The organism is Lactobacillus gasseri ATCC 33323 = JCM 1131 (genome assembly GCF_000014425.1).
Lineage (GTDB): Bacteria > Bacillota > Bacilli > Lactobacillales > Lactobacillaceae > Lactobacillus > Lactobacillus gasseri.
On sequence record NC_008530.1, the window covers coordinates 1 to 57,671 of the forward strand.

41 protein-coding genes, 2 tRNA genes and 1 pseudogene are annotated in these 57,671 nt (G+C 36.1%); 32 read left to right on the forward strand and 12 right to left on the reverse strand.

Features of this window, described 5'->3' with window-relative positions; genetic code table 11:
* The first annotated feature begins 131 nt into the window (after window positions 1–131).
* The 14 genes and pseudogenes from dnaA (at window position 132) to LGAS_RS00070 (ending at window position 16,085) form a co-directional block, all read left to right on the forward strand.
* Window positions 132–1,496 carry a chromosomal replication initiator protein DnaA gene (dnaA, locus tag LGAS_RS00005; RefSeq protein WP_020807245.1) on the forward strand — a complete coding sequence of 455 codons (1,365 nt, stop codon included), beginning with the start codon at window positions 132–134 and terminating at the stop codon, window positions 1,494–1,496.
* Between the two features lie 184 nt (window positions 1,497–1,680).
* The gene (gene dnaN, locus LGAS_RS00010; RefSeq protein ID WP_003648140.1) at window positions 1,681–2,811 is read left to right on the forward strand and encodes a DNA polymerase III subunit beta; all 1,131 of its coding nucleotides are present in this window, start codon (window positions 1,681–1,683) and stop codon (window positions 2,809–2,811) included.
* A 211-nt stretch (window positions 2,812–3,022) separates the two neighbouring features.
* Window positions 3,023–3,238 carry a S4 domain-containing protein YaaA gene (gene yaaA / locus LGAS_RS00015; protein ID WP_035424372.1) on the forward strand — a complete coding sequence of 72 codons (216 nt, stop codon included), beginning with the start codon at window positions 3,023–3,025 and terminating at the stop codon, window positions 3,236–3,238.
* A gap of 3 nt (window positions 3,239–3,241) precedes the next feature.
* Window positions 3,242–4,366 (forward strand): DNA replication/repair protein RecF, encoded by a 1,125-nt coding sequence (gene recF, locus LGAS_RS00020; RefSeq protein ID WP_003648138.1) that lies wholly within the window; start codon window positions 3,242–3,244, stop codon window positions 4,364–4,366.
* Complete coding sequence (gene gyrB, locus LGAS_RS00025) at window positions 4,367–6,334, forward strand: DNA topoisomerase (ATP-hydrolyzing) subunit B (RefSeq protein ID WP_003648137.1); 1,968 nt, start codon at window positions 4,367–4,369, stop codon at window positions 6,332–6,334. It begins immediately after the preceding gene.
* Between the two features lie 10 nt (window positions 6,335–6,344).
* Entirely contained in the window at window positions 6,345–8,834 is a 2,490-nt protein-coding gene (gene gyrA / locus LGAS_RS00030) for a DNA gyrase subunit A (protein ID WP_003651627.1), read from the forward strand.
* A 186-nt stretch (window positions 8,835–9,020) separates the two neighbouring features.
* A complete protein-coding gene (rpsF, locus tag LGAS_RS00035; RefSeq protein WP_003648136.1) occupies window positions 9,021–9,317 on the forward strand; it encodes a 30S ribosomal protein S6 in 297 nt (98 codons plus the stop codon).
* Window positions 9,318–9,350: 33 nt separating this feature from the next.
* On the forward strand, window positions 9,351–9,869 hold the full coding sequence (gene ssb / locus LGAS_RS00040) for a single-stranded DNA-binding protein (protein WP_003648134.1): 519 nt from the start codon (window positions 9,351–9,353) through the stop codon (window positions 9,867–9,869).
* Window positions 9,870–9,893: 24 nt separating this feature from the next.
* Window positions 9,894–10,127, forward strand: coding sequence for a 30S ribosomal protein S18 (gene rpsR / locus LGAS_RS00045; protein ID WP_003648133.1), 234 nt, complete (start codon window positions 9,894–9,896; stop codon window positions 10,125–10,127).
* 94 nt (window positions 10,128–10,221) lie between these two features.
* Window positions 10,222–11,139, forward strand: a pseudogene (locus LGAS_RS00050) (magnesium transporter CorA family protein).
* Between the two features lie 105 nt (window positions 11,140–11,244).
* Window positions 11,245–13,263, forward strand: a complete 2,019-nt coding sequence (locus LGAS_RS00055) for a DHH family phosphoesterase (protein ID WP_011678712.1) — start codon at window positions 11,245–11,247, stop codon at window positions 13,261–13,263.
* An 11-nt stretch (window positions 13,264–13,274) separates the two neighbouring features.
* Window positions 13,275–13,730, forward strand: a complete 456-nt coding sequence (gene rplI / locus LGAS_RS00060) for a 50S ribosomal protein L9 (protein ID WP_003651632.1) — start codon at window positions 13,275–13,277, stop codon at window positions 13,728–13,730.
* Between the two features lie 2 nt (window positions 13,731–13,732).
* Window positions 13,733–15,106 carry a replicative DNA helicase gene (dnaB, locus tag LGAS_RS00065; protein ID WP_003648131.1) on the forward strand — a complete coding sequence of 458 codons (1,374 nt, stop codon included), beginning with the start codon at window positions 13,733–13,735 and terminating at the stop codon, window positions 15,104–15,106.
* A gap of 94 nt (window positions 15,107–15,200) precedes the next feature.
* The gene (locus tag LGAS_RS00070; RefSeq protein ID WP_003648130.1) at window positions 15,201–16,085 is read left to right on the forward strand and encodes an ROK family protein; all 885 of its coding nucleotides are present in this window, start codon (window positions 15,201–15,203) and stop codon (window positions 16,083–16,085) included.
* A 73-nt stretch (window positions 16,086–16,158) separates the two neighbouring features.
* Here the strand turns inward: LGAS_RS00070 and LGAS_RS00075 are convergent, their stop codons facing one another.
* The 3 genes from LGAS_RS00075 to LGAS_RS00085 all read right to left on the reverse strand — a co-directional run bounded on the left by LGAS_RS00075 (window position 16,159) and on the right by LGAS_RS00085 (window position 20,257).
* Window positions 16,159–17,301 carry an Mbeg1-like protein gene (locus tag LGAS_RS00075; protein ID WP_011678714.1) on the reverse strand — a complete coding sequence of 381 codons (1,143 nt, stop codon included), beginning with the start codon at window positions 17,299–17,301 and terminating at the stop codon, window positions 16,159–16,161.
* A gap of 128 nt (window positions 17,302–17,429) precedes the next feature.
* Window positions 17,430–19,448 (reverse strand): hypothetical protein, encoded by a 2,019-nt coding sequence (locus LGAS_RS00080; RefSeq protein ID WP_011678715.1) that lies wholly within the window; start codon window positions 19,446–19,448, stop codon window positions 17,430–17,432.
* Window positions 19,449–19,555: 107 nt separating this feature from the next.
* Entirely contained in the window at window positions 19,556–20,257 is a 702-nt protein-coding gene (locus tag LGAS_RS00085) for an MgtC/SapB family protein (RefSeq protein WP_011678716.1), read from the reverse strand.
* Window positions 20,258–20,395: 138 nt separating this feature from the next.
* Here LGAS_RS00085 and LGAS_RS00090 point away from each other — a divergent pair.
* A tRNA-Thr gene (locus LGAS_RS00090) sits at window positions 20,396–20,468 on the forward strand.
* Window positions 20,469–20,748: 280 nt separating this feature from the next.
* On the opposite strand, the gene LGAS_RS00095 is transcribed toward LGAS_RS00090, so the two are convergent.
* Window positions 20,749–21,375, reverse strand: a complete 627-nt coding sequence (locus LGAS_RS00095) for an HAD family hydrolase (RefSeq protein ID WP_003648126.1) — start codon at window positions 21,373–21,375, stop codon at window positions 20,749–20,751.
* A gap of 381 nt (window positions 21,376–21,756) precedes the next feature.
* On the opposite strand from LGAS_RS00095, the gene LGAS_RS00100 reads away from it, so the two are divergent.
* The 6 genes from LGAS_RS00100 (at window position 21,757) to LGAS_RS00125 (ending at window position 25,753) form a co-directional block, all read left to right on the forward strand.
* Entirely contained in the window at window positions 21,757–21,951 is a 195-nt protein-coding gene (locus LGAS_RS00100; RefSeq protein WP_003648125.1) for a helix-turn-helix transcriptional regulator, read from the forward strand.
* Window positions 21,952–21,953: 2 nt separating this feature from the next.
* On the forward strand, window positions 21,954–22,472 hold the full coding sequence (locus LGAS_RS00105; protein ID WP_003651640.1) for a DUF3278 domain-containing protein: 519 nt from the start codon (window positions 21,954–21,956) through the stop codon (window positions 22,470–22,472).
* A gap of 132 nt (window positions 22,473–22,604) precedes the next feature.
* Window positions 22,605–23,558 (forward strand): aldo/keto reductase, encoded by a 954-nt coding sequence (locus tag LGAS_RS00110; RefSeq protein WP_035425087.1) that lies wholly within the window; start codon window positions 22,605–22,607, stop codon window positions 23,556–23,558.
* A gap of 55 nt (window positions 23,559–23,613) precedes the next feature.
* Window positions 23,614–23,686 (forward strand) — tRNA-Thr (locus tag LGAS_RS00115).
* A 108-nt stretch (window positions 23,687–23,794) separates the two neighbouring features.
* Window positions 23,795–24,955 (forward strand): GNAT family N-acetyltransferase, encoded by a 1,161-nt coding sequence (locus LGAS_RS00120; protein ID WP_003648121.1) that lies wholly within the window; start codon window positions 23,795–23,797, stop codon window positions 24,953–24,955.
* A 150-nt stretch (window positions 24,956–25,105) separates the two neighbouring features.
* Entirely contained in the window at window positions 25,106–25,753 is a 648-nt protein-coding gene (locus tag LGAS_RS00125) for an NAD(P)-dependent oxidoreductase (protein WP_003652615.1), read from the forward strand.
* Between the two features lie 52 nt (window positions 25,754–25,805).
* Here LGAS_RS00125 and LGAS_RS00130 read toward each other — a convergent pair whose 3' ends face one another.
* The gene (locus LGAS_RS00130) at window positions 25,806–26,495 is read right to left on the reverse strand and encodes a DUF975 family protein (RefSeq protein ID WP_003651051.1); all 690 of its coding nucleotides are present in this window, start codon (window positions 26,493–26,495) and stop codon (window positions 25,806–25,808) included.
* Between the two features lie 140 nt (window positions 26,496–26,635).
* Between LGAS_RS00130 and LGAS_RS00135 the strand changes: the two genes are divergently transcribed.
* Window positions 26,636–27,343, forward strand: a complete 708-nt coding sequence (locus LGAS_RS00135; RefSeq protein ID WP_003648120.1) for a YjjG family noncanonical pyrimidine nucleotidase — start codon at window positions 26,636–26,638, stop codon at window positions 27,341–27,343.
* Window positions 27,344–27,378: 35 nt separating this feature from the next.
* Here LGAS_RS00135 and LGAS_RS00140 read toward each other — a convergent pair whose 3' ends face one another.
* Together LGAS_RS00140 and LGAS_RS00145 are read right to left on the reverse strand one after the other, a co-directional pair.
* Complete coding sequence (locus tag LGAS_RS00140; protein ID WP_003655466.1) at window positions 27,379–28,218, reverse strand: DegV family protein; 840 nt, start codon at window positions 28,216–28,218, stop codon at window positions 27,379–27,381.
* Between the two features lie 111 nt (window positions 28,219–28,329).
* Window positions 28,330–28,515 (reverse strand): hypothetical protein, encoded by a 186-nt coding sequence (locus LGAS_RS00145; protein WP_003648119.1) that lies wholly within the window; start codon window positions 28,513–28,515, stop codon window positions 28,330–28,332.
* Window positions 28,516–28,889: 374 nt separating this feature from the next.
* Between LGAS_RS00145 and LGAS_RS00150 the strand changes: the two genes are divergently transcribed.
* Window positions 28,890–30,812 (forward strand): GTP-binding protein, encoded by a 1,923-nt coding sequence (locus tag LGAS_RS00150; RefSeq protein WP_003648118.1) that lies wholly within the window; start codon window positions 28,890–28,892, stop codon window positions 30,810–30,812.
* Window positions 30,813–30,846: 34 nt separating this feature from the next.
* On the opposite strand, the gene LGAS_RS00155 is transcribed toward LGAS_RS00150, so the two are convergent.
* A complete protein-coding gene (locus LGAS_RS00155) occupies window positions 30,847–31,773 on the reverse strand; it encodes a magnesium transporter CorA family protein (RefSeq protein ID WP_011678718.1) in 927 nt (308 codons plus the stop codon).
* Window positions 31,774–32,065: 292 nt separating this feature from the next.
* Between LGAS_RS00155 and LGAS_RS09355 the strand changes: the two genes are divergently transcribed.
* The 5 genes from LGAS_RS09355 to LGAS_RS00175 all read left to right on the forward strand — a co-directional run bounded on the left by LGAS_RS09355 (window position 32,066) and on the right by LGAS_RS00175 (window position 37,379).
* Window positions 32,066–32,227, forward strand: a complete 162-nt coding sequence (locus LGAS_RS09355; RefSeq protein ID WP_171021318.1) for a CsbD family protein — start codon at window positions 32,066–32,068, stop codon at window positions 32,225–32,227.
* A gap of 34 nt (window positions 32,228–32,261) precedes the next feature.
* Window positions 32,262–32,528 (forward strand): GlsB/YeaQ/YmgE family stress response membrane protein, encoded by a 267-nt coding sequence (locus LGAS_RS00160; protein ID WP_003648116.1) that lies wholly within the window; start codon window positions 32,262–32,264, stop codon window positions 32,526–32,528.
* 135 nt (window positions 32,529–32,663) lie between these two features.
* Window positions 32,664–33,491: an exodeoxyribonuclease III gene (locus LGAS_RS00165; protein ID WP_003648115.1), complete on the forward strand. Its 828-nt coding sequence runs from the start codon at window positions 32,664–32,666 to the stop codon at window positions 33,489–33,491.
* 56 nt (window positions 33,492–33,547) lie between these two features.
* A complete protein-coding gene (locus LGAS_RS00170) occupies window positions 33,548–36,397 on the forward strand; it encodes a DEAD/DEAH box helicase (RefSeq protein ID WP_003651062.1) in 2,850 nt (949 codons plus the stop codon).
* Window positions 36,398–36,491: 94 nt separating this feature from the next.
* Window positions 36,492–37,379 carry an alpha/beta hydrolase gene (locus LGAS_RS00175; RefSeq protein WP_003651064.1) on the forward strand — a complete coding sequence of 296 codons (888 nt, stop codon included), beginning with the start codon at window positions 36,492–36,494 and terminating at the stop codon, window positions 37,377–37,379.
* Window positions 37,380–37,423: 44 nt separating this feature from the next.
* Here LGAS_RS00175 and LGAS_RS00180 read toward each other — a convergent pair whose 3' ends face one another.
* Complete coding sequence (locus LGAS_RS00180) at window positions 37,424–37,657, reverse strand: DUF3923 family protein (protein ID WP_003651067.1); 234 nt, start codon at window positions 37,655–37,657, stop codon at window positions 37,424–37,426.
* A 128-nt stretch (window positions 37,658–37,785) separates the two neighbouring features.
* Between LGAS_RS00180 and LGAS_RS00185 the strand changes: the two genes are divergently transcribed.
* Both LGAS_RS00185 and LGAS_RS00190 read left to right on the forward strand, forming a co-directional pair.
* Window positions 37,786–38,835, forward strand: coding sequence for an AI-2E family transporter (locus LGAS_RS00185; RefSeq protein ID WP_011678720.1), 1,050 nt, complete (start codon window positions 37,786–37,788; stop codon window positions 38,833–38,835).
* A 242-nt stretch (window positions 38,836–39,077) separates the two neighbouring features.
* Entirely contained in the window at window positions 39,078–40,409 is a 1,332-nt protein-coding gene (locus tag LGAS_RS00190) for a dihydrolipoyl dehydrogenase family protein (RefSeq protein WP_003651071.1), read from the forward strand.
* Between the two features lie 44 nt (window positions 40,410–40,453).
* Here LGAS_RS00190 and guaB read toward each other — a convergent pair whose 3' ends face one another.
* The 3 genes from guaB to LGAS_RS00205 all read right to left on the reverse strand — a co-directional run bounded on the left by guaB (window position 40,454) and on the right by LGAS_RS00205 (window position 43,345).
* Window positions 40,454–41,608 (reverse strand): IMP dehydrogenase, encoded by a 1,155-nt coding sequence (guaB, locus tag LGAS_RS00195; RefSeq protein ID WP_003651072.1) that lies wholly within the window; start codon window positions 41,606–41,608, stop codon window positions 40,454–40,456.
* Between the two features lie 73 nt (window positions 41,609–41,681).
* Window positions 41,682–42,257, reverse strand: a complete 576-nt coding sequence (locus LGAS_RS00200) for an SGNH/GDSL hydrolase family protein (protein ID WP_003651073.1) — start codon at window positions 42,255–42,257, stop codon at window positions 41,682–41,684.
* A 74-nt stretch (window positions 42,258–42,331) separates the two neighbouring features.
* Entirely contained in the window at window positions 42,332–43,345 is a 1,014-nt protein-coding gene (locus LGAS_RS00205; protein ID WP_003648111.1) for a D-2-hydroxyacid dehydrogenase, read from the reverse strand.
* A 257-nt stretch (window positions 43,346–43,602) separates the two neighbouring features.
* Here LGAS_RS00205 and LGAS_RS00210 point away from each other — a divergent pair, with 257 nt between their 5' ends.
* Window positions 43,603–46,224 carry a mucin-binding protein gene (locus LGAS_RS00210; protein ID WP_011678721.1) on the forward strand — a complete coding sequence of 874 codons (2,622 nt, stop codon included), beginning with the start codon at window positions 43,603–43,605 and terminating at the stop codon, window positions 46,222–46,224.
* Between the two features lie 401 nt (window positions 46,225–46,625).
* Window positions 46,626–57,668 (forward strand): mucin-binding protein, encoded by an 11,043-nt coding sequence (locus tag LGAS_RS00215; protein WP_021314949.1) that lies wholly within the window; start codon window positions 46,626–46,628, stop codon window positions 57,666–57,668.
* The last annotated feature ends 3 nt before the right edge of the window (window positions 57,669–57,671 follow it).

The following is a 57,671-nucleotide window of genomic DNA, read 5'->3' on the forward strand; positions in this document are numbered from 1 at the left end:
TTTCTATTATCTTTTTTCCACAAACTTGTGAATTTGTTAGTTATTTTTGTTCCTTGTGGAAAACTTTAAAAATTCATGCTAAACTTATTTTGACTTAATCTGTGGATAATACAGTACTTGGAGGAATTTTTTTGTTTGATTTAGATAAATTTTGGCAATTTTTCAATGCTGAGATGAAAAAAAGCTACAGCACCGTTGCCTATAACGCTTGGTTTAAAAATACTAAACCTATTTCCTTTAATAAAAAGACAAAAGAAATGATAATTGCTGTTGAATCTCCAGTTGCAAAAGGGTATTGGGAAAAGAACTTGGCTTCTCAACTGATTCAAGAGGCGTATGCTTATGCAGACATGGAAATTCAACCAAAATTCGAAGTGGCAGGTAAAGAAGGACCTGAACGTCTAGTTACGCCAAAACCAAGAATTAAAACTAATCAAGAAATATTAGAGGATCGCCGTGACGAATTTGCTCAAGATCTTCAATTAAACAGTAAGTACACTTTTGATACCTTTGTTCAGGGTGAAGGAAATAAGCTAGCAGCCGGAGCCGCTTTAGCAGTTGCCGATAACCCAGGAAGTTTTTATAATCCTTTATTTATCTTTGGTGGTGTGGGTTTAGGTAAGACGCACTTAATGCAAGCTATCGGCCATCAAATGCTAGCCGAAAAACCCCATGCAAAAGTGGTCTACATTCAAAGTGAGACTTTTGTAAATGACTTTATTAATTCGATAAAAAACAAAACTCAAGCTGAATTTCGTAATAAATATCGAAATTGTGATCTGCTATTAGTAGATGATATTCAATTCTTCTCTAAAAAAGAGGGGATTCAAGAGGAGTTTTTCCATACTTTTGAAACTCTTTATAATGATCAAAAACAGATTGTTATGACTAGTGATCGTCTGCCAACTGAAATTCCTGAATTATCAGAACGATTGGTTTCTCGATTCGCCTGGGGCTTACAAGTTGAAATTACGCCACCTGATTTAGAAACTAGAATTGCAATTTTACGTAAAAAAGCTGAAACAGATGGTTTGGCAATTGATGACAGTACCCTTGACTATATTGCTTCGCAAGTTGATACCAATATTCGAGAACTCGAAGGCGCTTTAGTTAAAGTTCAAGCCCATGCAACAATTGAACGTGAAGATATTAACGTTGATTTAGCAAAAGAAGCTTTAGCAGACCTAAAACTTGTTCAAAAAAATAGAGGACTTCAAATCTCAAAAATCCAAGAAGTTGTCGCAAATTACTTTCAAACTTCAACTACAGAACTAAAGGGAAAGAAACGGGTAAAACAAATTGTTGTCCCGCGGCAAATTGCGATGTATTTGTCACGTGAGTTAACAGATTCCAGCTTACCTAAAATTGGACAAGAGTTTGGTGGCAAAGATCATACCACGGTTATGCATGCCTGCGATAAAATTTCTCGTGCCTTAAAAACCGATGCCGAAATTAAAGCAGCTGTGTATGATTTAAAAGCAATGCTTGAACACTAAAAGTTAATAACATGTGGATAAGTTCTTCTTTTGTCCACATCCATTAAACAGACAAAAGTCCGTTTTATTCAGGTGTTTGACTACTTTCCCACAGATTCCACTGGCCCTACTACTACTTCTAAGTATTTAAATATATAATTAAATAAATAAGACAAAGTACATATAACTTCACAGGAGGTAAACGATGCAGTTTACAATTAATCGTAATTTATTCCTCGAAAACCTAAATAATGTAATGCGTGCAATTTCTTCACGTGCAACTATTCCAATTTTAAGTGGTATAAAACTTAACCTTACTGATGAGATGCTAACTTTAACCGGTAGTGACACTGACATTTCGATCGAAATTCAGATTCCTGTAAACGATGATCTAGTTGTTCAATCTACAGGTTCGATTGTTTTACCTGCACGCTTTTTTAGTGAGATCGTTAAAAAATTACCTGGTAAAGACTTTTCATTTGAAGTAAGAGAAAGCTTCCAGACTAAAATTGTTTCTGAAAATACTGAATTTATGATCAATGGCTTGGATGCAAATAACTATCCTCATCTACCAGAAATTTCTACTGATGCCTCATTTAAGATTTCAGGTAAAACTTTTAGAGAAATTATTAATGAAACTGTTTTTGCTGTTGCTACTCAAGAAAGTCGTCCTACTTTAACAGGTGTTAATTTCATTTTTAATAACTCATCAATTAAGGCAGTTGCTACCGACAGTCACCGTTTATCACAGCGTCAAATTTCTTTAGAAAACGGCCCACAAACTAGTACTGACTTAATAATTCCAGGAAAGAGTTTAGTAGAATTAGCTAGAATTATTGGTGAAAACGATCCTGAAATTACAGTAAATCCAGGTGAGAACCAAGTTTTATTTGAAGTCGGAAATATTGCATTCTATTCCCGTTTGCTTGATGGTCAATATCCAGATACTGATCGTTTAATTCCAACTGAATCTACTACTTCTGTTGAATTTGAACTGCCAGTTTTAGCTAGGTCTCTAGAACGTGCAAGTCTTCTTACGCATGAAAGTCGAAATAACGTAGTAAAAATGACTCTTGATGTTCAAAATCAATTAGTTAAGCTTCAAGGTGATTCTCCAGAGATAGGTAATGTGGAAGAAGAAATTAGTTTTAAGAAGCTTGAAGGCGAAGGTTTGACAATTTCATTTAACCCTGACTATTTAAGAGAGGCTTTGCGCGCATCAATTACTGATTCCATTATTATGAACTTTACGCAGCCATTGAGACCATTTACAGTTGTACCTGCAAAGCAGGATGTCAACTTTACGCAACTGATTACTCCAGTGAGAACATTTTAAATGCCTGAAAAAGAGCTACTTTGGTAGCTCTTTTTTTCTTGTTGTACTTAAAAGCTAAATTTAGCCTGATTAAACGAATTTTTCTCTAGTTAAGTATAGTCATATTAAATTAGGAGAAAATGGCTTAAAAAAGGCTATAATGCCTCATAAAATTGAATTTCACATAAAAAAACGGTATAATAACCAGGTATGACAAGGTAAATGGGGTGATATTATCAAAAAATTCACAATTAAGGGAGAATATATTACGCTTACTCAATTTTTAAAAGAAGAAAGCGTGATTTCTTCTGGTGGTCAAGCTAAATGGTATCTAAAAGAAAATCCTGTTAAGTTAAATGGCGAACTTGAAGATCGTCGCGGAAAGAAAATACATGCAGGCGATGTATTGAACTTAGCTGGAGAAGAGTATGAATTTGTTTCAGAGTAGCCAATGTATCTCGCAAACTTTGAATTGAAAGACTTTAGGAATTTTAAAGAATTAAAAACAGATTTTGATCCTCATGTAAATATTTTTATTGGTCCGAATGCCCAAGGAAAAACTAATTTACTTGAGGCAATTTATTTTTTAGCCCTAACACGATCCCATCGAACTAATAGCGATAAAGAATTAATTCGCTTTGGCAGTAAATTTGCCGGTTTACAAGGTCGAGTTCATAAAAGCCAACTGCAAGTAGAGCTTAAATTACGTTTAACAGCTAATGGAAAAAAGGCTTGGGTAAATCGCTTGGAGCAAAAGAAGCTTTCTGCTTATGTTGGGCAAATGAATGCAATTTTGTTTTCTCCAGAAGATTTAGCCCTAGTTAAGGGAGCACCATCTGTTAGACGGAGATTTATGGATTTAGAGTTTGGGCAGATTAATTCAGAATATCTATATTTTTCAAGTCAGTATCGTCAGGTACTGCAACAGAGAAACAATTATTTAAAGCAACTAAGCATCAAAAAAGCAAATGATCAAGTTTTTTTAGATGTCTTATCTGATCAGCTGGCAGGAATTGCAGCAGAGATAATATCGCGAAGAATAAAATACATCAAAAAACTCAATTCCTACGCTAAAGCTGCTCATAGCGAGATTAGTGGTCAAGCTGAAAAATTGCAGATTTTTTACCGTCCATCAGTTAAGGAAATTATCCCAGAGGATAATGTAGAGACCATTTATCGAAAAGTTATTACTAGTTATAAGAAAAATCGTCCTAATGAAATTCGAAAGGGCACTACTCTAAGTGGCCCGCATCGAGATGACTTGGAGTTTTTAATTAATGAAAAAAATGCCCATGATTTTGCATCTCAAGGACAGCAACGGACGATTTCTCTAAGCGTCAAGTTAGCCGAGATTCAATTAGTACATGAATTGACGCAAGAATATCCAATTCTGTTATTAGATGATGTGATGAGTGAGTTAGATCATCGAAGACAGAGCCGTTTATTGAACTATATTCATGGCAAAACGCAAACATTTATAACAACGACAGATTTAGAAGGTATTTCTTGGGAAATCGTGAAGGAACCTAAGGTTTATCACATTTCTGCTGGAACGATCAGTGCAAAGGAGAGTTAAATGGCAGAAGATAAGAGCAAGGCAGCATTAAATAAAGCTAAAGACTTTGAAAAACGTGCTGATACTTACAACGCAAGTCAAATTCAAGTTTTAGGTGGACTTGAAGCAGTTAGAAAACGCCCAGGTATGTATATTGGCTCAACTAGTAGCCAAGGTTTACACCACCTTGTTTGGGAAATTATTGATAATAGTATTGATGAACGATTAGCTGGTTTTGCAACCAAAATTGAAATTACTGTTAATGAAGATGGCAGTGTAACCGTTCAAGACGATGGACGTGGTATCCCTGTCGATATTCAAGCAAAAACCGGTCGTCCAGCCTTAGAAACTGTATTTACTGTTTTGCATGCCGGTGGTAAATTCGGCGGTGGCGGATACAAGGTATCTGGTGGTCTTCACGGTGTTGGTGCTTCTGTAGTAAATGCTCTTTCAACTAAGCTTGATGTTACAGTTATGAGAGATGGAAAGAAGTATGCAATTTCCTTTGATCATGGCCGTGTCGTAGGAGAAATGAAACAAATTGGAACAGTTCCTCTTGAAGAACATGGAACAATTGTTCATTTTTACCCTGATCCAGATATTTTTACTGAAACTACAACTTTTGACGACAAAATCTTAAAGAACAGAATTCGTGAACTTGCTTTCTTAAACAAAGGCTTAAAGTTGACCTTTACTGATAAACGTAAAGAAAGTGCTGAAACTGATGTCTACCACTTTGAGGGCGGTATCAAGGAATACGTTGCCTTTTTAAATAAGGGCCAAGAAGTCCTATTTGATGAACCAATTTATGTTGAAGGTAATTACGAAGGAATTGATGTTGAAGTTGCCTTGCAATATACCAATGGTTATAAGACAACTTTAATGACTTTTGCTAACAACATTCACACCTACGAAGGCGGAATGCACGAAGCTGGATTTAAGACAGCTTTAACTCGTGTAGTTAATGATTATGCTCATAAGGCTAAGATCCTAAAGGACAAGGACGATAACTTATCTGGTGAGGATATTCGTGAAGGAATTACAGCTGTTGTTTCTGTTAAGCACCCTAACCCTCAATTCGAAGGTCAGACGAAGACAAAATTAGGAAACTCTGATGCAAGAACTGCAGTGGATCGGGCATTTTCAGAAACATTTAGCCGCTTCTTAATGGAAAATCCTTCTGTTGGTCGTAAGATTGTTGAAAAGGGTCAACTTGCTGAAAGAGCGAGAACTGCTGCTAAACGAGCTCGTGAAGTTACACGTAAGAAGTCAGGTCTTGAAATTGCTAACTTGCCAGGAAAATTAGCCGACAACACTAGTAATGATCCAAGTATTTCTGAATTATTCATTGTCGAGGGTAACTCAGCCGGTGGATCAGCAAAACAAGGACGTTCACGTTTAACTCAGGCTATTTTGCCAATTAGAGGTAAAATTTTGAACGTTGAAAAGGCTTCAATGGATCGAATTCTTGCAAATCAAGAAATTAGATCGCTCTTTACAGCTTTAGGTACTGGATTTGGTGCTGATTTTGACGTGTCAAAAGCAAGATATCACAAGTTAATTATTATGACAGATGCCGATGTTGACGGTGCTCACATTAGAACTTTGCTTTTGACTCTCTTCTACAATTACATGCGTCCAATGATTGAAAAAGGCTATGTTTATATCGCTCGTCCACCTCTATACCAAGTTCGTCAAGGTAAGATAGAGAAGTATTTAGATACAGATGAAGAGTTACATGATTATCTAGGTACGCTTCAGCCAAGCCCTAAGCCGGTTGTTCAACGTTATAAGGGACTAGGAGAAATGGATCCAGAACAGCTATGGGAAACGACTATGAACCCAGAAAATCGTCGTTTAGATAGAGTAAGTCCTGAATACGCTGAAGACGCTGATAAGGTCTTTGATCTTTTGATGGGGAATGAAGTAGGTCCAAGACGAGAATTTATTGAAAAGAACGCTAAATACGTTGAGAATTTAGATGCTTAGGAGGCTTTAGATGGCTAACGAAAATCAACCTCAAGATCACAGAATACGTAATGTTGATTTGACCCATACGATGCGTAGCTCTTTCTTAGATTATGCTATGTCAGTTATTGTGGCTCGTGCCTTACCTGACGTTCGGGATGGTCTAAAGCCTGTACAACGTCGTATTCTTTACGGAATGCATGAACTAGGAGTTACACCAGATAAACAGTACAAAAAGAGTGCCAGAATTGTTGGAGAAGTTATGGGTAAGTTTCACCCACATGGTGACTCCTCAATTTACTTAGCTATGGCTCACATGGCTCAAGACTTTTCATATCGTTATATGCTAGTTGATGGACACGGAAACTTTGGTTCTGTCGATGGGGATGAACCAGCCGCAATGCGTTATACCGAGGCAAAAATGAGCAAAATTGCGGTTGAAATGCTTCGCGATATCAATAAAGAAACGATTGACTGGCAACGTAACTATGATGATACGGAAAATGAGCCGGTAGTTTTACCTGCCAGAATTCCTAACTTACTTGTAAATGGTGCTAGCGGTATTGCTGTTGGTATGACGACTAATATTCCACCACATAATTTGGCGGAAGTAATTAGTGGGATCCATATGTTGATGGATAATCCAGATGTTACTACCAAAGACTTAATGAAGGTCATTCCTGGTCCTGATTTTCCAACTGGCGGTATTGTAATGGGACGTGGCGGCATTTACCGCGCATATGAAACAGGTAAAGGTAATATCGTTGTTCGTGCAAAGACTAATATCGAAACAGAAAAGAATGGCCGTGAACGAATCGTAGTTAGTGAATTACCATACTTAGTAAATAAGGCTGAATTAGTTAAGAAAATTGCAGATTTAGCTCGTGAAAAAATAATTGATGGTATTACTGGAGTTCGTGATGAATCAGACCAGACTGGTATGAGAATTACGATTGATATTCGCCGGGATGCAAGTGCTAGCGTGGTTTTGAATAACTTATTTAAAGAAACCCAAATGCAGGCAAACTTCGGTATGAATATGGTTGCGATTGTTAACGGCGCTCCACACTTCTTAACTTTGAAGCAAATGCTTGAATACTATCTTCACCATCAAGAAGATGTTATTACTCGCAGAACTAAGTTTGAATTAAAGAAGGCTGAAGCTAGAGCACATATTTTAGCTGGATTGAGAATTGCGCTAGATCATATTGATGAAATCATTAAGATTATTCGTGGATCCCAAAATAGCGATATTGCTAAAGCACAATTGATTCAAAACTTTGGCTTAGATGATCGTCAATCTCAAGCTATTTTGGATATGCGTCTGGTTCGTTTAACAGGTTTAGAGCGAGACAAGATTGAAGCTGAATATCAAGATTTACAAGCAAAAATTGCAGATTACAAAGATATTCTCGCTAAGCCAGAACGAATCGATGAAATTATCTACAATGAATTGCTTGATATTCAAAAGCGTTTTGGTGATGATAGACGAACTAAGATTGCGGAAGGCGAAGCAGTTTCAATTGAAGATGAAGATTTAATTGAACAAAAAGATGTATTGCTAACTCTCACTCACAATGGCTACATTAAGCGGATGCCAGCTGATGAATTTAAAGTACAAAACCGTGGTGGACGCGGAATAAAGGGAATGGGAGTACAAGATGATGACTTTATCAATCACTTGATCTTCTCAAGTACCCATGACTTTTTGTTATTCTTTACTAACTTAGGTAAGGTTTACTCAAAGAAGGCTTATGAAATTCCAGAATTTGGTAGAAACGCTAAAGGATTGCCAATCGTTAACTTGCTAGAGCTCGATAAGGGTGAAAAGATTCAAGCGGTAATTAATGTTCCGGAAGGCGCAGATGATAACTATCTCTTCTTTGTTACTAAGATGGGAACAGTCAAGAGAACAAAAGTTAGTGAATTTCAAAATATCCGTCGTAGTGGTTTGATTGCCTTGACTCTTCGCGATGGGGATGAGTTAAATAACGTTTTAACTACTGATGGTAAGCAAAATATCCTTATTGGAACTCATTTAGGCTATGCGGTTACCTTTAATGAAAATGATGTTCGCTCAATGGGTAGAACTGCAGCAGGTGTACGCGGAATTAATCTAAGAGACAACGATTACGTAGTCGGATCTGATATTTTAGAACCTGATTCAGAAGTATTAGTAATTTCTGAAAAAGGATACGGAAAGCGGACCGCAGCTTCTGAATATCCAGTTAAGGGACGTGGTGGTAAAGGAATTAAAACTGCCAACATTACTGAAAAGAATGGTCCTTTAGCAGGTGTAACAGTAGTTAATGGTGATGAAGATATCATGTTAATCACTAGTGCTGGCGTTATGATTCGTTTTGACGTTGATGACGTTTCTCAAACTGGTCGAGCTACTTTAGGTGTACGTTTAATCAAGGTTGATGATGGTGCTCAAGTTGCAAGTATTACTGCAGTACCGAAGGCTAATGATGAAGACGAAGAAGCAACTGATGAAAAAGAACCAGTAGAAGAAAATTAATAAATAAAAAAATTACCAAATTTTTGCGTAATAATAATTGAGTAATGTAACTCAGGATCGCGTGAAAAATATTTGGTAATTTTTTTGTTTCTGTGATAAAATCAAACATTGTGAGTAATATTATTCATTACTCCTTGTTCTTGATTTTAACAAGAACCATTTAGTCCAAGAGGAGGTGCAATTATTATGGCAAAAACTAAGTACGAAGTTACTTACATCATCAAGCCTGATATTGACGAAGATTCAAAGAAAGCATTGATCGATCGCTTCGATAAAGTTGTTACTGACAACGGTGCTGAAGAACTTGAATCTAAAGATTGGGGTAAGAGACGTTTTGCATACGAAATTGAAAAATACCGTGAAGGTACTTATCACATTATGACTTTCGTTGCAGAAAACTCTGAACCAGTTGATGAATTTGGTCGTCTTTCTCGTATTGATAACCAAGTTTTACGTTCAATGACTGTAAAATTAGATAAATAATTTGTTTTCGTGAATTAGGAAGGGGACAAAAGTATGATTAATAATGTTGTACTTGTTGGCCGTTTAACACGTGATCCTGATTTACGTACAACCGGGAGTGGAATCTCAGTTGCTACGTTTACTCTAGCTGTTGACCGTCAATACACCAATAGTCAAGGTGAACGTGGTGCTGATTTCGTCAGCTGTGTAATTTGGCGTAAAGCTGCAGAGAATTTTGCTAACTTTACTTCCAAGGGTTCACTAGTTGGTATTCAAGGTCGGATTCAAACTAGAACGTATGATGATAAAGATGGTAAGAGAGTCTACGTGACTGAAGTCATCGTTGATAATTTCTCTTTACTAGAATCACGTCGCGACCGTGAAAATCGTCAGACTAATGGTGGTAATTTTGCTCCGCAAGGAGGAAATGCTCCAAGTACCAATAACTTTGGTGGATCAAGTGCACCAAGCACTAATAATGCTCCTGCTGGTGGAGAAAGCAATAAACCGCAAGATCCATTTGCAGATTCAGGTAGCACTATTGATATCTCGGATGATGATCTCCCATTTTAAATTTAATTAGAAAGGATCTTTGATATGGCTCAACAAAGAAGAGGTGGCCGTCGTCGTAAGGTTGACTTCATTGCAGCTAACCACATTGACTACATCGACTACAAGGATGTTGATTTGTTGAAACGTTTTATCTCTGAAAGAGGTAAGATCTTACCACGTCGTGTCACTGGCACTAGCGCAAAGAATCAACGTAAGTTGACTGTTGCTATTAAGAGAGCTCGTGTTATGGGCTTATTGCCATTTGTCGCAGAAGACTAATAAAACAGATCAAAAATAATAAAAGAGTAGCATATGCTACTCTTTTTATTTTATTTTTTGCGGTATTATAAAAGAAGTAAACGGAGGGATTGTCATGATTATTAAGCAAAAATTAGCCGGAAATATTGATTTTGACTATAAATGGTACGATATTTATAACTGTGATGATCATGATATAAGATTATTGAAGGATGACTTTGATTTAACTTCAGAAATTATTTCTTATATCACCGACCTTCACGAGCGTCCCCACTTTGATCATGACTACATTACCAATAGTGATTTGTTAGTTTATGATGTGCCAGTTTGGCCAACAGCAGATGCAGACCATTTCACTACTTTACCAATTAAGTTTTTGATGGTTGGACATACTCTTTTTACAGTTCATTCTCCTGACACAACTTATATGATTGAAGAATTTAGGCAGAAGCCAGATGAACATATTCATAGTGAAAAAGAACTGATTTTTGCAATTTTATTTGCAGTTACTAAATATTTTCAAAGAGCCTTGAGTCAGCTGAATAGTCAGAGACTGGTTTTAGATAATCACTTAAGTGAGAGGATTCACAATAAAGACTTGCAAGAGTTATCACAAGTTGAAAAAAGTTTAGTTTATTTGTCTAGCTCAATTAGGACTAATCTAATGATGCTTGAGAGCTTAAAAAATAAAAAATCAGGTCTTCATATGAATGCGTCTGAAGAAGAAATGTGTGATGACATTATTATTGAAGTTCAGCAGTCCTCGCAAATGATCAAAATTTATAGCGAAGTGACTGAATAAATATCTAAAACATCCAATAATATTTTGAATAATAACTTGAACAATACGATGCAGTTTTTGACTGTCTGGTCACTTCTTTTAACAATTCCAACGATTGTAACAGGATTTTTTGGAATGAATGTGGACTTACCTATTTTTCATAATCCATTTGATTGGGTAATAATTACTGTTGGTTCGATTATCGTAATGGCAATTTTACTTTGGTATTTACGTCGACACAATATGCTATAATGCTTGCTTAGCTTAGATGATGAGCAAGCATTTTTTGATGTATAATATAAAATGATGTAGTATATGTTTTTTATGATATTAATGCTATAACAGGAAGGAATTTCAATGAAAGGCTTTTTACGCAAATTAGAATTGCCTGAATTTGTTAAAGATACGCGTTTAACAGCATCATTGATTATTGTCCTAGTCTTATCCTTATTGGGAGCTATTATTGGGATGCTAATTAGTCCGTTATTTGGACTAGCAATGGTGCTACTGTTTATCTTGACGGTTATTTTTGCAGTATATGGCATTTATGTTCTAGCTGGTAATACAAACAACTATGCTGCTAATCTTTCATATCGTATCAAGCGCGGTGAACAAGAGGCAATGATCAAAATGCCACTTGGAATTATGCTTTACGATAAGGACCGACAGATTCAATGGATTAATCCATATCTACAGATGTATCTGCATGATAAAGATATTATTGGCTCTTCGATCTCTTCAGTTGATAAAGAATTAGCCAAATACATTGATGATGCTATTAAGTCTAATAGTAAGCAAAATAAAATTATCAAATGGGGCGACCGAAAGTTTGAGATGGTCGTCCAGGATGATTTAGGTGTGGTTTATTTACTTGATATTACGCGTTACGCAAATATTGAAGAAAAGTATAAACAAGAAAGATTGGCAATTGGCTTAATATTTATTGATAACTATGATGAATTAAGCCAAGCAATGGGCGATCAAAACTTAACAAATATGAGTTCATACGTTCAAACTACCCTGAGCAAGTATGCAGGTCAATTTAATTCATATCTTAAGCGTATAGATGAAGATCACTTTATTTTGTTAACGCATATGCACGATTTAGCCAAGATGGAAGATAATAAGTTTTCTATTTTGGATAAGGTTAGAACTGAATCAAGTAGAAAGAATATGCCGTTGACCCTATCAATTGGGATTGCTTTTGGATCTGAAAGCTTAAATGAGATTGCTGACCAAGCACAATCTAATCTAGATTTAGCCTTAGGACGTGGGGGCGACCAAGTTGTTGTAAAACAATCAGGTCATGAAGCCCGCTTTTATGGTGGAAAATCTAATCCAATGGAAAAACGTACGCGAGTAAGAGCTCGAATGGTTTCTCAAGCTTTGGTAGAATTATTTAAAGGCGTTGATCACGTCTTTGTTCAAGGACATCGAAATCCAGACTTAGATGCTATCGGTTCAGCGATTGGAATTGTTAAAATTGCTAGAATTCATGGTGTAAAAGCTAGCGTCGTAGTAGATGTTGACCATGTCAATTATGATGTAGGACGCTTAATCGCTAAAATGCAAGCTGCTGGAATTGATAAGGATGTATTTATTTCACCTAAAGATGCTCTTGAAGCAGCAACGGATGAGTCACTTTTAGTTTTAACAGATCATTCTAAGTACAGTATTACTTATGATCCTGAACTTTATAAGCGCTTAAAGAATCGTTTAATCATTATTGACCATCACCGTCGGGGGGAAGAATTCCCGGAAAACCCAATGCTCGTATATATTGAACCATATGCGTCCTCAACGTGTGAGCTAGTAACAGAAATGATTGAATACCAACCGCAAGGTGGCGAGGGAGTCTTAACTGACTTAGAAGCTTCAGCAATGCTAGCTGGTATTACGGTTGATTCAAAAGAATTCTCCTTGAGAACAGGGACTAGAACTTTTGATGCTGCAAGTTACTTGCGATCAATTGGAGCAGATACTCAGGTCGTATCTGAGCTTTTGAAGGAAAATATTGATAATTACTTGCAAAGAAGTCATTTAGTTTCTACTATTGACATGATTGAACCAAATATGGCGCTCTTAATGGGAGAAGATAATAAGATCTATGATCCAATTATTACTGCTCAGGCTGCAGATACTGCTTTATCTCTTGAGCATGTAGATGCCAGTTTTGCATTAACTAGACGCAGTAAAGATGTAATTGGAATTTCGGCCCGTTCAATGGGAAATGTTAACGTTCAAGTAATTATGGAGAAGCTAGGTGGCGGTGGTCACTTGTCTAATGCAGCAACTCAAATTAAGGGCGTAACAGTTGAAGAAGCTAAAGATAAGTTGCTTGCTGCAATTAATGAATATCTTAAAGAAAATGAATAGGAGTGAAATTCATGAAGGTTATTTTTATTAAAGACATGAAGGGTAAAGGTAAGCGTGGAGAAGTTAAGAACGTACCCGATGGCTACGCTCAGAATTTTTTGATTAAAAATGGTTATGCAAAAGAAGCTACTAGCTCCAACTTAAATACCTTAAAACGTGTTCAAAAGGCAGAAAAAGATGCTTACGAAGCAGAAAAAGCAGCAGCTGAGGATATTAAGAAAAAACTTGAAGATGACAAGACTATCGTAAACTTTAAGTCTAAAGCTGGCACTGACTCTCGTTTATTCGGCTCTATTTCAAGTAAGAAGATTGTTGAAGGACTTGAAAAGCAATATGGTATTAAAGTCGACAAGCGTAAATTGGAGCTTCCAGAGCCAATTAAATCTTTAGGATACACAAATGTACCTGTTAAGCTATTTAAAGGCGTAGAAGCAGTAATTCGCGTTCACATTACGGAGCAAGACTAATAATGGATAATGTTGTTTCTCAACAAATTCCCCATGATAGTGAAGCAGAGAAGGCGGTCCTAGGGGCCGTCTTTTTAGATCCAGAAGCCATTATTGATGCTTCAGATATATTACAACCTGATGATTTCTATGAGCACGCAAATAGAATTGTTTTTCAGGCGATGCTTAATATTTCTGATCGTGAGGAAGTAATTGACCCAGTAACTCTGCAGGATGAGTTAAAGAAAAATAATCAGGTAGATGATATTGGTGGGATTGCATATGTAACGGAATTGTCAATGGCAACGCCAACAGCAGCCCACCTTACTTATTACGCTAAGATTGTAAAACGTAAGGCAATTCTCAGAAATCTAATTTCTACTAGTCAAAGAATTATTCAAAATGCCATTGAGGGTTCTGATGATGTAACTGATATCTTAGATGACGCTGAAAGCCAAATAATGGGCGTCTCACAGGATAATGCTAGTGGTGGGTTTAAGTCTATTCATGATGTCTTAAACACAACTATGGAGGAGATTAACTCTATTCCTGATGATGGAAATACAGTTACGGGTTTGCCGTCAGGATTTTCTGAATTAGATAAGATGACTACTGGTTTTCACGATGATGAGTTGATTATCTTAGCTGCTCGTCCTGGTGTTGGTAAAACTGCCTTTGCTTTAAACGTAGCGCAATTTGTAGGCCTAAAAACTGATAAAACTGTTGCTATGTTTTCACTAGAAATGGGAGCTGAACAGCTAGTTCAAAGAATGCTGGCTTCAGAAGGCTTGATTGATTCACAACACCTTAGAACTGGTCAATTAACTGATGAAGAATGGCGCAAATTAGTTGTTGCGGCAGGTTCTTTAGACAATACAAGTATCTATATAGATGACACGCCTGGAATTAAGATGAGTGAAATTCGGGCTAAAGCACGTAGATTAGCTAAAGAAAAGGGAAACTTAGGGTTAATTGTAATCGACTACTTGCAGTTAATTGAAGGACCACGTAGTGAATCGCGTCAGCAAGAAGTTTCTGCAATTTCGCGGCAATTAAAGAAGTTAGCCAAAGAACTACATATTCCAGTTATCGCTTTATCACAGCTTTCTCGTTCGGTTGAACAACGTCAAGATAAGCGACCGGTCTTATCTGATATTCGTGAATCCGGTTCTATTGAACAGGATGCTGATATTGTTGCCTTTCTTTATCGTGATGACTATTACCGCGATGAACGGGATGAAGATGATGAGGGTGAAGTTGAGGCGGAAGAAGATAATGGCGAAGTAGAAGTAATTATCGAAAAGAACCGTTCTGGTACACGCGGAACAGTTAAATTGATGTTCTCCAAGCCATACAATCGTTTTTCAAATCTTGACTATACTCATAATGAGGCTTAAAAAATAATTTGTAAGCGTTTCATTAATTAGCTATACTGGAAGAGTTAAAAGTCTATCTTTTTAAGAAATAATTAAATGAGAAAGTGTAAGTTAAATGGTAGAAGGTAAATATGTAGGTAGTATTGAAGCCGGTGGTACTAAATTTATCTTGGCAGTTCAAGATACAGAAAGCGGCGAAGTTGTAGCAAAGAAGAGAATCCCAACAACTGATGCAAAAGAAACTTTAGCAAAAAGTGTTGAGTTTTTTAAAGAACATCCAGTATCTGCTTTAGGAATCGGAACTTTTGGTCCAATTGATATCAATTCAAATTCAAGAACATTTGGTTACATCTTAGATACGCCTAAGCGTGGCTGGTCTGGAACAAATGTTAAAGGCACTTTTGAAAAAGAATTGGGTATTCCAGTTGTAATGACTACCGATGTTAATGCATCTTGCTACGGTGAATATATTGCGCGTGGCAGAGATAATTCTAAGACTTACTTTTATGTAACAATCGGAACAGGAATTGGTGCTGGTGCAGTTCAAGCCGGGAAGTTTATTGGTCTAAATAATCATCCAGAAATGGGACATATGTTAGTAACTCCTTATCCAGGCGATAACTATACTGGAAAATGTCCATTCCATGGTAATAAATGTGTTGAAGGGATGGCAGCGGGTCCTTCACTCGAGGGAAGGACCGGCATTCCGGGTGAGAAATTACCTAGAGACCATAAAGTATTTACTTATGTGTCTTACTATGTAGCACAATTATTGTTTAATGCTTATATGACTATGCGTCCTGATGTAATGGTTGTTGGTGGATCAGTTTTAAATGATCAGGATCTGGTACAAGTTCGCGGATTCTTTAAAGAGTTCAACAATAACTATGTAGCAACTCCAGATGTTGATGAATTAATTGTTCGTCCAGCCGTTGCAGATAATGGCTCTGCAACTTTAGGTGATTTTGAATTAGCTAAAGAAGCTTTAAAGAATAAGTAATTCATATTAATGTTTATATTTAAAAAAGCAACTTCAATTTGAAGTTGCTTTTTGTTTCACATGAAACATATAATTAACTGCCATCGTAGGAATCATCAACAATTGGACCTTTGCTTGAGTCATTGCCTAGTGGCTTTAAGTGTTCATTATGGCTAAGAAAAGGAAGGTTAATGTACTGACGAGCAGTTGCTGTAATGTCAGAGATAATCTCGTTAGCAATTAAGCGTGCGTCAGGATCAAGGGCAAGATAGGCATGGCTAAATTGAATTGCACCACGAATTTTATTAGTTGTTAGTTGACTAGCCTCAGTAATTTTTTGAGATTCTAATGCAGTAAAGAAGGCTAACCAAAAAGCTTCGCGCTTTTCACGTGGAATCTTGGTATTCCAAGAAATAAAGGTACTTCTAATAATTCTGCTTGCGTTGCTTAAACCTGGTGCCATTACGAAGCTATTTCGCGCTACTTCCCAATGTAAAGGATTATGCTGCTTCATTAAGTGCTTCATTCTACTTTTAACTACGATAACACGTTCTGGGTGGTCAAGCATCATTCCAAAAATTGATCCTTCAGGAACATAAGTCATCATTTTTGGAATTACGCGTCGAAATTCAATCTGGTTATACATTTCTTTCATAAAACCAGGTCCATCGAAACTATAAGCCTTAATGACTCTGTCTTGAAGGCGAGGGGAAGCTGCATAAAGTGCATAAGCGGCGAAATTTCCACCTTTTGAGTGGCCTACTGTGTAGATTTTCTTATCAGGGTAAGCTTTAGCCATTTTATCTAGATAATCTGCTGCTACACTTTGACCAAAGATTTCTGGCTGATAACTCATATCGACGTCTTCGTTCAGTCCTACCATCGATCCGTCAGTTCCACGGTAAGCCACCAGAATAGTTTTTGAATCTAATTCAATTGTCATTGCAGTGAATTGGACGGGGGGCTTTTTTTGAGAAAGGTGCGACCAGTCGAGAAAGTGCATATTTTTATAGCGGTCGCTTAAATTTACTAGTTCTGCCTCTAATTTATCTGAGTGAATTAAGGTTTTCCTTTGTATTAAGCGTTTTGTAGCTGCCTCAAGCGTATGACCTTTAACACTGGAATCAAAAGGAAGGTAAGCAAAAGCAGCGAAAAGACCTGCATCTAAACTGTTGAATGGTTCCCGATCTAATGTTAGATCACCCCGCCAGCGAACATAATCAAGTACTTTACCCAAGATAAAAGTCCTTTCGTTAACGGATATAGTACTTTCATTTTAATGCTTTTTTGCTTAAAGATAAAAGAGGACGCTTGATGCTCATTAGAAGCAACAAAAAAGAAGAGCTAAGTTGCTCTTCTTAGTGATTAGAATATTAATTGGATAGTTTCAAGAGGAGATAAAGGAGCCTTAATTGTAGCAACATTATCTGTTACTTTAATTTTCACTACTTCTTTTTCAACGCTATTATCACGTCTTCGAATTAAAGTGGCTGTATTAGAAGGTAGGGGTTTACTTAAATGCCAGTTGATCTTTTGGTAACCATCTAAGTTGAAATTGGCTAGCCAGACAATTTTAACGTTTTCTTGAATGTTTAATTTGACGTGAGGCATATTGATTAAATAGTCAATTGGTTCAACGCTAGCTAGAATTTGTTGCATTAAACCTTGCTTATAAGATGAAAATTGTGATTCCCAACCGTGTTTTGGATCTTGATCCATTGGTAATACAATTATGTGATCATCAATAACGGCCATGAAGTTTCCAAGTTTTTGGTCGATCGAATTATAGGCTGAACTCCAAATCTTAACATTACTATCTGCTTGATAGTCTAGCTGTAGATAGTTGCCAGTATGTTGCAGCATCGTAATACGAGGGTTCTTAACACCTTGAACAGTTGTGCCATCGGCTTGTTCAAATGATTGGTAGCCACTCTTGCATGGATGCCATTTAGCACTTTGAATATGAAGTAAATTGCCTATCTTTCTGTCTAGTAAAACCTGGATACTTTCACCGTCAAGCAGAACTGTGTTTTTAGTGATTAGATTAGTGATTTGTTCATTTGAAAGGTTGCGTAATAATTGACCAGCAATTGCAATGGTTTGATTTTCAATTGCAAGGTCATCTTGAACAGGAAGAATAGTTGTCGCAAAACCGAAACTTGCTAATAAACTAGCCCAATTTTTTTCATGTGGAAGTAGCTCTTCTGGTTCTTTTCCTAAAGTTGTGTGAGCAGTATAAGCAGAGTCTTGATCTACTAAAACTTTAATACCACGTAATTTTTGCATGTTAAGGCGATGGTCAGCTAGGGCAGAAGCAAAAGGCTTAATATCAGCTAACATTTTGTCATAGCCCCAATCTTCGTTTACACCATTGCCCATCATGTCAAAGATATTAAGCATGATTCCTTTAGCTCCGAGAAGTGCTGTGGTAATAATTTGAAAGTCAATAAAGGTATTAGATTTTACTTGCGGTGTCCACATTGAATTTTCTAATTCTGGATAAAGCTCAGCCCGAGGTCCTAAAAAGGCAGCCGTAGGTCGACTATATTCTTCGAATTTACGACCATAAATTAAAGGAGCAACTTCGTTATAGGACGGTAAGTGTGGACGTGCTACGCGAGGATGTCCAGGACCTGCTTGGGCGTCAAATAAACTAGCCCAGTCTCTGCCTTCAATAGCATGCCAATCAGGAAATGAAGTCATTTGTCCTAAATCAGTATTAGGACTAACTTTGTGAACTGCTTGTTCAATTAAGTGCTCGTTTTCGATCATTTCCTTACGTGCTTGATCAAGATAAATTTTTCGCTCAATAGTAGGTTCGCCAGGTTTAAGCATATTTTTAACAAATTCTGCACGGCTTTCTGCTTTACCCAATTTTTCTTGATATAGTTTCATATGATAGTCGCAAAAACACATTAACTTCAATGGAGTATGGTTATAATGCCGAAAATCGTCTTCCATCCATAAACGACGTGGATGAATCGAAGCATATTGAGCATACCTATCAGCTAAATACTTACGCCAAGTTGGATCTGCTGGACAAGCCATGTCTTTAGCTTGATTGCCATTAATATCGACAAAAGTATTAAAGCCAATTTCAGGATTAACGCTAAATCCGCGATCAGAGTGCATAATAGTTGTCCATGGATTTAGACTCGTAGTAACATCAAGCTTAGCTAATTGCTTTTGTAGGGGGATAATCGCATCAAGCCAGACTTGTGTTTCTTCCTTGGTTAGATGACTGTGGTTTAATTCTTCGCCATTAATAATAAAAGCCACGTCATCAATTTTGGCTTTTTGTACAAAATCTAAGAGTTTTCTATCTTTCTCAGGCGTATTAGTACGTGGATCGAAAACATAACGTAAAGTATAAATGTAGCTCATAATAAATCCTCAATATTCTATTCAATTAATATTCAAAAAAAGTGTGTAACTTAGTATATTAAGTTACACACATATCTTAGCATATTTTGAAAACGGTTTCTATAATTTTATTTTGCTCCGTGAGTAGAATTAATTCGGCGAATATTTTGGTCTTTTTCAAGAGCTAGGATGATGTCATTTTCATCTTTTCTATTCTTGATGACGCCATCTACATTAACAACAATGTGTTCGGAAGTTACATCAATAATTTTAATAGAAATTTGTTCAACTTCGTTTAAAGCTAGTTCTTTTTTCAATTCATTGAGAACGTCGGGACGGTTATTGGCTTCAATTTGAACGTTAAAGCGAACATGAAGAATAATAAAATTAATAAATGTATCATCATGAAAAATAATTTGGATAATGAATAAAAAGACTGTGCTGACAATTCCGATGACATACATTCCAGCACCCACTGCCATACCGATAGCAGCAGTTGCCCAAACACCAGCTGCAGTAGTTAAACCAGAAATCTGTTCTCGTCTAACTAGGATTGTACCGGCACCAATAAAGGAAATTCCAGTTACAATTTGAGCTGCAATTCTTGATGGATCAAGTGAAATATCATGTAGTGATAATAAGTCAAAGAAGCCATATTTAGAAACTAGCATAAATAGAGCAGAGGCGACGGCAACAACCATGTGAGTTCTAATGCCTGCGCTTTTTCTTTGAGTGGCACGTTCATAGCCGATTGCTGTTCCGCAAAGAGCGGCAACTAAAATTCGTAGTAACCAATCTAATTCAGTTGAAAGTGATGTTAAACCTACCATAATTAATCCCTTCTATATAACAGATACGCTTTTATTGTAGCCCAGATTTAGTCGAATATTCATTTAAGTAAAAAGTTTAAAAAATCTCTTGTACAGAAACATATAATATGGTTAAATACATAATTGTCATATAAACAGGCTGACTTAGCTCAGTTGGCAGAGCACGTCACTAGTAATGATGAGGTCGAAGGTTCGAATCCTTTAGTCAGCATTTTTTGTGCTCATATTTAATTAAAAGCTATCAAATTATTTCTTAAAATACTGATTTGATAGTTTTTTCTTTGCTTTGAACTAGAATAAAAAGGTTTGGGAGCAAGCGTTAAGCCTTTTTTGTGTTTAGGTATTTGAAAAGGATTATCTTCAGTATTAGAGATAATCCTTCTTGGTTCGAGCTATTATATTTTTTGACACGTTCAAGATGAGATAAAGTAATTAATTTATTAGCCAATAAAGATATTAACAATTTTAAAGCCAATTGTAGTACTAAATAATTATCTTTTAACTATTTCTTCTAAATTAATTGGGTTATTTAATTGATAATCTGCTTCAGGAAGTTCTTCATGTGCTCCCCAATTGGCTAAAGCAAATTTCACTTTAGCGGCGTTAGCAGTTAACATATCATATTTGGTATCACCTACATAAAGCGTTTCAGTACGATCTACACCAAGTTTACTTATTGCGAAATTTAATGGCTCAGGATTAGGTTTATGATTCTTAGTATCACTTGCAGTAACAATTACATCGAAATAATCATCTAGTCCAAAGTGACCGACTTCATTAATATATTCTTGTTTAGTTTTTGAAGTAACAATTCCTAAAGTAATTCCCTTTTGAGATAGAGATTTGATAGTTTCGGGGATATTATTAAATAATGTATCTTCATCAACTCGGTTACTAGCTTTTTCAGACCAACTTTTAGCCATTTTATTGATCAATACTTTATTCTTAGTAAAATGCTTAATGGCATCTCTTCCAGGAATTCCCAATGCAAAGGCTAAATCGTTAATATTAACATTTGTATTTAAATATTCTTTAATAACCTCTTTGAATGTGGAAAGAACAACCTTTTGTATATCAACAATAGTGCCATCTACATCGAATAAAATTGTCTTAATCATAATTTACTCCTTATTTATAAAGCGGTTACAGCAATTATATCAAAAGCATAATTATCTGAATATGAAAAAACTACTAATTTCCTTAATAGCAATAGCGTTTATAATTGGCATCATTTTTAATTAATACACTAGAGAACTGAAATAAGTTTACGTAATACCGTAATACGCCTTGTTTTAGTTTTTTATTGCTGTGGTTCAATACGTAATTGGATGGTCAATGATTTAACTAATGGAGTATCAGAATAAAGCTTAGTATTTATAGATCTACCTGTTTGTTAACAAAATATGTCATATATAATTGACAATTCTGAAATAAATATTATACTTAAAGTATAAAAAGTCACATATATATGACTTATAAGAATGATAGAAAGAATTGCCATGAACAGAGTTAAAGAATATCGAAAGCAAAAAGGCTTATCACAGATGGCATTAGCTAAAAGGATAGATGTTGCTAGGCAAACAATAAATTTAATTGAAAATGATAAATATAATCCTTCATTAGATTTATGTTTGAAGTTAGCGCATGAGTTAGATACAGATTTAAATACATTATTCTGGGATGGAGATGTTTAAGAATGAAAGCAAAAGAAACTAGATTCGAAAAATATATGAAATTTTGGTACGGAATTTCTGGTCCACTTGATGAGCAGAAGCGTCAAGTTATGAATCGAATTGGGAATAGGGCATTTTTTATTTTCTTTTTAGGGATGGATGCAGCATTCTTAATTTCTCTGGTTTTAATTTCTTTCTATGGAGCAAACGTTGCATACATTTTTCTTAGCGGTAGTTTTTTTGTAATGCTAATGATTGTTAGTTTTTATGTAATGTTTCAATCCAAGAAATTTAAATTAACGGATAATGAGATAGAAAAAAATGAAGTCTCTAATGCTAAAAAGTCTGCTTGGATAAGAGGAATGATGTCAGGTTTATTTTTTGGAATTATGATGTTGATCCTAAATTTTCTGACTAGCTACGGTGATGGTTCTTGGACCTGGATTGAGATTCCTTCTAGTATAATTGGGGGTCTATTCTTTGGTATTGTTATGTCATTAGTTTGGGTTCACAGAATTAAAGTAGTAAAAGACGAAGATTAAAGAATTAGCCATTTTTAATGCTAAATTGTTGCATTAAAAATGGCTTTTTTGTTGAAAGAACTTCACGTAGCCCATAAATATTTGTATCATTTAAATGTAATCGTTTGCATGAAGATAGAAAAGATAAAGAAAATGAAAACAACAAAATTAGGAAAAACAAGTTTAGATATTCCAGCTCTCGCTTTAGGCGTTATGCGGATGGGGACTAGAACTCCAGAAGAAGGAGCTGCTGCAATTAACGTGGCATATGAAGCTGGAGTAAATTTTATTGATTCGGCAGATATTTATGGACGTGGAAATTCAGAAAAAGTTTTTGGTAAGGCACTAAAATTATCTGACGTTAAACGTGAAGATTTATTTATTCAATCAAAGACTGGAATTGTCGTAGGGCCAAATGGAAGCCATGGATCGTTGGTTTATGGCTCACGCTATGAATTTACTAAAGAGCATATTTTGAATGCTGTTGATGGTATTTTGAAGAGAATGGATATTGATTACTTAGACTGCCTAGTCTTACATAGACCAGATGTCTTGATGGATCTAGAAGTAATTAAACAAGCCTTTGATGTCTTGCAAGCTACCGGTAAAGTTAGATTCTTTGGTGTATCAAACTTTAATCCTGCTCAGTTTAAGATGCTTCAAAATGCAGTAAGTCAGCCTTTAATGTTTGATCAGGTGCAGTTTGGATTAATGCACACAGGGATGATTGATTTTGGCTTGCATACTAATATGACTGATGATGCTTCTATTAATCACGATGGTAGTTTGCTTGAATTTCTACGGATGAATCACATTACTTTGCAGGCTTGGTCACCATTTCAATATGGAACATTCGAAGGTACATTTATCAATAATCCGGCCTTTCCTGAATTAAATAAGAAATTGCAGGAAATCGGAGATAAATATGGCGTTGGTAAAAATGCAGTTGCGGCAGCTTGGATTCTTAGATGGCCTGGACAGGTTCAAGTCATTATGGGAACTATGACACCAGCTCATATTGTCGATTCTGCCAAGGGTGCAGATATTGAGCTGACTAATCAAGAATGGTATGATTTATATTTTGCTGCAGGACACGATTTACCATAAAAAAGTTTTGCTTTTTATAAAATCATCTGATATACTAGTAGACGTTGTGAGAAATGCTGACTTAGCTCAGTTGGCAGAGCACGTCATTAGTAATGATGAGGTCGAAGGTTCGAATCCTTTAGTCAGCACAAGTTAAAAGTCCTAATCTGATGGTTAGGGCTTTTTTTGTTACTCTTTTAACTTGATATAATAAGATGTAGAAATAAATTGCGAAATATTAGAAAAGGTAAAAGCAGATGAAGCTAAATCAAGATAAAGAAACTTTAGATCAAATAGCGCCATTAGTTGAGTATGCTTTTTTAAAAAATAATGATATACGTGAGGATCCCAACTTTTTAAGTCGTTATAACCATAGTATGAGCTTTGGCGAATATAAAGACGGCCATCTTGCTAGCTATATTATGGTAAATAAATTTAAGAGTATGATTTTTGCTAAAAAGGTTAAAATGGGCGGAGTTGGCTATGTTGCTTCTTATCCTGAAAATCGTGGTCAAGGCGATATTAACCGTTTGATGAAGGAAATTATGTTAGAACTACATGACCAGAATTATGCAATTTCTAACTTAGCTCCATTTTCAGAGACTTTTTATCGTCGCTATGGCTATGAAAATGCTATTTATGAAAAAATGTATCAAATTCAGCCAGCCTACCTGCGCTTCTTTAAGGCTGTCCAAGAGGGAAAAGTAGTTCGCGGAAGATGGAGTGATTCATCCCTAAAAAACGCAGTAATTAAGCTATATCAGGCTAAACTCAATCAAGATGATCAAAGAAATACAGTAGTTCGCGCAGAATGGTGGTGGGATCGATTAGATACTTATTATCCTGGCAGATCAATTTGTGTTTATTTTGATAAAAAGCAGCAACCACAGGGGTATATGTTTTACCGAATTGTTGAGCGCAATTTTCGAGTAGAAGAAATGTATTATCAAACTCCGCAAGCAGCTAAAGCTTTACTAAGCATTATTGCAAGTCACAGTTCAAGTGATTTGAAGTACTATGTGAAAATGCCTGAAGAAAGCTTGTTAGAAGAATTCTTCCCAGAACAAGAAGGAATCACCGTTAAAATCTTACCTTACATGATGACTAGAATCATTAATATTAAGCAAGTGTTGGAAGCATCGCCTTTAGTTAATAATAAGAAACTAACTATTGAAGTCACTAACGATGATATTATTGCTGAAAATAACGGTGTCTGGTTAATTGACAATGCTAACGAACCAAGGGTAAGAGAAGTCGAAACCGATCCAGATTATACAGCTTCTCTGACCAACTGGACGAAAGTTTTATTAGGCCACTTAACTTTAAAGCAGGCAGTTCAATTAGGCTTTGTTAAAGAAAATCATCCAGTTAATACTGATTTTGTTAAGGGCGACGTTTCATTTTATGATTACTTTTAATTAAAAATAGTTTTTCTGTTGTTTTACGGCAGTAAGTCTCATAATCTTGCTATACTATTGATTTTAAATTTAAAAACCAAATATTATCCTACTTATCTTTTTTCATGCTAAGCTAAGGTAACAGATAAAACACAGAGAGGAGAAATTATAATGAAAGTAGGTATTATTGGTGCTTCAGGCATGGCAGGAAGTGCAATTTATAAGTTAGCTAGTCAAAATAAGGACTTAGAGGTAACTGGAATTGTTAGAGATGAAGATAAGGCTAAAAGAGTCTTAGGTAAGGATGCTAAACTCTTAATTGGTGACGTTTTAACAATGGATGACAGTTTACTCCAACAATTTAATGTGATTGTTGACGCCTTTGGGACTAAGCCTGAAAAAGCAAGAGATCAGGTAAAGCTTGCTACTAAGTTATGCGGTCTAGCTAAGAATAAAGATATTAGAGTAATTTTTATTTTAGGTGCTGGCAGTCTTAGAACTGGAATTGATAATCACTTAGTCGTTGAAGATATTAAGAAATTAACAGGCTCTGAAAACTGGATTAATACACCAAAAGAACAGTTGAATGAGTTGAATTATTTAAAGCAAGTCGAAGATGTAGATTGGCTCGGAATTTCACCAGCCTTAACCTTTGAAGCAGGTCCAGAAGCTGCGGGGTATATGTTAGGTAATGATACTTTGCTCTACAACAATAACAATGAATCTAAAGTAACTTCGGGCACAATGGCACGCTTAGTTGTAAATGAGATTGTTCACCCAGAACACCATAAAGAAAGAATTACTTTAGTCGATGAATAAAAAATAACCGCTACAACGCTCAGGCGCTATAGCGGTTATTTTTATGTAATATTTAATTATTAGCAACTAAAGAACGATAAAAGTTGGCTTTAGTTTGACGGTAGTAAGGAGTAATCCAAATAAATCCAATACCGCAAGTGATTAAACCAAGTAAGCCCCAACCAATGAAACTTAAGTCTAGAACAAATAAGTCCATCTTATGTCCATCCATTAACTTACGACTTTCGGTAATAGCTTCAGTTGCTCCAATATCAGTTTGACCAGCTGAAAACTTATCTTTTAAGATATAAGGTGTCATGGCATAGGAATAACCTTTAATAAAACCAGGAATAATAAATAAAATGGTCCATAAACTAACGAATAAATTAGTCATAAATAGGGTAAATAAACTATTCTTAAAGCGTCCGTTGCTATAAGCACTAAAAATACCAGAATACCAAGGCTCCATCTTGCCTGTTTCAACGAAATCTAAGATTGTGTAGGCAACTCCCCATAAAATTAAACCGGTAATTAAACCAACAATAATTTCTGATAGGTTATAGGCGGGCTTGTATCCTTGAATTAAGTTATCTTTATTAAAGCGTAGAACAGTATAAGTGAAGTCTTTTCCAGTCCAGATCCAGCGGTTGAGATCCATAATAACTGCGTTAACTAACCAGGCAAAGATAGTTAGGCAAATAGCCCAGCCCCAATTGCCGCGTAGTTGATCTTTTGCAGCTTGTTTCATTTGTGCACGTGTCATAGTATTACTTCTCTCTAACAATATATTAACTTCTAACCATTCTAATCTTACCACTAATCTTTAAGTAATTTGAAAAACTAAAATCTGCCATGTTCTGCTATAATCAAAATTACTAACTTAAATAGAAGAAGGGTTGCTACTTGAAATATAAACAATTAATTTTTGACGTTGATGATACTTTGATCGACTTTGCGGCTACGGAAGATTCATCTTTGCATGCATTATTTAAATCGCACAAGTTGCCTCTTTCTTCTGATTTGCAGAAACAATATCATACTTATAATCAAGGGCTTTGGCGCAGGCTTGAATTAGGTGAGATTACGTATGATGAGCTAAGTGAGATGACTTTTCATGATTTTATTAAAGAGCATTTTAATCTAGAGGTAGATGGTAATGAATGGATGAACGAATACCGTTCTTATTTTGGCGAAGCGCACCAGTTGTTGCCTGGTGTAGAAGACACGCTTAGGTTTGCGAAGAAGCAGGGATATAAGTTAACTGTATTAAGTAACGGCGAAAAGTTTATGCAGCGTCACCGCTTAGAGTTAGCTGGAATTAAGGACTACTTTGACTTAATTGTAACGTCTGAAGAGGCACATTATTCTAAGCCTGATCCACATGCCTTTGATTATTTCTTTAGTAGAACTGAAATTGGTCCGAATGAAACCTTGTTCTTTGGGGATGGGTTGCAGTCAGATATTTTAGGTGCTGAAAAATACGGCTTTGATAGTATTTGGTATAATCATCGTCACAGAAAAGATACTATTGGTCTTCATCCCTTATTTGAGGTCGAAACTTATCCTGAATTTGTAAAAATAATGCAAAATGATTTTCAAAAAGCATATTAAAAGGAGTGCGTGAGGCACTCCTTTTGTGTTACATACTATTCTTTTTCAAAACCAACCATTAAACCGCCATTTTCGGCGTAGAAACTGCAAAGGGCACCGCATTCTTCGAGAGTAACTTTAGCATCTGGGAAGTTATCTAGGATAATCTCTTTCATGCTTAGTGCAGAACCTTCATTTTGAACGTGATCGATTTGAACACGGCCGCCTTTGTAGCCTGCTTTGACCATTTCATCTAAGAGCTTTCTTCTAGCTTTCTTAGCACCGCGTGCCTTGCCTAAAAGTTCAAATTCACCTTTATTGTTGGCAGTTCCGATAACGAAAAGCTTCAACAAACCAGCGATTTTTGCGACTGCTGGTGGGATACGGCCATTATTTCCTAAGTTAGTTAAGTCTTGCAAGGCAAACATTAAATCAAGTTTGTGTTGATATTCTTCTGTAGCTTTAACAATTTCTTCAAAAGACTTACCAGCACTTGCTAGACTGGCAATTTTTTCAGCTAGTAATCTTAATTGAGGACCAGCTGAGCGAGAATCAAAAACTAAGATCTTAGCTTTAGGATTCTTTTCATGATAGATTTTTGCGGCTTGGGTAGCTGAATTATAACTACCAGAAAGTGCGCTAGTTAAAGTAATTACAAAAATTTCATCGCTGCCCTCAAAGGCTTTTAGCCAGTCATTTACGTTAGGGCAAGCAGAAGTAGATTTACTCTTAGTGTGTTTTAGCGTATGAAGAAACTTATCTAAATCAATATCAGGCGTATCCATCCAAAGCTTGCCATCAACGTGAAGCGATAAAGGAACTGTAACGTGATCAATTCCGTCAATTTGATCAGCTGTGATATTCGCAGTTGAATCTGTAATAATTTTTATTGGCATATAGATTACCTCGAATTAAATATATTAACCTATTTCCTTTCAGTCTAGAGAAGATAGATAGTAAAGTCAAAGAAAATGCTAGTAAAAAAGACAGCACTGAGGCTGTCTTGATTAACGTGAAAAAACTAGTCCCAGAAGACCGCCAATTGCGATTAATGCTAATAGCGGCAATACTAGGTAAGAAACGAAGGCAAATAGCAAGCCAACGATGATTAAGAAACCAACAATTTTTAGCATGCCAATTCCTAGTTTCCAGAAAAGCCAAATAATCAATAAGGCTAATAAAATTGAAAACATATTCTAAACCTTCTTATAAAAAATTAAACTATATTTTGATATTAATCATATTACGAAATTGAGAGAAAGTGTAGATAAGTTTTTATTAAGAATATGGGGAAAGTAAAATATACTAAGAAAATAAATAAACCGCTTTCATATTTTGCAAAAACGTGCTATATTAATGGTGTGAAATAGCTCAAGTAGAAGTCACGATTAAGATTGTTAGAAGTTATATTTTTTATTAATTAAGTAGACGATACTCTAGCTATTGCAATTCATAAATATAATTCATAAGTAAAAGGAAGTTCTATTTTGAACTTCCTTTTTTTGCTGTATCGCTTGCTATAATAATACTAAAAAGTACTATCTATAATTTTTGGAAAAATAAACTAATGAAAAAAGTAACAATAGGAATTCTAGCCCACGTTGATGCAGGCAAGACTACTCTATCAGAAGGCTTACTTTATCAAAGCGGTACGTTAAGAAAACTAGGTGCAGTTGATAAAGGAACTGCATATTTAGACAATGACAATTTAGAAAAGAAACGCGGAATTACGATCTTTTCTCATATGGCGCGCATTAAAACTGAAAATAGCGAATTACTCCTCTTAGATACTCCCGGCCACATTGACTTTGCCCAGGAAATGGAAGAGACGCTTAGCGTATTAGACTATGCAATTTTAGTTGTGTCGGCTAGTGAAGGCGTAACTGCCTATACACAGACGCTTTGGAACTTATTAAAAAGTCACAAGATTCCAACTTTTATTTTTGTTAATAAGATGGACACGTTAAAGGCTGATAAGGAGAAGGTTCTTCATGACTTAAGTACACTCGATGACAGCTGTGTTGAGTTTGGGGATGAAGATTCTGATTTTTATGAAAAAATTGCTACAGCAGATGAGGCAATTTTAGAAGAATATCTAGAATCTGGTCAGATAAAAGATAAAGAAATCCAAGATTTGATCTCTCAAAGAAAAGTTTTTCCAGTTTATTTTGGTGCTGCCTTAAAATTAAAAGGCGTAGCTGAATTTTTACAGGGACTAGATAAGTGGACTAAGAAAATAGAGTATTCTGAGAAATTTGCTAGCCGTATTTTTAAGATTTCTCACGATGAGAAAGGCGAGCGCTTAACTTGGCTAAAAGTTACTGGCGGCGAATTAAGAGCAAAAAGTGAGCTAATGCCCGATGAAAAGGTAAACGAAATTCGTCTCTATAACGGTAATAAGTATGAAGTGGTTTCGAGTGTTCAAGCTGGCGAAATTGTTGCTGTTAGCGGACTGAAAACAACTTATCCTGGTCAGGGTATAGGATTTGAAAAGGATCAAATGAACTTTACAATGCAGCCAGTTTTAAATTATGCAGTGCAAACTACACCGGATAAGACGCATGCGACTTTAGCGGCTCTAAGACAGCTAGAAGATGAAAATCCGCAACTGCATGTTAAGTGGGATAAGCAAACAGAAGAAATTAGCATTGACGTAATGGGGAAGATCCAGTTAGAAATTCTTCAACAGATTTTGCATGATCGTTTTAACTTAGAGGTTGAATTTACTCAAGGCAAGATTCTATATCAAGAAAGTATTAGAAACTCAGTTGAAGGAGTAGGTCATTTTGAGCCTTTAAGACACTATGCGGAAGTGCACTTATTGCTAAAGCCTGGTAAGCTAGGCAGCGGCTTAGTTTTTAAAAATGAATGCAGTCTAGAAGTCTTACCTAAAAAATGGCAAGACCAAGTAATGGAGAGTCTAGCTAACAAAGAACATCTGGGTGTTTTAACCGGCTCACCTCTAACTGATGTTGAAATTACGCTAATCGGCGGTCGCGGTAGCAATGTTCATACAGTTGGTGGCGACTTTAGAGAAGCGACCTATCGTGCAGTGCGACAAGGTTTAATGGAGTTAAAAGCACAAAATCAAGTATCTTTACTTGAGCCTTGGTATCAATTTACTTTAAGGATTAATCAAGACCAGGTTGGTCGTGCAATCAATGATATTGAGAAAATGGGCGGAAAATTTAAAATCGGAGAAAGTGATCATGATATCGTAACGATTACTGGTCAAGCGCCAGTAGCACAGATGCAAGATTATGCAACTGAAGTTAGGAATTACTCACATGGTAGTGGTCAATTAGAATGTTTATTTGCAGGATATCAAGAATGTAAAAGCAGTGCTGAAGTTATTGCGGATGCAAATTACGATCCAGTTTCTGATATTAACAATACACCTAATTCTGTTTTTTGTTCTCATGGCGCAGGTCATACTGTTGTTTGGGATGAAGTGCCAAGTTATGCCCAATATCCTTACTTAAAATCTTAAGATTAATTAGGATTGACTAAAAAGATAGACATGATTATTTTAGATAATTCTTTTTTCGTAAGAATAAAGCCGAAATAATGGCTAAGGCAGCTCCAAATAAGATTACCCATAAAAAGCCAAATTCATTATCTTTACCTGGTAATCCGCCAACATTCATCCCCCAGATCCCACTAATTAAAGCTGGAATTGAGATGATTAGAGCAATTGAATCAAGATATTTCATCAAATTGTTTAAATGGTTATCCATCATTGCTGAGAAAAGGCCATTAATTGATTCTAAAAGATCACGATAAACTTTAATCTTCTTAGTAATCCGGCGCTGAGAAAGTAGTAGATCAATGATAAAAATTGAATTGGCTGAATGCTGCTCTTTAAGAAAATCAGTTAGAGCTTCAATAGAAGAAACTTGGTCATCCATTGTGTGATTAAAATAGACCAAAGTCCTAGTTAAGTCAGTTGCTTCTTTTAAAGATTTAGTTTTGGTAGTAGTTCTTGCTGCATGATCTAACTGATCAAGTTGTTGCTTTATTTTATTTAATTCTTCATTAAAGCAATGGTTTTGATATAGTAATTGCTTAATTAAAAGATCTTCAACTGATAATTTAGCAATTGCCTTTTGATCTTCTAAAGTAGGTGCTGGATTTTTTTGTAGAACTAAGATTAGTTGCTGAGAATTGAAGATCGCAATTGTGGGATAAATCGCATCTTCAACTTTAGTTTGCCCAGCGTCAAAATTAAAGGACACAAAAATTCTAGCATTTTTAATTTTACATTTGGGCAAGATATTAAAATGTGATACTTCAGTAGCAGACGTTTGTTTAGTAAAGACATGCGCGTCACAGCCGATTGTTTTTTCTATATTGGTTAATTCTTCAGAAGTAGGATTAACTAATATAGCAAGTTTAGCTGATAATAGATTGTCTGATGTTGTGGATCCATTTTTATCGTATACAGTAAGCATAAGAAAACCTCCTGACTATTGTTTTTTAGGGTAAATATATCATAGAAGGCACTATAAGTTAGATTTAACGCCTCGCATTTATTAAAAATGAAAGCGATATACGTACAAAAAATTAATTTATGATTAATGTACATAGCAAGTTATTAAGGAAATGTTAAGCTTGCTATTTTGAAGATCCCAGAATATCTTTATCGACTAGTGCTTGATATGATTAGGTTAATCAGTCATGAGGATTGAAGCTAGCTAGCTAAAACAATCTTTTATGTGTTTTAGGAAAGGATACCTAATTATGATGAAAGATAAACATGGAATTAAAGACAAAGTAGCAGGAAAACTTAAAGAAGTAGAAGGAAAAGTCACTGGCGATAAAGCCCGTGAATTAGAAGGAAAAGCTCAACAAGCTAAAGGAAAGGTAAAATCTAAGGCTACTAAAGTAAAAGAAGACTTAGAATAAATTACTACTAAATTAGAAATAGGAGGCGATCCCCATGCTTCACTGGATTTGGGTTTTGATTGTCGGAGGCGTAATCGGGTTAATTGCAGGAGCCATTACTCATAAGGGTGGCTCAATGAACTGGATTGCAAATATTATTGCTGGGCTAGTAGGCTCATCTCTAGGCGAGGCCTTGCTTGGCGCCTGGGGTCCGCAAGTAGCGGGAATGGCAATTGTTCCATCACTGTTAGGTGCTATTATTCTAGTTATCTTGGTATCATGGATTATGACGATGCTATTTGGCCCTAGGGCTAGCGAATAAATCATATTCAACACAATTAAATAATCTCTCTCAAAAGAGCAGTCTTAGCAGACTGCTCTTTTCTATAGCCGACGTTTTGATTTTTCATAGTATAATGAATGTGATATAAAAATCTAGGTAAGAAAAGAGATAATAATGCGTTTAATTTCATGGAATATTGATTCGCTTAATGCTGCTTTAACTAGTGATTCAGCACGTGCCAAGCTTACGCGCGGCGTTTTAAATACAATTAAAGAAAAAGATCCGGATATTATTGCCATTCAAGAAACTAAGTTACGGTCAACTGGTCCGACTAAAAAGCATCAAGAAATTTTGGCTGAAATGTTTCCTGATTATGATTATGTTTGGCGTTCTTCTGAAGAACCTGCACGAAAAGGTTATGCTGGGACAATGTTTTTATATAAAAATACTCTCGCTCCTGAAGTAACTAAGCCAGTAATTGGGGCTCCAGAACCAATGGATCATGAAGGTCGAATTCTAACTTTAGAGTTTGATAACTACTACGTTACCCAGGTTTATACGCCAAACTCTGGGAATGAATTGAAGCGATTAGATGATCGTCAAGTTTGGGATGAAAAGTATACAGAATATTTACAAAAACTAGATCAAAACAAACCTGTGATTGCTAGTGGTGATTATAACGTTGCTCATACGCCAATTGATTTGAAGCATCCAGAAAGTAATCATCATAACGCTGGTTTTACTGATGAAGAGCGACAAGACTTTGATAAGTTGCTTAAGCTTGGTTTTACTGATACATTTAGAAAAGTTCATGGTAACGTCGAAGGGGTTTATTCTTGGTGGGCTCAAAGAGTTAGGACCAGCAAGGCTAATAATTCGGGCTGGAGAATTGATTATTACATCGTGTCTAATAGAATTGCTGATCAGGTAACTAAGTCAGAAATGCTTGATACTGGCGAGCGAAAAGACCATTGTCCAATTATGTTAGAAATTAATTTATAATTGTCCACTTGTGGATAAATTGAGAAGATCCAAATGATCTTCTTTTTTAGTTTAGGATGGAAGTGAAAGCTGTGGATAACGTTTTAAAAGATGCAATTTTGAATGGCTTATACAATAAGAATGAGAATAAGGGAAATGAGTTTATTAGTCCTCAATTAGTAAATAATGATGATCAAAGTAAAATTTGGTTTACTTTGCGACAAGAATTAATGTCATGTACCTCTTTTACCTGGGCAGTTGCTTTTATTTCAGAGAATATGCTCGTTCCCTTTAAGTTAGTAATGTCGGAATTAGCGAAAAAAGGAGTTAACGGTACCTTAATTACAGGAACTTATCTTGGCTTTAATAGTCCTAAAGTTTTTAAGGAATTAGTGAAGATTCCTAATTTAGAGGTACGATTAAGTGAGGAAGCTGGTTTTCATGCAAAAGGTTATATTTTTAATCATGAAGACTATCAGACGATTTTAATTGGAAGTGCAAATTTTACTAGAAGTGCCTTATTAAAAAATTGCGAGTGGGGACTAAAGGTAACCTCGCATGAAAACGGTCAGCTAGTAGCAGAAGTTAACGATCAAATTGAAAATAATTTAAGTAATAGTTTGATACTTACTAGTTCTTGGATTAAAGAATATGAACAAAATTGGCAGCCAGTCAAAAAAGCGGCTTACCTTCCATTAGGGAAAGCCAAGAAAATATTGCCTAACCAAATGCAAAAAGCAGCTTTAGCGAATTTAAATGCTTTAGTAAAAGAACAAGCCAAAAAAGCGCTAGTCGTCTCAGCGACAGGGACTGGAAAAACATATTTGGGTGCTTTTGCAGTTAAGGAATATAAGCCAAAAAAGTTTCTGTATCTAGTTCACCGAGAACAAATAGCTAAGAAAGCTTTAGAGAGTTTTTACCGAGTAATTGGTGGCAAGAAAAGCGACTATGGTTTATTAACTGGAAATAAACATGATTTTGATAAAAAGTATCTTTTTGGAACGGTTCAAACTGTAAGTCAGGAACAAATACTCGAACAATTAGATCCGGAAGAGTTTGACTATATTTTAATTGATGAAGCTCATCGAGTGGCAGCTCCAACTTATCAGAAGATTTTGAATCATTTTGCACCGAAATTCTTATTAGGTATGACGGCAACGCCCGAGAGAATGGATAAGCAAAATATTTATGAAATATTTGATTATCATTTAGCTTATGAAATTAGACTAAAGGATGCCTTAAATGACCAAATGCTTACACCGTTTCATTATGTGGGCGTTGAAGATTATACAGTGGGAAACCATGTAATTAGTGAAACAAGTAAGTTAAAAGATCTAGTCGCTAGAAAGCGAGTAGAGTATGTACTTAAACAGCTTGATTACTACGGCTATTGCGGAGAGAAAGCAAAGGGCTTAGTATTTTGCAGTCGGCAAGAAGAAGCAAGAGAGCTAGCAAAATTATTTAGTCAGACAGGGCATCCGTCTCGTGCGCTTACTAATGAGGACAGTCAAAAACAGCGTATTGAAGTAACTCATCAGTTAGAAAATGGTGAATTAGAATACATTTTTACCGTTGATTTATTTAATGAAGGAATTGATATTCCATCGCTTAATCAAATTGTGATGTTACGAAATACCCAATCAAGTATTGTTTTTATTCAGCAATTGGGTCGAGGCCTTCGTAAATTTCCGGGAAAAGATTATGTCACGGTGATTGATTTCCTGGGAAATTATAAAAACAATTATCTAATTCCGATTGCTTTAAATGGTGATAAGAGTCGTGACAAAGATCAAGCAGTTAGAGAAAGCAAGTTACCACAAGTAATTGATGTTTCAACGATTAACTTTACAGAGATTGCTTCTCAGAGAATTTTGGTTTCTCTTGAAAAGATAAAGCTAGACAGTATGCGCGAACTAAGGCAGTCGTATAAAGACTTGAAAGAAAAGATTGGTCGTGTTCCACTCTTATACGATTTTTATCAATATGGTACGACTGCGCCAACGGTTTTTGCTAAAAATCATGCTCTAGCTCATTATGGTGACTTTTTAAAGAAGATGGGAGAAGAAGTAAATTTAGGTAATTATCAAAATGCAGCTCTCTCTTTTGTGACGAAGGAGTTATTATTTGGAAAGAGACCGCATGAGTTGCTACTCTTAGAAAGTTGTTTAGATAAAAACATCAGTAGAGCTGATTTTACTAAATTGCTTAAGAGCAAAAATTGTTATATTAGCGAAGATGTACTTAATTCGGTTGAAAAAATTCTATCATTAAATTTTTTTGACGTTAAACAGGGAAAAACAACCAAGAAAGAGCAATACGGAAGTTATCCATTAATTGAAAAAGAAAATGGAGAGTATCGCTTGTCTAGTCAACTACTTCAGGCATTAAATGATAACCACCAATTTAAAATGCTATTTGAAGATGTCCTAAAAACAGGTTTAGCCCTTGCTCGGGAATATAATTCGCAAGCGCAATTTACTCTGTATAAGCAATATGATCGTAAAGATGTTTGTCGTCTGCTAAATTGGCCTAAGGATGTTTCGGCTCCAATGTATGGGTATCGCGTGGGAGAAAAAGAAACACCGATTTTTATCACTTATCAAAAAGATTCTGAGAAAAAACGTAATGCTCGCTATCAAAATACGCTTGAAAATGGTCATAGTTTACGGTGGTATACTCGTACGCCGCGTCACTTAGATTCAGATGAAGTAAAACGATTGCTTCATAATAAAAATATGAAATTGCACTTATTTGTGAAACGAAGTGATGCAGCAGGAAAAGAATTTTATTATTTAGGGACAGCTGAGATCCAGAAAGACTCAGTCAAAGAAGAAAAAATTGGACTTAAGCAAAAGTGTGCAGTTGGCATGAATTTGGTCCTTAATCATCCTTTAAAGCAATCGATTTATAATTTGCTTTTTAGTTAAGAAATTAAACCTAGTTTAGGATAAAGTATAGAAATTCATAATAATTATTTGATAGATTCTAAGTTACAAAAATGGAGGAAGAGAGAAAATAAGAGTGAAAAATAAACTAGTTTCTTTACTTGCTTTCTTGGTGATTTTTTTGACTGGTTGTACTAATCAAGATAAACCAAATCAGGCAGATGCGGCACCTAAATACTATGTTGAAAGGCGTCAAACACCTAAAACAAGCTTGAATGTGATACCAACTCTATTTTTTCATGGTGGCTTAAGTAATTATAAGAGCGAAGAAAATATGGTAAAAGCAGCTCAAAAAGCAGGAGTTACCAATTCGGTAATTAGAGCTGATGTAGACGCAAATGGTAAAGTGAAATTAATCGGCGCTATTTCTAAGAATGCTGTAAATCCAATTGTAGAGGTAAATTATAGCAATAATGTCCAGCTGAATTTCAAAGAGCATGGTCGCTATGCTAGAAATGTTGTGCAGACTTTGCAAAATGAATACGGAATAAAAAAGATAAATATGGTTGGACATTCCCTGGGAAATATTTCGATTATGTATTACTTATTACAAACTGCTCATGATCCTGAGATGCCCAAACTAAATAAGCAAATTTCAATTGGAGGACATTTTGATGGACTTGATTTTAAGCAACTACCAATTGCGATTCGCCAGCCTGCCAATTTACATGTGAATAGAGAAGGAAAGCCTAATAAGACTAATTCTACTTATCGTGAAATGATGAAATTAAGGACTCTTTATCCAAATAAGCAGACTGATATTTTAAATATTATTGGTAACATTGGGGGTAATTCAGATGGAATTGTAAAGAATGCTTCGTCACTTTCGCTTGAATACCTTGTTGCGCCAATGGCTAAGACTTATCAAGTAGTCAAAATTGTCGGTAAAAATGCAGAACACGGACAATTGACTTATAATAAGCAGGTTGAAAGAAGCATTATCAATTTTTTATGGCTCCAGTGATTTTGAGCAATCAAAAAGAAGATGTTTTGATGCATCTTCTTTTTTTAGACTTTATTTTCATGTTGATTACTTTTATCGAAATTATGAAGCCACATGCCCCAAGCGGCTTGAAATTCAATAATTAATACACTGGCAGAAATAAGTACCATGATAATTAATGCATAACTAGCCGTTTCACCTAATTCAGATGTATCAAAATTGTAAGTAAAGAGCTTAATTCCTCCATAGATAAGTAGAATAACCCAATATATATTTGCTCCCCACCATAACTTTTTCATTGCAGATACCGCTTTCATTTGCTATATAAAGCTATTATACCATTCTTATAGTTAATTAAAAGCTTGGTGCCTAGCTAAAGCCCCCTTAAGAAGTTGTATAATAAATAGAAAATGGAGAGGTGAAGTGAATGGGACAAGTTTGGGAAAAATTTAAAAAGAATACAAACGTGCATCGCCTGGCTACGCTCTGCTTAATTATTCTGGTCTTATATGCGGCACGTTCAATGATGAATACAATATTATTAACGTTTATTTTTACGTATTTAATTGTGCACTTAATTCGTTTTACGCAAAAGAAATTGCCAAACTTGCCTTCGCAGGTAATTGTTGTGTTAGCTTATTTATTAGTAATTGCGATCATTTATTTTGCGATTACCATATATATGCCAATATTAATTAAACAAATTGTTAAAATGAGTCATTCTTTAATGGAATTTTATCAATCTGATAATATGGACTGGTTAACGCAATATTTGAACCATTATATCAGCGATAGTGAAATCACAACGCAGGCAAAGCATGGTGTAACTATCTTGGTTCACGCCTTAACTAATGTGGGTACATTAACGATTGCGTTCTTTATGTCACTAATTATGAGCTTTTTCTATACTATTGAACTTGATTCAATGAACGAATTTTCTCATACTTTTTTGAATAGTCGCCATTTATCTTGGCTGTTTAAAGATATTGCCTACTTTGGTAATAAGTTTGTTAATACTTTTGGCGTGGTTTTAGAAGCTCAATTCTTCATTGCCTTATGTAATACTGCGATGACAATGATTTGCTTAATTATCATGAAAATGCCGCAGATTATTGCGCTTGGTTTAATGGTCTTTATTCTAAGTTTGATTCCAGTTGCTGGTGTAATTATTTCATTGATTCCATTAAGTTTTGTGGCTTATTCAGTAGGCGGAATTAGGTATGTAATCTATATCTTTATTGTTATTATGATAATTCATGCAATTGAAGCCTACATTTTGAATCCTAAGTTCATGTCAAGTAAAACGGAATTACCAATTTTCTATACCTTTGTGGTTTTGCTTGCAGGTGAGCATTTCCTTGGAACGTGGGGATTAATTGTTGGAGTACCAATCTTCACTTTCTTGTTGGATATCTTAGGAGTAAAGTCAGTTAAAAAGAAAAAACCAACAATTTTAAAAATTGAAAACAAAAAATAAAAGCAGCTGTCAAAGCTGCTTTTTGCGTATTGTAAATAGGATTGTAGGTCCCAAATGAGAATATATGAAAAATACGAGATATGAATGGAGTTTTTAATTTTGCTATTCACAATACAATATTAATTACGCAAAAAAATCTGACTTTTTGTTGTTTTCTTATAAAAATTTTCAAACACTAATAATAGCGGTTTCACATCTTTCTTTGTTAAACTGAAAATGAAAGAAAAATGTGAGGCAATCTTATGAAAAAATACGATTATATAATTTTAGGAACAGGTCCTGCAGCATATCAATTTATTAAGCTCTTAGCTACACAACGTAAATCAATTTTAGTGATTGAAAGTGGCTTATTCGGTGGAACTTGTCCCAATGTCGGTTGTGAACCAAAAATCTATTTAGATGGTGCTGTTCAAGCTGCGCTTCTTAGCAGGCAATTAGAAAGTCATGGCATTGAACAGGCTGCGACGATTAACTGGTCACAATTAATGAAAGAGAAGAAGGAACGATTTGCTAGTTGGCCAAGTGAAACAAGAAAAAATATTAGCAAGATCTGCGATGTAGTCAGTGGGAGTGCACATTTTATTGATCAACAAACAATTGCAGTAAATCAAAGGTATTTCCAGGGAAATAAAATTATTATCGCAACTGGGAGACGACCGCATGAACTATCAATTCCAGGGGCTAAGTTTTTGCATGATAGTTCAGATGTATTATCTTTAAATAAAGTTTCAGAACACGTTACCTTTATTGGCGCGGGTTATGTGGCGATGGAGTTAGCTACTTTCCTAGCGGCTGCAGGCAGTCAAGTAACCATTTTGGTTAGAGGAAAACATGTATTAAGACATTTTTATCAAAAGTATAGTGCTGAACTAGTTACTAGAATGGTGCAACGCGGGATTCAATTTAAGTTTGCTACTGAGGCAACTTGCATTACACAATTAAGTGATAAATATGTTGTTGAATTAAATCAAGGCAGTTCCCTTGTAACTGATTATGTTGTGAATGCTAGTGGGCGTACGTCAAATATTGAAAAGCTCGATTTATCTGCTGCACAGATTGACTATTCACCTAAGGGAATTAATGTGGATCAGCATTTACAAACAAGCGTTAAAAATATTTATGCAATTGGCGATGTTACGAGTCAGGATGTACCTAATTTAACTACGGTAGCAGAGTTTCAGTCGCACTATCTTTTCAATTCTCTTGAAAAAGGTTTAAGTCAGCCAATCAATTATCCTGCGATCGGGACCGGTGTATTCGCCTTTCCGCAATTGGCTCAAGCTGGAATTAACCCTGATAGTGTTTCTGAGGATAAAGATAATTTTGAAATTGTTGAATATGAACTAAGTCAGAGTAGTTTATATGCTGGTCAAAAAGAAAAAGGATTGCTAACGGTAGTTTATGATAAAGCTAATTATATCGTTGGAGTTAGCGAAATCAGCACCAGTGCAGTTAATGATGTGAATTATTTTGTTCCAATTATTGGACTAAGAATCAGGAAGAATGAATGGCATCAAAATGTATTGCCAATTTATCCAGCCTTAGCTGATAAGATTGAAGGAATTTTGAGATAGAAAAAAGACACCATTAAGGTGTCTTTTAATTATGAATCTAATTTTTACAAGTCGCTTCCACCATAGTTAGGAGCTTCTTTAGCCATTTGAACATCATGTGGGTGAGATTCGCGAAGACCAGCGTTAGTAATTTGAACAAATTGACTGTTTTCAATCAATTCTTCAATTGTACCAGCACCAACGTAACCCATACCAGCACGTAAACCACCGTCAATTTGGTAAATAATATTTGAAACGTCACCTTTATAAGGAACTAAAGCTTCAACACCTTCAGGAACTAACTTGTTTGCTTCGTTAACTCCGCCTTGGAAGTAGCGGTCAGAAGAGCCGTGTTGTTGAGACATAGCACCAACTGAACCCATACCGCGGTAGGACTTAAATTTCTTACCTTCGTTTGTGAAAATCGTACCAGGTGCTTCAGTGGTACCTGAGAACATTGAACCGAGCATAACGGCATTTCCTCCAGCAGCTAAGGCTTTTACAACATCCCCAGAGTACTTAATACCACCATCGGCAATGATCTTCTTACCGTATTTTTGAGCAACGTTAGCAGCATCATAAATAGCAGTAATTTGTGGAACACCGACACCAGCAACAATACGAGTAGTACAAATTGAACCAGGTCCGATTCCGACCTTAACAACGTCAACACCAGCGTCAAATAAGGCAGCAGTTCCTTCGCCAGTAGCAACGTTTCCTGCAATCAGAGTAGCCTTAGGAAAATGATCGCGAATTTCTTTGATCTTACGCAGAACACCTGCAGAGTGACCATGTGCAGTATCAATCACAATTGCGTCAGCACCTGCCTTAAGTAAAGCTTCAGCACGTTCAAAAGTATCACTAGTAACGCCAACAGCAGCGGCAGCTAAAAGACGGCCTTGAGTATCAACTGCAGGGTGAGATAAGTTAGGATCAACAGCTTTAGTTTTAGCTTTTTTAACCTCTTCAACCTGGGCTTCGATTGAAAGGTTCTTGTGAATAACACCTAAACCACCATTTTCGGCCATGGCAATTGCCATATCGCCTTCAGTAACAGTGTCCATTCCAGCAGAAATAAGTGGAATGTGCAACTGAAGATTAGGCGCTAATTTTGTATCAAGTTTAACTTCATTAGGCAGCACATGACTTTCAGCTGGAATTAAAAGTACATCATCAAAAGTTAATCCTTTTTTGGCAAATTTTGTTTCCCACAAACTCATTGTAAAGTCCTTTCTATAGAAGCAACGTTTTAATATTAAATTAGCTAAACTTTACTCGAATCTGGACCAGAAGTCAATTGGAAATTTGATTTATTTTTTTAACAATTAAATTTGCTAGTAACTTATAACCGTTGACTCCGAAGTGAAGTCCGTCATTCTTTTTTCCGTTGAAAATTTCGGGAAAGTTTTTATTTTCTTGCATTTTACTTGCAAGATCAATAATTGAAAATTTGTATTCACTAGCTACTTTTTTAACAATATTGCCGTATTCCATAACTAAGCGGTTGTTTCTTACTCTTTGTTTATTTTCATCCACTGCTGGCGGAGTGATAAAGATAACTTTTTCTGGATAATAAAGCCAAATAATGCTTGATGCAATTAACTCTAAATTTTTTTCAAATTGACGAAGAGGAACTTGCTTATGCGTTGCTAAGTCATTAGTACCAACTAAAATAATTAGGTAGTTACACTTAGGCTGGTTAAAAACTAGATTAGGTAATGAAAGAGCAAGACCACCAGAATTAATTCCTGAAATTGCAGTGTTGTAAATATTACAAGAAAGAAATTTTTGTAGCTGAAAATTAAGTTCTGGAATTGAGTGGTTTTCAGGACGGGCAATAATGCTATCACCAGTTAGAAGTAATTTCATATCAGAATCCTTTAGTTAGAAAAAAGACCTTGAGAAAAATCTCAAGATCTTTTTTATTATCAATAATTTAATCTTTAGAACTTGTTCTTGTCTAAAGCAACTGGTGAGTCAGGCTTTTCACCGTTGATTAACTTCAAGTTGTTGTCAAATGCCTTAACAACCATGTTACGTACTGCGTGAGTAGTGTAGAAAGCAGTATGTGGAGTTACCAAAACATTTGGACGATCGATTAAGTCAGCTAAACGAGCATCTGGGAATTCTTTGCCTTCCCAATCCTTGTTAAATACACCAACTTCACCTTCGTAAGTGTCCATTACGAAACCAAAAATCTTACCTGAGTCTAAACCACGGATAACAGCATCAGTGTCAACAAGTGGACCACGTGAGCAGTTTACGATTACAACGCCGTCCTTCATTTCAGCGATTGACTTGTCGTTGATCATGTGAACGTTAGCTGGAACATCTGGTACGTGAAGTGAAATTACATCAGCTTGCTTGTATAAGTCATCAAGTGAGTCAACGTAGTAACCCTTCTTTTCAAGTTCTGGGTTCTTGAAGATATCGTAAGCAATAACCTTTGCGCCGAAACCTTCCATAATTCTCATAAATACTTGACCAATGTGACCAGTACCAACAACACCAACAACTTGGTCACGAACTTCACGACCAATAGTAGGTGCCCAGCGTAAGTCGCGCTTAGCCATCTTTTCATCCATACGCTTGTCTTGACGTAGTACACGAGCAGCTTGGATTGCAGCATGTTCAGCAATTGCGTCAGGAGAGTATACAGGAACGTTAGTGATTTCAAAGCCTAATTCCTTAGCCTTGTCCATGTCAATGTTGTCAACACCAACGTTACGTAATGACATCTTAGTTACGCCAGCATCAGCTAAAGCTTGAAGAGTTTCAGGGGTGTAGTCTAATTGTTGGTAAACAACAACACCGTCAGCACCCTTAGCTAACTTAGCAGTTTCAGGAGTCAAAAGCTTGTCAGTGTATTCAACTTCAACATCCTTGTGAGCATCTTTCCATTCGTTTAAGAAAGGTTCTTCATCTTTACGAATAGCGTAAGCAAAAATCTTTGTCATAAATTCAACCTCCGTCAAAATTAATAGTATGACCGTCTTTTATTATACACTTGACTTTGTTAATAAAAACACAAAATCGAATTTTTTTGAAACTTATTTTAAAGATGTTTCATGTGAAACGATAATTGCAGTGAAAAATAGATTTTCTTTTGCGTATCATTATGGGCTGCCTTATGATAATGGTTAGAAAAAAGAATTGAAAGTAAAGCTACTAAAATGTTATTAAAAATCAGTCAAAATAGATGAGGGAATAAGTAATGTCAGTTGTTGTGAAATATATAGATTTAGATAATAATTCAGCTGAGCTGGCAAGTTCAGAAACGTTAAATGGAAAAGTGGGAGAAAGAGTTAACTATCATACAGCCGAAGAAGTCCAAAAGCTAATAGCTGCTGGTTATGTATTAGTTAATAATCCGTTTGATCTGAATAATGAAGTACATTTTTTTAATGAAACTTCTCAAGAATACAAGCTCACTTTTAAACATGCTCAAGAAGAAGTGACTGCTAAGAATTTAAAATACGATTGTCAATTAGGGGATGTGCAACTTAAAGGAAAGCAAGTAGTCCATTATACGGGTCTTGAAAAAAATATTGCTGACAATATAGTTGAGGTTACTTTTAATAGAAAAATTATCTACGACAAAGTTACTAAGCAGAAAGTGTCACTAAGCGCCTGGCAGCCAGAAAAGTATTATTTGCCGTTAATTGCTACACCTGCTGTTTTAGATTATACGCCTGATAAAACGGTAATTGGCGGAGAAGCTGTTACAGTTCAAAAGCCTAAGCATGAGTACGTCGTTACTTATTTGCCTAATAAGAAAAATGCTAGAAGGCAGAAAGCTGAAATCAAGTTTATTGATGTTGATAACAATAATCAAGAATTAGCTAGCTCTGGCGAATTAAAAGGTAAGCCCGGCAAAGAAATTTCTTACAGTACGACAGAAACTTTAAAAGAACTGTCAGATAAAGGATATGAAGTCATTAATAATGACTTTGATTCTAAGGACCAAAAGCCTGTCTTTGGAAATAGCAGAGATTACATTCAAACCTTTATTATTGCCTTAAGACATAAAAAACAAGCCGTTAATTCTGATCATCCTTCTTCAGAAATTGATCATCGTCTTTATGAAAAAGAAGTACATCGAAAAATTACTTTTTCAGGTTTAAGCGGTCAAAAATTAGATGATATAGTTCAGACTGCTGTCTTAAAACGTAGTCTAACAATGGACATGGTTACTAAAAAGATTATTCAAGGTGAATACACTAGTCAGTGGCAAAGCACAGAAACATATCCTTCAGTAGCCGTTCCTGTTGTTGCAGGATACCATACTAAAACTAAAGAAGTAGTAGCTTGTCCCGTAGTAGAAGAAGACTTAAGCGAAGACATTAAGTACTATGCAAATGGTTATTTGATTCCAGTTGATGCAAATCATAATAAGCTTTCTGAAATAGATAAAAAGCAATTAATCACTAATTCTATTAATCCAACGAAGGCAATTTTCCCTAAATTAGAGCTTGAAAATATTGTCTTAAAGCCAATTAAAGGAGTAGAAATTAAAGATCCGGGACGAGACTATGAAGTTCCATACTTATTAGTTCATAAATATATTGCCGTTGATGAAAAGCATCCTAGAGAGGAAGTAAGTCCAGCATATTATAGGAGAATTGTTACAGCTCGCGTTCATTATCAAGGCGCTGGCGACCAAACTCCTGCTGACGCAGAACAGATAGTTACCTGGACAAGAACAGTAACTTATGACGAAGTAAGTAGAGAAGTTATTGATAATGGAATGTACACGACAGAGTGGCTAGCTGATAAAGATATCTTTGAGGCAACACCTACGCCGGTTATTAAGGGATTTTGCGCTGATATTGGCTTAATTGGCGAACATCCAGTTACAGAAACAGACTTAATGGCGACAGTTACTTATATGCCAGTTGGAAGAATGATCCCAGTTGATGAACATGGAAATGAAATAAAAAATGCGATGCGTTCGCCATACATTAATGACCCATATGATCCAGTGCGGGTACTTTTTACCGAAGAAGTTCCAGAAGTACAAGGATATGCTCTGGTTAATAATACAATTTCAGTTAATGATCCATTTTCTGATACCAAGGTAACTTATACTTTGAAGCCTCGCTATATTCCAGTGAATAGTGAACACCCATATCGCCCGATCAAGCCAACGATGTATAGCGTGCCAGTTAAGGAAACAGTTAAATATCAGGGAGCTGATGAGCAAACGCCAATAGCTCGTTTGCAAGCAGCTCGATGGACTAGAACATTAACAGTCGATGAAAATACTAGTGAATTAATAGACAATGGTAAATATACAACAGCTTGGAAAGTTGATAAAAATCGCTATGCTGCAGTAAAAACACCGATAATTGATGGCTATCATGCTGATAAGAATATTATTGAAGCAAAAGAAGTTAAAAAAGCTGATCTTGATTTTACTGTAATATATAAAGCCAATGGACGTATAGTACCAGTTGATGCAAAAGGCAATTTGTTAGCTAGTGTTGATCAACCATCGTATGTAACTGATCCAGAAGATGCAACAAAGGTTTTACCAAAGCAGGGTGTACCTAGAATAATGAATTATGTGCCAGAACAAGAAGTGATTACGGTAGGGGATGCTAGTGAAGATACACTAGTTAGATATTACACATTTAACGAATGGGGTGAATTAAAAGCTAAGAAAGCGGCTGAGCAGAAACAGAAAGATTTAAAAACAAAGAAACCGATTGAAAATAAAGATGAGCAAGAAAAGATGGAAAAAGTAGAGGAAAGGCAATTAAAATCAGCTGAAGAAGAGAAGAAATCTGAGAAAAAAGATACTGGTTTTAAATCCATGTTTTCTTGGCTTAAGTAGTTATATAACAAATTTAGTATAGATTTTTTGTTATATAAAAATATAAACAAAAGCACTATTTCTGTATACATATAGAAATAGTGCTTTTTCATTGTAAGAATATAACTGCTAGCAAAAAAATATTTTATAAAAGATAAAATAACAAATGAATATTATATATTACTTCATTATATAAAAACAACACATAAAATTCGAATATTATTCATAAAATGAACATACTTTTTTGAATAAAAATAGGCTAAATCCTATAAAAACAGGCATTATAATAGATAATATATTAAATTAAATAACCGTTCCCCCTATTTTTTGAAATAAAAAATACATGTTATAATAACACTAACATTTAGATAGTATGACCAAAATATGTGATTTATTATGACAGTAAATGGAGGGAAACAGGGATGTTATCTAAGAATAACTACCAAGAACGTTTAAGAAAAATGGATGATAAACAAGAACGTTTTTCAATCCGTAAGTTTTCTGTTGGTGCAGCTTCTGTATTGGTTGGTACAGCAATATTGAGCATGCAAAATGTTCAAACTGTACGCGCTGATGCAACAACTGATACTGAAAAAGGTACAACTGATGTAACATCAAAAAATGATGAACAAAATAAGCAAAAAGCTTATAACCAAGTTGTTTCTGAAGATCAAAATAAGGCAAGTAAAACTACCGATACTACTATGGTGGGCCAAGATAGCAAGGTAGCTTCTTTTAGTGCGTCTAAAAATGAAGGTACATTTGCAGAAGCCTCTAGTGAAGACAAGACTTCATCAACTACTGATGCAACTCAGAATAAGGCTTCAGAAAATACTAAAGCAACTGAAGATAATAAAGTTGATGCAGTAGCAGATAAGAGTACTGAAGATAAGACTAACACTGCGACAACTCAGGAAAGTAGTGATAATAAGTCAACTGAAAATAAAACTACTGATGCACAAAAGGTAGAATCTAAAGTTGCAACTGCTAAAGCAACAACTGATACTGCTAACTCAGTTAAGACCGCATCAACTACTAGTACTGATCAAACTACTTCGGTAAACACTACGACTTTCAATACTAATCAGTCTTCAACTGCAGCATTATTTTCAGCTTCAGCATTGAGTGAAAGTAAAGCATTAGCTGCAACTCCACGTGCAAGTTCAGCTACTACTAATGCTCAAGCTAAGAACAATAATTACAAGCTTGTAACTAGTTCAAGTGAACTTCAACAAGCAATTAATAGTGGAGTAGCTGGTATTAACATTGATAGAAGTATTGATGCTTCTAACGTTAACTTAGCAATTACCAATACTTTTGCGATTGTTGGTATCAATGACGCTGCTGTCCTTAACTTAGGTCAAAAATCTCTTAATAATTCTGGTAACTTAACTCTTCAAGATATTACTATCAATGGTGCTGTTTCTGGTAATGGTACTGTTAACATTAAGGGTAATGTTACTTCTAATGTCAATGAAAATAACTCACTTATTAAAGGTGCAACAGCTGATGCAGCTAATGCAGCTTTAAAAGATCAAACAAGTACTGGTACGATTGGAACACAAGGTACAAGCTGGGCAAGTGGTAGCAGTAATCAAAATGGTTGGACAGTTAAAGGCTGGAATTATGCAAACTTTAGTGGTTCTAAGGTTAATGTAGCAGCTGATGCTAACTTGACTATTAATCGTTCAGCAATTGGTGATGGTATTCATTTAGCAAATAATGGTACAGTTAACGTTGCTGACGGCGGTCAGTTGACTATTAATATGAATACTAACAACGATTTAAATACTACTGCTCGTTATCACAATGCAGGTATTTTCGCTGTGGGTAATGGTAACTTCACTACTGGTTATAAGTCAGTTGTTACATTAAATACGAGTATCGGTCAAGGTATTGCCATGACTGGTATGAGACCTTATGTTACTGATACTGATGTTTTTGGTGGCTATAGCGCTCGTGATCGTGGCGATGGATCAGGTCAAATTAATTTAGGTCAGTATTCAACTTTGAACTTCACTGGACGTGATGGTGTTATTTTAGGTAATAACTCTAATTTTAACGTTGGTGATAGTGCAAACGTTCACTTTGAAAACAAAGGCCGTGGTGTTGCCCTTGATTTAGCTGCTAATAGTAATATTAATATTGATGATCACGCTGTAACTTATTTCCATTCTGTTGGAAAGACTACTACTAACGCACTTGGTAATACTGTTGGTGCTTCAGGTAGCTTTAGTGGCTATAACTATATTGGTGTAAACGAAGGCGGTAACATTACTGTTGGTAAATTTGCAACATTTAGAGTTATTCTTGAGGGTCGTGGTAACAATAATTATGATGATGTTGTTTCATTAGACTCACAAAATACTAATACCAATGCTGCATTTACCTCTAAAACTGGTGCAATTGTCGATATCCGTGATGACAACACTAACTTCTATGCTGAATTAATTTCATTCCCATTAGGTGCATCTAACACTAGAATTGATATCCATGATCCATTAATGCTTAACTTACAGCGTTACTCAAGTGGTGGTCCAACTACTGGTTGGATGCCAATTGGTGGAGATATGATCAATACAACATCGAACCAATATACTGCTAACTTAATTTATATGAGTGGTAGTAAAGGTGTATTTAGTGTAGATGGTACTAATTACGTTGTTTATCAAAAAATTAAGTCTGATGGTTCTAAGCAAATTTGGTTAAACGTTAATGGCGTTAATATTCCAATGAGCGGATTCCAAACTAAAGATATTTGGGATAATCAGGCAAACCCGGATGTATCAATTAAAGGTAACGACTTAACAAGTGGAATTAGAGCTAACCAAGTTCACAACTATGATGGTACTCCATTAACTGGTAAGGATGCACCATATTACGGTATTTCTACTCAACGTGCTAGTCAACAAATCTGGTTCCCACACAAGACTCAAATGGAAGTGGTTGGCAGCCATACCAATACCATTAAATACGTTTACGAAGATGGTACTCCAGTACTTGATGAAAATGGTAATCAAATTGTTAAGACTCAAAACCTTAATTTAACTCGTAAACTTACTCTTGATATCACTGATGACAAGATTGAAGAAATTCAAAAATATGCCTTAACACATAATGCTGATCAAACTTTAGAGTATATTAAGAATGCACAAGGTGTAAGTGAAGACTCTGGTTGGGTTTATACTGATGCTCAAGGTAATACTGTTACTGATCCATATGCTACTGTTGTTTCTCCAGTTGAAGATGGCTACACTGCTTCTATTGAATCTTCAAATGTTCCTGGAATCACTGAAGGAGCAGATGGAACCTCTGTAACTGCTAAATTACAATACAAAGAAGAACTTGTTCAAAACGGTGAGTTATCAAATAACTATAAACAAAACGGACTTAGTGCAATTTTACCTGATAATTACGAAACTGTAGTTGTTTACAAGAAGGCAAAAGAAGTAACAAATACTCTTAAGTTCTACGACGATACAACTAAGTCATACATTTCTACTGTTGCCGATCAAACAGCAACTGGTAAAGAAAATGATGATGTTAACTTTAAAGATGGAGCAAGTACTGTAAAGTCATTAGAAGATCAAGGATACAAGTTTATTAATGTAACCGATGGTACTCCTGATGATACTAATGCAACTGTTTTATCTGGTGACACATTTAGTGATGTTGATTTCGGTAAGTTTGGTAAAGACGGCAAGACTTTTGTAGTCCACTTAACTCATAAAGTAGTTCCAGTAACTCCTGATACTCCAAATGTTCCATCAAACAGTAAAGTTTCTAAAGACGATCTTACTAAGACAGCAACTCGTACTATTCACTATGTTGAAAATGATCAAAACGGTGCGGAATTAAAAGAATCAACTGTTCAAACTGTAAACTACACTGGTACTGCATATGTTGATGTAGTAACTGGTCAAATGGTAAATGCTAAAGCTGATGGCAAAGATGCTCAAGGCAATACTACTTATGTAGTTGACACTGACAACAAGAAGCAACCATCAATTACTTGGACTACAGATAACAACGGTAAGTTTGCTCAAGTTACTCCAGATGCAAGCATCAAGAAGGGTGATGATACTTGGACAACTGGTGTAAAATCTGTTGATGAAAAGAATGCTCCAGATGTTTCAACTATCACTGGCAAGACAACTAATGAAGATGTCTATGTACCATATACTTTAAGCCAAAAGACATATACTGGTACTAAGGAAACTAAGACCGTTACTCGTGTAATCAACTATCTTGATAATGAAACTAAACAACCAGTTTCAGATGCCGTAGAACAAACAACTACTTTATCTCGTACACAAATTAAGGACGAAAAAGGTAACGTAATTGGTTACGGTACTGTTTCTGAAGATGGTCATAGTTACACTTTAAACAATGACTGGACTATTGATAAAAATGGCTGGGTAGCTCAAGTTTCACCAGATGAAACTGCTAAGGGTTACAAGGAGACTCCTCACTTTGAAGATGGTAAAGATGCTTCAACTGTTGCTGCCGATACTCCAAGTGTAACTGATCCACAAGATGTTACAGTTAATGTCTTCTACGATCACGACACTACTCCAGTAACTCCTGACAAGCCAGGTCATGGGCTAACCCACGATGACTTAAACAAAGATGTTACTAGAACTATCAACTATGTAGATACTACTGGTGCTGCAGTTAACGGTGCTCCAGATGGTAAGAGTACTTACACTCAAACTGCTCACTTCACTCGTACTGCTATTGTTGATAAGGTAAATGACAAATTGCTTGGCTACGATATTAATGGCGATGGTTCTGTTGATATCAGCCCAGATGCTGGTGACTTTGCATGGAAGTCAACTGATGCTAATTTACCTGCAGTAACTTCTAAGGCTCCTAGTGAAGTTGGATACGATAGCGTTGATACTCCAGTAGTTCAAGCTACAACTGTTGCTTATAATTCTGAACCAATCAACGTAACTGTAACTTACAGTAAGAATGCTCAACAAGGGTCATTCCAAATTCATTACATTGATGAAGATAACAATAATGCAATTCTTCATCAGGATACTGTTTCTGATAAAATTGGTGATTCTGTAACATACTCAACTGCTGATCAAATTCAGCTTTGGGAAAGCAAAGGATACGTCCTTGACCAAGATGGTTACACTACTCAAACTACAGTTAATGAAGATAACAATGGCAAGACTTACATTGTTTCCTTTAAACATGGACGTAAGAATGGTACTACTGAAACTCTTGTACCAACTGAAACTATTCACTTCCAATACGCAGATGGTACTAAAGCAGCTGATGATGTACATGGTAATGCAGGTGACTTTAAGTTTACTCGTACTCCAATTATTGATACTGTAACCGGTCAAATCGTTGATCCAGGTACTTGGAACAAGGAAAGTTACACTTTTGATGATGGTCAAAAGAACGTTAAGGTAATTAATGGCTACGTTGCAGATAAGGCAACTTATGGTAACAAGACTGCAACTCCAACTGACTTGAATGTTGAAGATACTGTAACTTACAGAAAGATTAGCAACATTATCCCAGTTGATGAAAACGGTAATCAAATTCCAGGAACTACTCCAGTAGATTACAAGAACGATCCAAGTGATCCAACTAAGGTAACTCCAGACGAAGAAAGTCCAAAGGTACCAAGTGGCTGGACAATTTCACCTAACCAACCAGAAGGTGTAACTCCAAATACTACAACTAATACGGCTAAAGTAACCCCAGTAGATCCTACAAAACCAACTAATGTTGTGTACACTAAGGACAATGCTCCAGTAGATAAAGCTACTGTAATTGTTCGTTACCACGATGACACTACTAATCTTGATCTACCTGAATCATTTGACTCAGGTAATAAAGAAGTTGGTACAGATACTGGATACACTCAAGCTGACATTAACAAAGTGGTTCAAGAATATGAAGCTAAAGGTTACTACTACGTAACTACTGATGGCACTCTTCCAACTACTATCCCAGCTGGCGGTGCTACTATTGTGGTTCACTTAGCTCACAACCAAATTCCAGTAGGTCCAGATACACCTGATAAGCACGGCGTTGATCCAGATCAAGTTAAGAAGGCATACACTTCAACACTTCACTACCAAGATAGCGAAGGCAAGACTTTAAGTCCTGATCAACAACAAACTTCAACTTGGACTCGTACAGTTACTGTTGATACTGTAACTAACCAAATTGTAAATGGTGGTAAATACGACACTAACTGGACTTTACAAGATGCAAATGATAAATATAGCAACTTTACTGTTCCAGTAGTTGAGGGTTACGTTGCTAGAAAGACTACAAACAACGGTGCAACTGTAACTACTGTTGTTGCAGGTCAAACTAAGGTACAACAAAACTTAGAAGATACTGTTGTTTACGATAAAGTTGGTAAGCTTGTACCAGTAGGTCCAGATGGTAAGACTCCAATTCCAGATGCACCAACTCCAAGTTATCCAAATGATCCAACAGATCCAACTAAGGTAATTCCAAACGAACCAGTTCCAGACGTTCCTGGTTACACTCCTGTTGATCCAACTCCTATAACACCAGAAGATCCAACTAAGGATACTCCAGTTCCTTATACTAAGGATCCAGTAAAGGCTGGTTTGACTGTTCAATATATTGATCAAGATAATAACAATAGCGTAATTAAGTCTGATGCAGTAGATGGTAATATTGGCGACAAGATCGACTACAGTACTGCAAGCTCAATTACTGACTTTGAAAACAAAGGCTACATTCTTGTAACTGACGGCTTTACTGGTCAAGCAGGAGATGAATTTACTACTGAAAACAATGGTCAAGTTTACAAAGTTGTCTTCAAACACGGAACTCGTCCAGTAACTCCAGAAAACCCAGCAGATCCAAACGAGCCAGTAGATCCAGATCATCCAGATACACCAACTCCAAGTAATCCAAACTTGAGTAAAGAAGATCTTCAAAAGACGATTACTCGTACAATTGAATATAAGTATGCAGATGGTACACAAGCACATGAACCAGTTAAGCAAGAATTAACATTTACTGGTAAAGGTACTATTGACTTAGTAACTGGTAACTTGGTAACTGTTGATGAAGATGGTAACATTACTAGCCAAAACGGCAAGATCACTTGGAACCATGAGAGTCAAGAATTTGAAGCAGTTCCAGCAATTGATCACGATGGTTACTACATTTCAAGCATTAACCAAAGTAATTCAACAGCTAGTGTTGATGGTCAAACAGGTGCTGTAGGTACTGAAACAGTAACTCCAAATAGTCAAAATGGTAATATTGTAATTACTTTGACTAGGAACCCAGATGTTCCAGTAGCTGCCCAAGGATCAATTAACTATATCGACGATACTACTGGTCAAACTATTGAAAGTGCAAACTTCTCAGGTAATGTTGGTCAAAAGATTAATTACACTACTGCTGGTAGCATCAAGAACTGGGAAGCTAAGGGATACAATTTAGTATCTAATAACTTCAAGGATGGCGAAGAAGTATTTACTGATGGTAAGAATGCGTTTGAAGTACACTTAGTACACGCTACTACTCCAGTAACACCAGAAAATCCAGGAAAACCAGGTGAACCAGTAAATCCAACTAATCCAGATGATCCACACAAGTATCCAGATAACTATGTACCACAAGAGTTAGCTAAGACTGTAACGCGTGATGTAACTTATGTTTACGCAGATGGTAGCCAAGCAGAAGCTCCAGTACATCAAGAAGTTAAGTTTACAGGTAATGGTTACCTTGACTTAGTAACTGGGGAATATGTAACTGTTGATAATAACGGCAAGATCACTGGTAAAGGTCAAATTAACTGGACCCCAGAAAGTGCAAACTTTGATGCAACTAAGTCAATTGATACTTCTAAGTACCAAATTGTTGGTATTAAAGAAAACAATACTACTGCAAATGTAGATCAGACTACTGGTGTTGTTGCGGGTGAAACTGTAACTCAAAACAGTAACAATAGTTCAGTTGTAATTACTTTAGCTAATAAGCCTGCTCCAGTAGTTGAAAAGGGTTCAATTACTGTAAAAGTTCATGATTTAACTGATAATGTTGACTTACCTCAATACGGTAAGGAAAGCGGTGAACAAGAAGTTGGTACTAGCTTTACTTATGATAAGAATGCTGTAATTACTGAACTTATTAACAAGGGCTACAAATTAGTTGATGGTGGTGAAAATGTTCCATCTGAAGTAGCTAAAGGTGCCAAGACAATTACAATTCTTGTAGAGCACGATACTGTTCCAGTAACACCAGAAAATCCAGGAAAACCAGGTGAACCAATCAATCCTAACGATCCAGACGGTCCAAAATGGCCAGAAGGCACTGATGAGAATAGTGTGAAGAGAACAGGAACTCAAACTATTCATTACGAAGGTGCAGGTGACAAGACACCTAGTGACGATGTACAAACATTCGACTTCACTAAGAAGATGCTGGTTGACAAGGTAACTGGTAAGATCATTGACTCAGGTGAATGGAATGTAACTAGCCACACATTTGGTTATAAGGATACTCCAGTAATCGATGGTTACCACGCAGATAAGCGTAATGCTGGTGGTTCTGTAGTAACACCAAATGACTTGAACAAGAAGGTAGTAGTAACTTACAAGCCAAACGGCAAGATCATTCCAACTGATCCAAGTGGCAACCCAATTCCGAACGTACCTACTCCAACTTACCCAACCGATCCAACAGACCCAACTAAGGTAGTACCAGACGAACCAGTACCTGATATTCCAGGTATGACGCCAAGTACACCAACAGTAACGCCAGAGGATCCAGGTAAGGATACTCCAGTACCATATAACCCAGTAGTTCCAGCTAAGAATCAAGTTGCGCAAGTTATCTATCGTGATGTACAAGATGGAGCTAATAAGCAATTAGCAACTTCAGGTGACTTGACTGGTAAGAGCGGTTCAGAAATCAGCTACTCAACTGCTGATCAAATTAAGAAATTAATTAACCAAGGTTATGTTCTTAAGAATGATGGCTTCCCAGCAGGTGCTGTATTTGATAATGACGATAGTAAGAATCAAGTATTCTACGTAGACTTCATTCATGGTCAAGCTCCAGTTAATCCAGATAATCCACATGAAGGTATTGATCCAAGTCAATACGAAAAGACTGTTACGGAAAAAGTTCATTATGTAGGTGCGGGCGATAAAACTCCAGCTGATAATGTTCAAAACTCTAAGTGGACTAGAACTTTAACTATTGACACAGTAACTGGTAAAGTTGTTGAAAATGGTCAATACACTACTGATTGGTCAATCGCTAAGGGTGAAAAGACTGTTTACGATCAAGTAAGTACTCCAGTAATTGATGGTTATCACGCAGATAAGAGAGAAGTTCCTGCTACTGCTGTGACTCAAGATGATATTGAAGTAACAGTAACTTATAAACCAAACGGCAAGATCATTCCAACTGATCCAAGTAGCAACCCAATTCCAAACGTACCAAACCCAACTTACCCAACTGATCCAACCGATCCAACTAAGGTAGTGCCAGACGAACCAGTACCTAATATTCCAGGTATGACGCCAAGTACACCAACAGTAACGCCAGAAGATCCAGGTAAGGATACTCCAGTACCATATAACCCAGTAGTTCCAGCTAAGGATCAAGCAGCAGTTGTTAACTATGTGGATGCAGATAATAACAATACAATCATCACTAGTTCTGGCAACTTAACTGGTAAAGCTGGTTCAAGAATTGATTACAGTACTAAGACAACCATTGCAGATCTTGAAAATAAGGGTTACGTACTCGTAAATGATGGCTTCCCAGCAGATGCTACATTTGATAATGATGACAGCACGACTCAAGTCTTCACTGTTGTATTGAAGCACGGTACGGTGCCAGTAACTCCTGAAAACCCAGGTAAGCCAGGTGAACCAATCAATTCTAATGATCCAGACGGTCCTAAGTGGCCAGAAGGCACTGATGAGAATAGTGTAAAGAGAACAGGAACTCAGACTATTCACTATGTTGGTGCAGGCGACAAGACACCTAGTGACGATGTACAAACATTTGACTTCACTAGAAAGATGGTAGTTGATAAGGTAACTGGAAAAGTCGTTGATGGTGGTTCATGGAACGTAACTAGCCACACATTTGGCTACAAGAATACTCCAGTAATTGATGGTTACCACGCAGATAAGCGTAACGCTGGTGGTTCTGTAGTAACGCCAGATGACTTGAATAAGACTGTAACAGTAACTTACAAACAAAATGGTAAGATCGTTCCAGTTGATCCAAGTGGCAACCCAATTCCAAACGTACCAAACCCAACTTACCCAACAGATCCAACAGACCCAACTAAGGTAGTACCGGATCAACCAGTTCCAGAAGTACCAGGTATGACGCCAAGTACACCAACAGTAACGCCAGAAGATCCAGGTAAGGATACTCCAGTACCATATAATCCAGTTAAGAATCCTGATAAAGTAACAACAGTTGAAGGTAAACAAATTGTTCACTTTGTAGATGGTGACAACGGTAACACTCCACTTAGAGATCCAAATACTCAAACTCATGAGTTTAAGATCACCAATGGTGTACCGGATGAATCAAGCCACACATTTACTTTGGTTGATGTTCCAGTCATTCCAGGATATGTTGCTGAAGTTAAGTCCGCTGGTGGAAAGACAGTAACCCCAGATACTCCTCTTGCAGAAGTAACTGTTGTCTACCATAAGGTTGGTAAGATCGTGCCAGTTGATCCAAATGGCAACCCAATTCCAAATGTACCAACCCCAAGCTACACTAACGATCCAACCGATCCAACTAAGGTAGTACCAAATGAACCAGTACCAGCTATTACTGGTAAAACTCCAGATAAGACTTCAGTGACTCCAGTTGATCCAACTAAGGACACTCCAGTGGTTTACAAGAATAATGAAGTTCCAGCAACTCCAAATTCACAAAAAGCTGTAGTTAACTTTATCGATGTTAATACTGGTAAGCTTATCAAGACTTCTGGTATTCTAAGTGGTCGTCCAGGTGAAGACATCAATAAGTTGTACTCATCTGCTGAAGTAATTAAGCAGTTAGAAGAGGCTGGTTACGAAGTTGTTTACAATGCATTTGATGGCGATGGCGTAACTAAGTACTTTGACGATGATGACAATACAACACAACAATTTACTGTTGCTTTGAAACTAAAAGAAAAAGCTAAGACGCCATATCCAGTTGTTCCTGCTCCAGAAACCCCAGCTAAAGAGCCAGAAGCTCCAGCAGAAAAGGTATCTAGACCTGAACAACCAGTTAAGCAAAATGTTAGTGTTCCAACTCCACAAAAGCCTGTAGAGAAGAAGACTAATAATAAGAAAGAAGTTCTACCTCAAACTGGTGCAGATAATAATGAAGCAGCCTCAATTTTAGGAGCTGTTGCAACAGCAATCGGTATGACTAGCTTAATTGGAGCAAAGAGACGCAAGAAAGATGATAAATAATTT

Coding starts and splice junctions, on each gene's coding strand:
- LGAS_RS09355 (WP_171021318.1), top strand. CDS start 32,066: ATGAAAGATAAACATGGAATTAAAGACAAAGTAGCAGGAAAACTTAAA.
- guaB (WP_003651072.1), bottom strand. CDS start 41,608: ATGAGTTTGTGGGAAACAAAATTTGCCAAAAAAGGATTAACTTTTGAT.
- LGAS_RS00215 (WP_021314949.1), top strand. CDS start 46,626: ATGTTATCTAAGAATAACTACCAAGAACGTTTAAGAAAAATGGATGAT.
- LGAS_RS00150 (WP_003648118.1), top strand. CDS start 28,890: ATGAAAAAAGTAACAATAGGAATTCTAGCCCACGTTGATGCAGGCAAG.
- LGAS_RS00105 (WP_003651640.1), top strand. CDS start 21,954: ATGAAAGCAAAAGAAACTAGATTCGAAAAATATATGAAATTTTGGTAC.
- LGAS_RS00170 (WP_003651062.1), top strand. CDS start 33,548: ATGGAAGTGAAAGCTGTGGATAACGTTTTAAAAGATGCAATTTTGAAT.
- LGAS_RS00185 (WP_011678720.1), top strand. CDS start 37,786: ATGGGACAAGTTTGGGAAAAATTTAAAAAGAATACAAACGTGCATCGC.
- LGAS_RS00100 (WP_003648125.1), top strand. CDS start 21,757: ATGAACAGAGTTAAAGAATATCGAAAGCAAAAAGGCTTATCACAGATG.
- LGAS_RS00070 (WP_003648130.1), top strand. CDS start 15,201: ATGGTAGAAGGTAAATATGTAGGTAGTATTGAAGCCGGTGGTACTAAA.
- gyrB (WP_003648137.1), top strand. CDS start 4,367: ATGGCAGAAGATAAGAGCAAGGCAGCATTAAATAAAGCTAAAGACTTT.
- LGAS_RS00205 (WP_003648111.1), bottom strand. CDS start 43,345: ATGACAAAGATTTTTGCTTACGCTATTCGTAAAGATGAAGAACCTTTC.
- rpsR (WP_003648133.1), top strand. CDS start 9,894: ATGGCTCAACAAAGAAGAGGTGGCCGTCGTCGTAAGGTTGACTTCATT.
- rplI (WP_003651632.1), top strand. CDS start 13,275: ATGAAGGTTATTTTTATTAAAGACATGAAGGGTAAAGGTAAGCGTGGA.
- LGAS_RS00080 (WP_011678715.1), bottom strand. CDS start 19,448: ATGAGCTACATTTATACTTTACGTTATGTTTTCGATCCACGTACTAAT.
- LGAS_RS00165 (WP_003648115.1), top strand. CDS start 32,664: ATGCGTTTAATTTCATGGAATATTGATTCGCTTAATGCTGCTTTAACT.
- LGAS_RS00110 (WP_035425087.1), top strand. CDS start 22,605: ATGAAAACAACAAAATTAGGAAAAACAAGTTTAGATATTCCAGCTCTC.
- LGAS_RS00085 (WP_011678716.1), bottom strand. CDS start 20,257: ATGGTAGGTTTAACATCACTTTCAACTGAATTAGATTGGTTACTACGA.
- LGAS_RS00055 (WP_011678712.1), top strand. CDS start 11,245: ATGAAAGGCTTTTTACGCAAATTAGAATTGCCTGAATTTGTTAAAGAT.
- rpsF (WP_003648136.1), top strand. CDS start 9,021: ATGGCAAAAACTAAGTACGAAGTTACTTACATCATCAAGCCTGATATT.
- LGAS_RS00180 (WP_003651067.1), bottom strand. CDS start 37,657: ATGAAAAAGTTATGGTGGGGAGCAAATATATATTGGGTTATTCTACTT.
- ssb (WP_003648134.1), top strand. CDS start 9,351: ATGATTAATAATGTTGTACTTGTTGGCCGTTTAACACGTGATCCTGAT.
- LGAS_RS00210 (WP_011678721.1), top strand. CDS start 43,603: ATGTCAGTTGTTGTGAAATATATAGATTTAGATAATAATTCAGCTGAG.
- LGAS_RS00160 (WP_003648116.1), top strand. CDS start 32,262: ATGCTTCACTGGATTTGGGTTTTGATTGTCGGAGGCGTAATCGGGTTA.
- LGAS_RS00120 (WP_003648121.1), top strand. CDS start 23,795: ATGAAGCTAAATCAAGATAAAGAAACTTTAGATCAAATAGCGCCATTA.
- dnaB (WP_003648131.1), top strand. CDS start 13,733: ATGGATAATGTTGTTTCTCAACAAATTCCCCATGATAGTGAAGCAGAG.
- LGAS_RS00155 (WP_011678718.1), bottom strand. CDS start 31,773: ATGCTTACTGTATACGATAAAAATGGATCCACAACATCAGACAATCTA.
- LGAS_RS00130 (WP_003651051.1), bottom strand. CDS start 26,495: ATGACACGTGCACAAATGAAACAAGCTGCAAAAGATCAACTACGCGGC.
- LGAS_RS00095 (WP_003648126.1), bottom strand. CDS start 21,375: ATGATTAAGACAATTTTATTCGATGTAGATGGCACTATTGTTGATATA.
- LGAS_RS00145 (WP_003648119.1), bottom strand. CDS start 28,515: ATGTTTTCAATTTTATTAGCCTTATTGATTATTTGGCTTTTCTGGAAA.
- LGAS_RS00200 (WP_003651073.1), bottom strand. CDS start 42,257: ATGAAATTACTTCTAACTGGTGATAGCATTATTGCCCGTCCTGAAAAC.
- LGAS_RS00190 (WP_003651071.1), top strand. CDS start 39,078: ATGAAAAAATACGATTATATAATTTTAGGAACAGGTCCTGCAGCATAT.
- recF (WP_003648138.1), top strand. CDS start 3,242: ATGTATCTCGCAAACTTTGAATTGAAAGACTTTAGGAATTTTAAAGAA.
- LGAS_RS00125 (WP_003652615.1), top strand. CDS start 25,106: ATGAAAGTAGGTATTATTGGTGCTTCAGGCATGGCAGGAAGTGCAATT.
- gyrA (WP_003651627.1), top strand. CDS start 6,345: ATGGCTAACGAAAATCAACCTCAAGATCACAGAATACGTAATGTTGAT.
- LGAS_RS00140 (WP_003655466.1), bottom strand. CDS start 28,218: ATGCCAATAAAAATTATTACAGATTCAACTGCGAATATCACAGCTGAT.
- dnaN (WP_003648140.1), top strand. CDS start 1,681: ATGCAGTTTACAATTAATCGTAATTTATTCCTCGAAAACCTAAATAAT.